This window comes from Campylobacter sp. RKI_CA19_01128 (assembly GCF_025771175.1).
Classification (GTDB): domain Bacteria; phylum Campylobacterota; class Campylobacteria; order Campylobacterales; family Campylobacteraceae; genus Campylobacter_D.
The window spans coordinates 1-49,963 of the sequence record NZ_JAKMPU010000011.1; the positions used below are offsets into that span (position 1 = coordinate 1).

The following is a 49,963-nucleotide window of genomic DNA, read 5'->3' on the forward strand; positions in this document are numbered from 1 at the left end:
AGGAGAGAGCGTGAAAAAAATACATGGTAGTTTGTGTGTTACTTTATTATTTGCGATGATGCCAAATTTATCATTTGCTACTACGCAAGCTTTGTATGAAAAATCATCATCATCTTATATTATAAAAAATCATTCTTTTGAAAATCAAAATTTTTATGATTATTCAAAAGATGTTTTTATTAAACTTAATGGAAAAAATTATCATGGGATTAAAAATAGTCAAAAAGATATTGATGGGGCAAGGTTAATATATAATAACTTTGGTGTATTAACTCCAGATATTAAAGATGAGGATGTTGTTAGTGTATTAAACACTATGGCTTTTATGAACGCGCGATCTAGTATTTTTTATATTCCTTTTGTTGTAACAGGGTTTAATCTGAAAAAAAATGTAAAAAATAGTCAGCTTATCTTGGAAAATGGTGAATTATCATCAATATATTATATAAAACCTAAAAACATAAATAAAGAATTTCCAAAAGGTGTTGAGGATGCTTATAGATTTATAATTAGTCCTGCTTTTGTAAATTATGCTAATGCAATTAATAACTCACTTATAGTTAAAAATTCTTATATTAATATGGGTGTTGAAAATACTGAAACATTTGCACTAAATGGTGCTCCTTATATAGCAGGTTCTGTTGTTTTAAATGGTATGGCAGATTCGAATAAGCTAAACCTCGAAAAGGGTTCTAAAATAGGCTTATATAATACTCAATATATTACAAATTATGATGGTACCCAACTTTATGATCGTAGGATACCCCATCTTTTTGGTGGATTTGCTACAGATGGTGATGCAAAAAGCAACTCAATTATTTTTAATGGGGTTGATTTTATAGTGCATGGAAAAAAGAATGAATACTTTGCATCTAGTACTATTGAAGCTTATGGTGGATTAGCTAATACTAGTACGAGTGAGAATTTTAATGCAATTAATAACAAACTTATAATTAATAATATTAATCTAGATTTGGAAGTGGATAAAACAAAAAATCCAAGCTTTTATGATGCTATTTTATTTGGAGAGTTTTTTGGAGGAAAATCTATTAAAGGAAATGCTCTTAAAAATAAAATTTATGTAAGAAATCTTAATACTATAGGAGAATTAAATAAAAATTCTAAAGTGCAAGCTTCTATGAATTTTTATGGAGGTTTTGCTAGTAATGGTCAAGCAAATGAAAATCATGTAGAATTTGACTTTAAAAATCCATTTAAAATTAGTGATAATTTTTCAGGAAAGAATTATTTTAGATTATATGGTGGTTATGCAACAAAAGGAGCAAATGGTAATGTTATTAGTATAAAAAATAATCTTAATGAAGAATTAGTTCCGCAAAACTATAAAGATGAACTTGTAGTGTATGCAGCTAGAACCTTAAGTGGTAATGCTAATGATAATAGTATTAATATTGAAAATTCTTTAATTTCTCTTCCTTTATATGGCTTTATAACCAAAAAAGTTACTATGCAAGATCATGTTTATACGCCTGAACAAGCAAATGGGAATAAAATCTCACTAAGGGAAGTCAAATCATCAAAAAATTTAAGCTTTTTAATCGAGGCAAAAGAAGTCAATGATAATAAGATAACTTATGATTTAGTACAAAGTCTTTCTGAAAATAGTTCTTTAGATAGAGGTTCAAAAATAGTTATAAGAGCAGATGAAAAAGCAAGTAATAATTATATATATTTAAAAGATTATTCTTCAGCTGCTAAAGAAAGTGCTACTGTAGTTGGAGCAGCTAATGAGAGTTCATATAATAAAGTCATACTAGAAAATGCTACATTTGGAACTTCTTCGGATAAAAGAGAAGGGTATTTGCATTTAATAGGTGGTGTATCTAAAAATACTCATCATAATATAGTAGAAATTTTTAATATTAACATAGATGAGTATAAAAACAAAAATGCTGTATTTATTGCAGCATCTGCTGTTTTTAAAGATAAAGACAAAGAGAGCAAATCTTATAATAATACTCTGTACTTAGGTGGTAATTTTTTTACTTATGAAAATGATAGCATGAACTGTATTAGCGGTACAATACTCCATGAACATGCTGAGAAAAAAGTTTATAATCATATAGCTTCGCATTTAGAAAATTTATCTAAAAATAATCATCTGATATTAGACGTTGCTTATGTTGGTACTGAAATGGTAAATAATTTTGAGGATTTTACTTTTGTAATATCTAAAAATACTCAAGCAGATCAAGCGATGTTGCATATTAGTAATGAACCATTAAACCTTACTTTATCTGGAATTTTTAAAGTATTAGTAAAAGATAACTTAGCACTAAAAAACAAAACCTTTAAATTAATACAAAGTGATAAAGGCTTTGTGGATGAAGATGGTAAAAGCTTAAGTGAATATAGACTCAATAAATATCTAAGTAAAATGTCCTCTAATGTAAAAGACATAGACTACAAACAAATAAAAAACTTAAAAGGTTTTAATAAAGTTAAATTTAGTTTAGAAGCTTCTAAAGATCTAAAAACTATTTATGTGAAATTTAATTAATAAGGAGTTAAAACATGAAACAAGTTGGAAAAAAAATATTTCTTTCTACTATAGCATCATCTTTAATCTTTTCTCCACTAATGGCTTTACCGCAAGGTGGTAAATTTACTCATGGAACTAGTGGGACTATAATTACTAATGGTAATAGTATGAGTATTACCGGAAAAACAGAAAACGGTAATCATGTTATCCAATGGGGTGGCGGTTTTAATATAGATAAGGGTCAAAGTGTAAACTTTACTACTAGTGGTCAAAATTATCTAAACATTGCTTATCAAAAAGATGCATCTAAAATTTTTGGTTCTTTAAATGGTGGGACTAATAATATTTATTTAATTAATCCTATGGGTGTAGTGATAGAAAAAGGAGGTAGTGTTACTGCAAATAAATTTGTAGCTTCTACTACGCCATTAAATGATGGACAGGTTAGTAAATTTTTATCACAAGGTTCAAAATTCTCTCCAGTATTTGATGTAAACAAAAAAGGAAACATAGTTAATCTTGGAACTATTAATGCAAATGATATACTATTAATAGGTAATAAGGTGGAGATTAATGCTGGTAAAATTTCTTCAAATGCTAAAAATAATAAATCCGAAATTCATTTAGTTGGTAATAGTGTATATGTGGATGCAGCTGTTGTTGGTAAGGAAAATGATGTTATGGCGACTATAGCAGATAAAAATGGTCAAGCTATAGCTCAGCAAAGTATTAATAGCTTTACAAATAATGGTAGTTTATTACCAGGTAATAATCTCAAATTTGGAGATTATGGAGATGTTAAAAATGAAGCTAAGTCTTGGACTAAATACGGAAGTATCTCAGATGCTGCTGAGTGGAATTTGTTTGCACAATATTGGAATAATAATAAAAACAATTTTAGAAATTCTTTTGATAATTTTCGTTTAATTGATGATATTGATTTTAAAGGCCAAAACACTTCAATAGTGGGAATAGATGAAAGTAGTGCTTTTACAAAAAGTTTCGATGGCTCAGGATATAGTTTAAAAAACGTGAATATTAATACCAATTCCCAATATGTTGGATTATTTGGCGTAGTAGAAAATAGCACCATAAGAAATTTAAGTATTGATGGTTTAAAAATAACAGGAAATACCAATAGTGCTTATATAGGTGGTATAGTTGGTAAAAATAAAGCAAATAGTAAAACAAATTTTACAAATGTAACAGTCAATGACATTGATATAGATATCAAAGGTTCTAATAATAAAATAGGTGGAATTATAGGTTGGGGTAATGGTTCTAATGGTGCAATTAAGTTTGAAAATGTAGCTTTAAATAAAATTAGTGTTGAGGGTGGAGAAGGTTCATATGTTGGTGGAATAGGTGGTCAAATTGATGGTGGTCATTTTAATAATGTTATTTTAAATGATATTGAAAAAATTATTGCTCATGGTAGTTCATATGGTAAAGCTGGTGGGATAACTGGGTATAGTGGAAGTGCTGCTATGATGAAAGACGTATATTTGTTTTTTAATGCAAATTCAGTTTTATCTGCTGATGGTACAACATACAAAGCTGGTTTACTAGTAGGTCAAGCTGGAAATGTGGGTACATTCGACAATGTTCATGTTTATTATTCTAATAATCAAAGTGGTACTGTTGATGAAAGTGCTGTTTTAGGTGTAGAAAAAATAAAATATACAAATGAAAGCACAGCTAAAGGTAAATTTCATCAAAAAGTAACGGAACAATTTAAAGATGTAAAATACAAGGATGAAAAATATGCTTTTGCTGATTCTTTTAGTAAATCCATAGATGCTTCAAAACTAGAAAAAAACGATTTTGATCCTGCTATGCTTCAGCATATTTTAGATGATATTATGAATGGACATTATGCTTATGATACTAAAACAGGTAAATGGAAAATTGTAGGCGGAAATGAAAACAATGAAATTGATCAAAGTGTTGATTTTTTAAATACATTTTTTGCTAATGGTGCTATAGGAGATGAATTCTTTAAACTTTGGAAAGATGATGGTTCAGATTCTTATAATAAATTTAAAGCAGTTTATGAAGTTTATACAAACAAAGAGACTATAAAAAAAGAAAAAGAAGATGAAGTAAAAAATGCTCAAAATAATTTTAATGATGCTTATAGTGCTTATAAAAATACTTTAGCTGCTTTGATAGAAAGAATTAACGATTATAACAAACTTAATGAGCAAGGTATAACAGATAATTTACAATCAACTTATGATTCTATCTTAGCTAATATTAAAGTACTTGATCAACTATACTCTAACTTAATGGGTTCTTATGATAATTTAAAAGATAATGTTTTTGTTAAAAATGACATTAAAGAAGTTGGAGGATATAATGGATATAGTGGTTCATATGAAATTTTAGGTAGTGTTAATTTACCTATTAAAGGATTATTGCCAACATTTGATGAGCCTGGAAAAGGAGGAGGCGGTGAAGATCCAACTGAACCAGAAGTTAAACCTAATATCCCAAAACCTGATCATAACTTGGTAAAAATTGTTTATTTTGAAGATGAAGAGAAAGAAGAAAAAGAAGAAGCAGAAATAGGCGAAGCTAGTGCAGATGCGGGTGGAATTCGTTGTATAGTAAGCGATGAATCTAAAACTATGAATGTGTGTATTACAAGAAAGAGATAAGAGTATGAATAAAAAGATATTTTTTATAAGTTTAATCACAGCCCAAACTTTATTATGGGCTGAATCTGATGAAACAAAAGTTAGAAAAATGATAGAATTATCTCCTCATTCATCTAATCCTCAAGTTAAAAATTTAAGCAATAGCTTAAAAAACAAAGATCAAGCTATAGAGTATAAACAAGAAAAAGAAATAAAACCACAAAGTCAATCTCAAGAAAATGTTAGCTATATTAAAGATTTTATTTTGCATATAGATAATGAAGGTGAGACTTTTGAAAAATTAAAAATTAATAAGGCAGATATTTTACAAGTTCTAGAAGGTTATAAAAAACAAGAACTTAATCTTCAAAATTTAAAAGATATCACAAATATCATTTCTTATATGTGTCAAGTTAGTGGTTATCCATCAACTGTTGCTTATATACCACCACAAGATTTGAGCAATCAGGTAGTTCAGGTAAATATTGCATTTGGTACTTTAGGGAAATTTATCATAAAAGATGAAGAATCTTTAATTTCATCTTATGCTGTAAATAGTAAGTTAAATGAAAGCTTAAAAGGAAAAATTATAACTACCAAAAAGCTTGAAGATGCTATTTTTAGAATTAATGAGATGTATGGTATAAAAACATCAGCAACTTTACAATCTGGAACTGAATATGGCCAAAGTGATATTATTGTTGAAATAGAAAAAGATGACCCAGCTAGTTTTTTGATATATGCAGATAATTATGGAACCAAATCAACTGGTAAGTATCATGCAGGGGTAAGTGCTAGCTTTAACAATCTCTTTAAACAAGGAGATAATTATAATTTTTATCTACAAAATAGTGATGAACAACAAATTAATTTTGGAGCAACTTATAATACTTTTTTAGGGGACTTAAAAATTTCTCCAACTATCTCTAAAGGTTCTTATATACTTGCAGGGGAAAGATATGAAGGTTTAGGTGCTTATGGAACTTCTTTAAATATAGGAGTTAATTTTTCTTATCCTATATTCTTAACACACGAAGCCTCATCATATTTAATCTTTGGAATTACACATAAACAACTACAAGATTATTATTTTGATGGTAGTTTGGGTTTTAAAAAATACAGTGTTGTGGGTAATGTTGGAACACAAGGAACTTATAGAGGAATTCCAAATAACTCTTTTAGCTATACTTTTAATGTGTTTTATGGAAATGTAGATGATGATGGAGGTAGTATAACTTTAGCAGGACCTGAATTGGGTCATTTTGGAAAAATAAATCTAGATGTTAATAATGAGTATTATCTACACGAAAAACTTACCCATTTGTTTAGTTTTAGCTATCAAAAATCTATAGGAGGATCAATACTAGATAGTAGTGAAACTGCCTCTATAGGTGGTCCTTATGGGGTAAGAGCTTATTTAGAAGGAGAAGGTAGTGCAGATAATGCTGTAAAAGCTAGTTTTGGAATAAGATATGAAACCCCTTTGCCAGGATTTTATATTACACCTTTTTATGATATAGGATATTCTTGGTATGAAAATAGTGATAACTATATAGATGATCATTATTTTATGGATGCAGTAGGACTTGAATTGTTATATCTAAATCCTGGAAAATATTATGTAAAACTAGATGGAGCTAGAGCTGCACATCAGTATAAGTATGATGGAGAACACAGAACTAGAATTTATCTTAGTGGTGGGGTGTATTTTTGAAAAAATAAAAACTTTAAAATATAAACTATAACTTTGCTATAATTATATTTTATATTTTAGAGGTGTAAATGAATAAAATTTTATTACTAGCTGATGGGATTTTTGCTAAAGATTTTTTAAGGAAAATTCATAGCAATAAAACTTTTAAAGAATCTTTGAGTGTTGTTTATTATAATGATGAAAGTGTGGATTTGGATTTAGAAAATGAGCAAATATCTTTTTATAAATTTGATCCTACGAGTTTGGTTAAACTAGAAAATTTATTAAAGGAAGAATTTCATCAAGCTATCATCTATATGCAAGAAGAAGCAGATATGCTAGCTTGCTATAAAAATTTAAGAAAATTACACCCAAGATTAAACATAGTTATCATGGATTTGTGGAATAGTCAAATTGATGATAATTTTTGCGAAGTGATTAATATTTATGATACTTTAAGCACGAGATTAACAGGTTGTTTAGATAACATGCCTTCTATGGCGCAATTTATAGGGCTTGGACAAGGCGAGATAATGGAGGTAAAAATTCCTGCAGGATCAAGCTTTGCTTATAGACATATAAGCTCTATTAGCCAAAAACGCTTTAAAATTGTAATGGTTTATAGAAATAATGAATTTATCCTAGCAAGACCTGGGCTTATTTTAATGCCAAATGATAGTATTTTAATCGTAGGCGATCCTAAAGTTTTACAAAGTGTTTTTACTAATGTTAAAACAAGCTTAGGACGCTTTCCATCGCCTTTTGGAGATAATATACTTTGTATTATAGATATGAAAAAAATGAGTGAGTTTGCTATAGAAAAGCTTATTTTTGCAAGTTTACTTTTGCATGTAAGGATTAATAGTAAAAAGCTTTATTTTAAAGTGATTAATCCTACTTTAACTCCTATGTATTATAAACTTAAAGCCTTGCATAAAAATAGCACTGAGGTGATATTTGACTTTGAAAGTACAAATGTAAAAAATATTAAGCCTTTTGTGGAAAATACTAGCATAGGTTTACTTGTAGTGGAAGATTATCTTTTTGAGAAAGAAAAAAGTTTTCTTTTTACTTTAAAAATTCCTGTTTTAAAAGCAGGTAAAGGGGATTTTGCTGACTTAAAATCATCAGTGGTTTTAAGCTCAAACTTTGAAGATGTGGAAGGTATTGCTTCTATTATGCTTGATTTAAATAAGCAAATCCAACTAGGGCTTGCTTTGTATTATTATGATTTAAAACTAAATAAAGCTGAAATTTTTGAGTACCATCAATATTTTGAAAGCCTTTCAAAACTCCATGATGAAAAATTACTTTTAATAGAAGAAAAAGAACATAACCCTATCAATAAATTTTCTTATAAGCAAAATGTATTGCATTTTGTGCCATTTAATGAAAAAATTTTAGGAAGTAATTTCAATAAAATTTTAAAAACAGATTTAAATACGATATATTATAAGATGAGTAAAAATTATCAATTATTTATACCATCGCTGTGAGAAAACAATGCAAGTTAAGGTAAATTTAGAAAATAATACAAGTTATAATGTCTATATAAATGAGCTAGAAAAGTTAAATTTTGATACTAAAGTAGTGATTTTAACTAATGAATTAGTAGCAAAGCTGCATTTAGATATGCTTTTGGAAAAAATTCAAGCTAAAGAACTTTTTATCATAAAAATTAAAGATGGTGAAGAGTATAAAAATTTACAAACTATAGAATATATCTTAGATCAAATGTGTGCTTATAAGCTAGATAGAAAAAGTCTGCTTATAAGCTTTGGTGGTGGGGTTATCTCTGATATGGGTGGTTTTGTAGCAAGTATATATCAAAGAGGGATAGAATTTATCAATATTCCCACAACCTTACTAGCTTGTGTGGATGCAAGTGTGGGTGGTAAAACTGGAGTGAATAATAAATTTGGCAAAAACTTAATAGGCACTTTTTATCAGCCAAAAGCGGTGTATTGTGAAAGTAAGTTTTTAAAAACATTGCCTTCAAGAGAACTAGCTGCGGGCATGGCTGAATTTATCAAAATGACTGTGGTTTTTGATAAGGAAATTTTATCTTTTTTAGAAAATTTGAATGAGGATAAATTTTTAAATGCTAAATTAGATGATATTGCCTTGGCTCAAATCATCCAAAAAAGCATAGAGCTTAAAGCTAGTGTGGTTTCACAAGATGAAAAAGAAAGCGGTTTAAGAATGCTTTTAAACTATGGACACACTTTTGCTCATGTTATAGAAAATCAAACAGGATATAAAAAATACTTACATGGTGAAGCTGTGGCTATAGGTATGAATATGGCAAATGTTTTAGCATTAAATTTAGGATTATTAAGTGAGAGAGAATGCCAAAGAGTGCAAAATTTACTTGTGAAATTTAAATTACCTATATCTTATAAAATTTCAAATATACAAGAGTTTTACAATGCCTTTTTCTTAGATAAAAAGACACATTTTCAAAAGATTAATTTTATTTTAGCTTGTGGTTTGGGAAAAGCTTGTATAAAAAATGATATAAACAAAGAAGATATTTTACGCACTTTAGAGGTGTTTGCATGAAAAAGATTTTTTTACTTTTATTTTTACCTTTTTTGATGCTTTTAGCGCAAGATGATATAGAACATTTAGAGCAAAAACTCAATGAATTGCATAATAATTTAACATATAATACTTGGGTGATTAAATATAATAATTTTAATATTTACAGAAAAACTCAAAATGAAATTTTAGCTTTAGAAAAAGAAAGCTTAAAGGCTAATGAGCGCAATAAAAGCATTATAGAAAGGCAAATTTTAATCTTAAAAGAAAGATTAGAGCTTTTAAGTGAGTATAAAAGTGCAAATTTTTCCAAGATGGTTTTAGTGCCTGAAGAAGTTGATAAAATAGATAAACTAACTAATCCTTTAGCCATCATTTCAGCATACTCACACATAAAAAAACTAAGACGTGATAAAGAAGAATATGTTAATCTCTTAAATAGTTTTAAGCAAACTTTAGATGAGCTTATAAAAGAAAATGTTTTAGTGGCTGAGATAGCTAAATTAGCCCCTAGTAAAGAACATGATGAATATTTAAAAATATCCAATCAAATGGTAAGAGATTTTTCACAAACCTTGCGTTTTGGAGAAATTTCTTATTCTGTGTATGAGAAAAAAATTCAAGAAGAAATTGAAAAAACAACAGCTTCTATTAAAATTCAAGGTGTAAGAGCTTTTAATATAGTTTTGGCTATTATTATCGTTGTAGCCATAGCGTTTTTACTCAAATTTATAGCTAGAAAATATATAGGCGATAATGATCGCTTTTATACAGCAAATAAAATCATTAATTTTATTAATATCAATGTGATTATTTTGATTTTACTTTTTGGATATATTGAAAATATCAGTTACTTAGTAACTGTGCTTGGTTTTGCTTCTGCTGGTTTGGCTATTGCTATGAAAGATATGTTTATGTCTATGCTTGGTTGGTGTGTGATAGTTTTTGGTGGAAGTTTTAGAGTGGGTGATAGGGTTAGAGTTTTTCAAAACAATACACATTATATCGGTGATATAATTGATATTTCGTTTTTAAGAATAACCTTATATGAAGATATTTCTTTGCTAACTTATACAGATAATAGAAGAAGTGGTAGGATAATTTTTATACCAAATAATTTTATATTTACCAATCTTATATCAAATTATACCCATCATGGTATGAAAACAGTTTGGGATGGACTTGATATTACTTTGACTTTTGATTCAAATCATCAAAAGGCCTTAGAAATAGTGGAAGAAATCGTTATAAAAGCTTCTAAAGGTTATACAAAAATTGCAAAAGAATCTATGAGTAAATTAAGAAATGAATACAGCATTAGAAATCCTAAAGTAGAGCCTAGGTTTTTTACATTTTTAGAAGGTTATGGCATGAGAATTTCTGCTTGGTATATGACAAATTCTTATGCGGCTTTGATTTTAAGAAGTAATATAAGCAAAGAAATCATTAATGAATTTAATAAGCATGATGATATAAAAATAGCTTATCCATCGCAAAATTTATATATGGCAAAACATGAATTTATAGAAAATAAGGAAGATATTTGAAAAAAAAGGTATATTTTAAAACTTTTGGTTGTAGAACTAATATTTATGATACGCAATTATTAAAAACTTATATTAAAGATCATATTGTTACACAAAATGAGCAAGAAGCTGATGTGATAGTGATAAATTCTTGTACTGTTACAAATGGTGCCGATAGCGGGCTTAGAAGCTATATTAATGGTGTAAAGAAAAATGGAGTTAAGGTTATACTTACAGGCTGTGGCGCTGTGAGCAAGGGAAAGGATTTTTTTGATAAAAAAGAAATTTTTGGAGTTTTAGGGGCTTCTAATAAAGATAAAATCAATGAGCTAATTTCGCAAGATAAAGCCTTTTATGAGCTTGGAAATTTACGCTTTATTGATACAAAAATCGTAAGTAATTATGAAAATCACACTAAAGCTTTTGTAAAAATTCAAGAAGGATGTGACTTTGCTTGTAGCTATTGCATAATCCCAAGTGTTAGGGGTAAATCAAGAAGTATGCCAAGTGAGGAAATAATAAAACAAATCAAACTTCTTGCACAAAATGGTTATAGTGAAGTAGTTTTAACGGGTACTAATATAGGAAGTTATGGTTTAAAAGATAAAACTACACTTGGAAAATTATTGCAAGAAATAGGTAAGGTTAGTGGCATAAAAAGAGTAAGACTTGGGAGTTTGGAGCCTGCTCAAATTGATGAGAGTTTTAAAGAAATTTTAGATGAGTCTTGGCTTGAAAAGCATTTGCATATTGCCCTACAACATACCCATGAAAAAATGCTACGCATAATGCGTAGAAGATCGCATACGCAAAATGATTTAGCACTGTTTAATGAGTTAAGTCAAAAAGGTTTTGCTTTAGGAACAGACTTTATTGTAGCACACCCTGGAGAAAGTGAGTTAATATGGCAAGAAGCTTTAGAAAATTTTAAGCAATTTAAACTTACGCATATTCATGCTTTTATTTTCTCACCGCGTGATGGAACGCATTCTGCTTCTATGAGTGAGCGAATCAATGGTGATATAGCCAAAGAAAGATTAAATATTTTAAAAGATATAGTCGCGCAAAATAATTATGAGTTTAGAAAAAATCAAAAAGATACTTTAGAAATTTTAGTTGAGAGTAAAAAAGATGGTTTTTATGAAGGCTATGATCAATTTTTTAATAAAATCAAAATTACAAGCAAAGAAGATATTGCTAAACAATGGATAAATATTGAAAAATATGAATGCAAAGAAGATTGTAATTATGTAAGGTTAGGGGATGAAAAATAAAAAGATTATCTTAGCTTCATTTTTATTGCTTTGTGTTTTTGTAATAGTTGCGTTTATAAAAAATCAACCTGATTATATTAGCAAGGCTGCTTATGAAGAGCTTTTAGAGCAAAATTTAATCCAAAAAGCCATAGTAGAAAATAATGAAATATTATTAAAAAGCAAAGAAGGAAATTTTTTAATTGCTAAAGATGTAGTGGATTTAAATGCTTTGTGGCAAAAAATTCCTTTAGAATATGCTAAAGATTATAATTTAAGTGAGTTTTTTTTGATATTTATTTTGCTTGCTTTTCTTGTATGTTTTTTATTCTTTCTTAATAAAAAAAATAGAGATAGACAAAATTTACTTTCTTTAGAAAAAAATATTTTAGAAAAAAATGAACAAAATAGTACTATACAAGATGTAGTAAGTGAAGTTAAATTTAAAGATGTAGCAGGGGTTGATGAGGCTAAGGTAGAGCTTTTAGAAATCGTTGATTTTTTAAAAAATCCTCAAAAATATAAAGATTTTGGCGTAAAAATGCCAAAAGGGGTTTTACTAGTAGGCCCTCCTGGAGTGGGTAAAACTTTGATAGCAAAAGCAGTAGCAGGCGAGGCTGGGGTGCCATTTTTTTATCAAAGTGGGGCTAGTTTTGTAGAAATTTATGTAGGTATGGGCGCAAAAAGAGTTAGAGAGCTTTTTTTAAAAGCTAAATCAAAAGCTCCAAGTATTATTTTTATAGATGAAATTGACGCAGTTGGTAAAAGTAGGGGGGATTTTTCTAATGTAGAAAGAGATAATACTCTAAATCAACTTTTAACTCAAATGGATGGATTTGAAGATAATAGTGGTGTTATAGTGATGGCCGCTACAAATAAAATCGATCTTATGGATAATGCGTTATTAAGGTCAGGGCGTTTTGATAGAAGAATTTTTATATCTTTGCCTGATTTTAAAGATAGAATGCATATTTTGCAAAATTATATGAAAGAAAAAAAATCTAGCGTAGATTTAGAAAAAATCGCAAAAGCTAGTGTGGGTTTTAGCGGAGCAGCTTTAGAGACTTTAGTTAATGAAGCGGCCATTAATGCTATAAGAAGAAAATCATATTTAATAGAAGAAAATGATTTTTTTGCAGTGCTTAATAAAGTTTTAATGGGTAAAAAAAAGATTTTCTCTCTAAGTGATAAGGAAAGAAAAATTCAAGCCACATACCAAGCAGCTAAAGCTTTGTGTGCTTTTTATTTTGATGTTAAATTTGAAAAAATTACCTTAATTGAAGATAGATTTAAAGAGTATGAAAATACTATCAAATCAAAATCAGAATTATTAAATAAAATAAAAGTTTTTCTAGCAGGCTCAGTTGCTATGGAGCTTATTTTTAATGAAAGCTATACTAATGCACAAAGCGATCTTTTAAAGGTTAAAGAATTGCTTACTTTCATGGAAACTTTTGCTATGGCAAATGAGGGTTTATTACAAGAGCAAAAGCAAGAAGTGAAAGAATTTTTAGAATTAATGAAGGAAAAAGTAGTGATATTGGCTAGCATTCTTTTAGAAAATGAAAAAATAGAAAAACAAGATGTAGAAAAAATCATAATGGAGTAAAAATGGTAAAAATAGGAATTTTAGTACTTTCAGATAGGGCAAGCAGTGGAGTTTATGAAGATAAATCCGGAGTAGAGATAGAAAAAATTTTAGATTCTTATATAAAAAATGAAAAAAGTTTTTATTATGAGCTAATTCCTGATGAGTATGATTTAATCATAGAAAAATTAGCTTATTTGGCTGATGATGTAAAATGTGATTTGATTTTTACTACAGGAGGTACGGGGCCTGCTTTGCGTGATGTGACACCAGAAGCAACACAAGCAGTGTGTGATAAAATGCTTCCAGGTTTTGGGGAGTTAATGCGCGCAAAAAGCTTAGAATATGTACCAACAGCTATACTTTCAAGACAAAGCGCGGGTATAAAAGGAAAATCATTGATTATTAACTTACCGGGTAATCCAAAAGCTATAAGAGAATGCATTGAGCCTATATTTCCTGCTATTCCTTATTGTGTGGATTTAATAGGTGGAGCTTATATTGAAAATAACAAAGAAGTAATTTCTGTATTTAGGCCAAAGAAAAAGTAAGTCTAACTAGACTTACTTTGAGGTTACGTATCCTTGTGATAAAAGTGCGTTCATACCGCCTTTTAAATTAGTAACTTCTATGCCATTTTGATCTAGTAAAGCAGAAGCTTTAGCACTTCTTGAACCACTTCTGCAAACTATAGCGATAGGTTTATTACTTGAAATTTTTTTAATTTCCTCAATGAAATTTTTATTTACACTGCCATCTTCGTTGTAAAAACTAATTTTAATGGCATTTTTTATTGTACCAGTTTGTGCCCATTCGCTAGGTTTTCTAACATCAATTACTTGATAATTTTCCAAAATATCCGCATTAATATCGATATTTTTAACTTCTGCTAAAACAAAACTAACACAAAATGCTAAAGATAAAAATATTTTCCTCATAATTAACCTTCTTTTTTTGTAGCTTCATAGCCTTGCGATAAAAGTGCTACCATGCCACCATCTAGATTAGTACATTCTATACCTAGAGCATCTTCTATCATCATAGCAGTGTGTTTGCTTCTTGAGCCTGTAGCACACACAAAGGCTATGTTTTTATTTTGATAATCTACTTTTTCTTTAAACTCTTGGATGAAATTTTCATTCATAAAGCCATTATCATCGCAAAGTGCGATGAGTATAGCTTCTTTTATAACTCCGCTTTTCCATTCGCTTGGGGTTCTTACATCTATAATACAAAATTCGTGCAAAATATCTTTAGAAATAGCTATATTTTTCATTTTTCTAAAGCCTTAGAAACGATTTTGCTTAAGGCATTGTTAAATTCGCTAGGGTTATCTATACCCATGCCCTCACTAAGTTTAGCCATATTTAAAAGAATATGTGCCATTTCATTAGCTAAGGTATCATTTTCTTTTAAGGCTTTTAAAATTTCATGATTAGGATTGATTTCAAGTATAGGTTTAACTTGCTGTTCTTGCCCCATTTGTTTAAGAATTTGTTGCATAGCAAAATCAGGTTTATTTTGATCATAAACAATACAACTTGGACTATTTGAAAGTCTTTGGCTAAGTTTTACCTCTTCAACTTCATCTTTTAAAACTTCTTTTATTTTGATGAGTAAGCTTGCAAATTCAGCCTTTTGTTCTTCGCTAGTTTCTTCACTAGCTAAATGATTGATAGCGCTAAATTTTAAACCTTCAAATTCATTCATCATAGGCATAACTATGGTATCAATTTCCTCATCAAGTAATAAAACATTGATATTTTTTTGTTTATAGCTTTCAAGTAATGGAGAATTTCTTAAAAGTTTTTCATTTTTTCCGCTAATATAAAAAATTTCATTTTGTCCTTCAGCTAAGTTTTGTTTATACTCTTCAAGATCAATTAATTCTTCTTTATTTGAGTTTTTAAAGTATAAAAGCTTAGCTATAGCGTCTTTATTTTCGCCAAAACCATATAAACCTTCTTTTAAAACTTTTCCAAAATTCTCATGGAATTTAAGATAGTTTTCTTTATCTTTTTCTTTGAATTTTTTAAGTTCAGCTAAGATTTTTTTAACACTTGCTTCTTGAACGCTTTTTAAAATTTTATTTTCTTGTAAAATTTCACGGCTTACATTAAGCGGTAAATCTTCTACATCGATAATCCCGCGCACAAATCTTAAATAAGTTGGTAATAATTCTTTATCATCATCGCTGATAAAAACTCTTTTTACATAAAGTTTTAAACCACTTTTATAATCTACTCTATATAAATCAAATGGAGCTTGTGCAGGTATAAAGAATAAAGAATTATACTCTATAGAACCTTCAGCTTTTGTGTGGATATAAAGCATAGGTTTGTTTGAGTCATGGAAGTTTTGTTCATAAAATCTTTCATAATCTTCAGCTTTTAAGCTTGCTTTATTTTGTCTCCATAAAGCACTTGCTGTGTTAATTTGAGTGTTTTTTAATTCTTTTTTAGGTTCTTTTTCACCTTCTTCTAATGGCAAATATTCTTCTTTTTCCATAAAAATAGGAAATTGTATGTGGTTTGAGTATTTTTCTACTATACTTTCAATGCGGTATGAGTTTAAAAATTCTTCATCTTTTAAATGTAAGGTTATACAAGTACCTTGCTCATCTTTATTTGCATCTTCTATTTCATAACCACTAGCATCAGAAGTCCAAAGATAAGCTTTATCATCTAATGCCTTTTTGCTTAAAACCTCTATTTTAGAAGCCACCATAAAAGCAGAGTAAAAGCCTACACCAAATTGTCCTATAAGTTGTGAGTCTTTTTTAGCATCACCACTTAAGTTTTCTAAAAAGCTTTTTGTACCACTTTTAGCAATGGTTCCAAGATGATTGATCAAATCTTCTTTATTCATACCTATACCATTATCACTTATGGTTAGGGTTTTTGCTTCTTGATTGAAGTTGATTTGAATTTTTGGTTCAAATTTTAAATTTTTATAAGCATCATCACTCACGCTTAGATAACTAAGTTTATCAAGTGCATCGCTTGCGTTAGAAATAAGCTCTCTTAAAAAAATTTCTTTGTTTGAATACAAAGAATGAATCATAAGTTGTAAAAGTTGATTAACTTCAGTTTGAAATTGCATTTATATCTCCTTTATTTAAAAATTAAAAAACCAATCCATACTGCCAAAAGACAAAGGATAACATTTAAAATAATATTTAGAAAAAAGTGAAAATAATCACCACTTTGCAAAAATAGCAAATTTTCATAAGAAAAAGTTGAAAAAGTCGTAAAAGCACTTAAAAAACCTGTGCTAATTAAACTTTTGGTAAAAATATGCACACCTTTAGAATTTGCATAAGAAAAAAACAAGCCCATTAAAAAAGATCCTATGATATTAACAAGTAAAGTACCATAGGGAAAATCATGTGGAATGATTTTATTAAAAAAGCTACTAGTAAGCATTCTAGATATAGCCCCTAAAAAGCCACCAAAACCTACAGCCAAAATTGTGCTAATCAAGCTTTTGACCTTTCATTATCTAATATTGTTTGCATTTTTTCTCTAGTTTGCTCAAGCCAATCATCTTTACTTATATCAACAAGATCAAGAAATACTACTTTTAAAACGCCACTCTTTGCGCTAAAGTTTTGCGTGTCTAAAATTTTAGCTGAATCAACAATTACCACAGGTTGGACTTTTAGATTAAGTTTTTCACTTAAAATTTTAGCTCCAACTTTAAATTTTAAAAGTTTTTGTGTTTTAGATCTTGTACCTTCTGGAAAAATAGCCAAAATTCTATCTTCTTTTAGTCTTTCTTTGGCTTCTTTTAAAAGTTTTACTAGACCTTTTGGGCTTCTATCTATACAAATAATTTTAGGTTTTTTAATCAAAGTTTTAAAAACGGGGAGTTCACCAAGTTCTTTTTTTGCTATCCAAGATATATTTTTTGGACATAGATCTTCCAAAACAACTATGTCTAACAAGCTTTGATGATTGATTAAAAGTAAATTAGCTTGAGGGTGTATAGAACCTTGAGTTTGGATTTTATAATTTATTATATATTTTTGCAATTTTGACCATGCTTTTCTGATTTTCCAAATTTTTTCTTGTGATTGCAATAATAAAAAGGCAATGCATAAAAATATAATAGATAAAATAAATTCAATCCAAAATACTAAAGCTTTAAATCTTTGATAAATCTTCACTTTTTACCCAGCCTATTTTTCCATTATTAAATAAAATTTTTTTATATTCATCTCTTGAATCTAACACTTCTACTTCTTGGTTATATTTTCCAGAATAAAAATGAGTTGAGTTCAGAGTTGGTAAAATTTGCACTTTGCTTTCAGCCTTTAATATAGCTTTATATATGTTATTTTGGGCTAAAAAACTTGCTATTAGAGCCAAAATTGCTAAGCCTAAAGCTACATAGCTTTTCTTAAATACAAACCATAAAGCAAAAATACCACACAAGCTCCACAAAAATACTTGTTTGTAAAAATTAAAGTCATTGGTTTTTGGATTTAAATCACTTTGCGTGCTTATGCTATCTTCTTTAAGTTCTATTTTTAAAGAAAAATCTTTTAATTCTTTAGAATTTAAATTAAAATAAGAAAAATCAAAGCGTGTTTTGCTTTTATCTAAAATAGCATAATAAAACCCACTTTGTTTTTCAAAATCACCTTTAATAGCCTCTACGCCTTGTTTTTGAATATCTTTTATATTAAAACTTGCTAGGTTTGTGTTTTCTCCTGCAAGTTCTATAAATAAAATCATATTATCATTGTCAAAATGGCTTGCTTTTACTTGTTTTACTTCTAAATTACTTGCAACTATGTGTGAGTATTTGTTAGATGGAGCGTCGATTTTTTTAAGTCTAATAGGTTTTATAATTAGTGATGAACTTTGAAAAATATGATCATTTCTGCTTAAAGAAACGATGATTTTATTTAAATTAGCATTTAAACTTTTTGCTTCAAACCATAATTTTGTGTGATATGAATTAGCCTTTTGCTCCCAAATAGGATTAGGATTAATCCAAAGCATATCGTCATTTTTTTCAAAACTCACATTTAAATCAAAACTTACATTAGTTGTGGTGATAACCTCAAGATCTATAGCAAAAGCTTCATCTATGAAAGCTTCATCAGTGTATTCTTTTGCATTTAATACTAAAGAACCTTGAGGAATAAAATTTTCATCATTGATTTTACTTTCATAATTACTCTCATCGCTTGGAGCGATAGTTTGATAAATTTGCTTAGCTTGATCGTCTAATTGATTGTAGTTTTTTTCTAGGGTGTTATAATCTTCAAAAACGCTATTTTCTTGAGCATATAAATTAAACGCTAGTAAAAAAACACAAAAAACTTTGAAGGTTTTTAGCAATTTAAAAATCCTTCAAACATTTTAAGTCCTACTTTTGAGCCAAGTATATCATCACACATTCTTTCAGGGTGTGGCATAAGTCCAAAAACTTTTTTATTCTCATCACAAATTCCAGCTATATCGTTTAAGGAGCCATTTGGATTATTGATATATCTTAATAAAATCATATCTTTATCTTCTAGCATTTTAATACCATCTTCGCTATTAAAATAATTTCCTTCTCCGTGAGCAATAGGCAATTCTATAATGTCATTTTTTTGGAAATTTTTCAAAAAAGCATTATTGTTTGATACTACTTGCAATGCTTGCATTTTAGAAATAAAACTTAAGCTATTATTATGTTTCATAGCTCCCTTTAAAAGACCAAGTTCTAATAAAATTTGAAAACCATTGCAAATACCTAGGACATATCCACCTTTTTGTACATGTTCTTTAAGTGTTTTCATAGCAGGAGCAAGTTTTGCAATGGCTGCACATCTTAAATAATCTCCATAAGAAAATCCACCTGGTAAAACAATTAAATCTGCGCTAAAATCTTGTCTTTCATGCCAAATGATTTCAGTTTTTACACCTAGTTTTTCAAAAGCATAAGCTGTATCAAACTCGCAATTAGTTCCGGGAAAACGAATAATAGCTACTTTCATAATATTATCTCATAATCTTCTATCACAGTATTTGCAAGCAATTCTTTACACATTAAATCAACATGTTTTAAAGCTTCTTCTTTATTATTACAAGCTATATCAAAACTAATTTGTTTTGAGGTTTTAACATTTGATATGTTATTAAAATCTAAAGAATGCAAAGCCTTTTCTATGGCTTTGCCTTGAGGATCTAAAACCCCATTTTTTAGTGTGATATTTACAATTACTTTCATTATTTTTCCTAACTTAAAATTCTTTTTAATACTTCTTCATAGGCCATTTTTACATTACCTAGGTCTTGTCTGAAGCGGTCTTTGTCTAATTTTTCATTAGTTTTGCTATCCCAAAATCTACAACTATCAGGGCTAATTTCATCAGCTAGTATCATATTTCCTTCACTATCAATACCAAATTCTAATTTAAAATCAATTAATCTTAAACCTTTAGATTCAAAGAATTTAACCAAGATAGAATTGATTTGTCTTGCAATGTTTTTTATTAATTCTAAATCTTTTTCACTTTTTACTAAATTTAAAATCAAACAATGCTCATCATTGATAATAGGATCGCCTAAATCATCATTTTTATAACAAAACTCAACCACAGCAAAAGGTAAAATCGTACCTTCTTTAATGCCTAATCTTTTTGTTAAAGATCCTGTAGCTACATTTCTAGTAATAACTTCAATAGGTATAATATTGCATTTTTTAACAATTTGTTCTTTATCGCTGATAGTTTCTACTAGATGTGTTTTAATACCTTCTTTTTCTAAAAGATGAAAAATTTCAGTACTAATTTTACAATTTAACGCACCTTTTCCTGCTTCATTACCTCTTTTTTCTGCATTAAAGGCAGTTAAGTCGTCTTTAAATTCCGTGATGAGTAAATTCTCATCATCAGTTTTAAACATTTTTTTACCTTTTCCCTCGTATAAAAGATCTAGTTTTGTTGCCATTTTACTCTCCTTTTGTGATGTTTAAAATTTTGATTGCATCTATTGCAGTTTTTAATTGTATATCATTATCAATTTGTTCTTTGGTGATGATATTTTTATCTTCTTTATTATCTTTTTTCTTTTCTTGATGTCCGATTTTATCAAGTTCAGCTTGCAAGTGTTTTTTTAGATCGCTTTCTTTGATTTCAAAGCCATGATTTTCTTCTTTACTTACTTTTCCTGGGAATACTTCTATATCAGGACTAACCCCGACAGCTTGTATGGTTCTACCACTTGGTAGATAATATTTTGCTATAGTAAGTCTTAAGCCTTCTTTACCTTTTTCATCCATTGGCAATATAAGCTGTACGCTACCTTTTCCAAAGGTTTTTTCGCCTATGATAATAGCGCGTTTGAAATCTTGTAAAGCCCCACTTACAATCTCACTTGCACTAGCGCTACCACCATTTACAAGCACTACTAAAGGTGCGTTGGTGATTTTTTTACTAGGATTTGCTTTAAATTCTACGTTCTCACTTTCTATTTTTCCTTTTTGTGAGACAATGACTCCTTTATCTACAAAAAGATTTACCAAGCCTACGGCTTGATTTAAAATACCACCCGGGTTGGTTCTAAGATCTAGTATAATTCCTTTTACATTAGGATGTTTTTTGATAGCTTTACTAGCTTCATCTACGACATTTTTATCAAAATTAGTCACTCTTAAATAAAGCAAGTTTTCATTTTCGATTAATTTTGTATAAACGCTATCTACTTTTATAATATCTCTTTTTAAATTGACATCAAATGGTTTCGCATCACCTTTTCTATAGATAGTTAGAGTGACCTTTGTCTTAGGTTCTCCGCGCATTTTAGAAACAGCTTCATTTAAAGTCATACCTAAGGTTGATTCGTTATTAATTCTTAAGATAATATCATCAGTTTTAATGCCTGCTTTATCTGCTGGACTTCCTTCTATAGGAGCTACAACGCTAATTGCTCCATCTTTTTGCGTAATAGTAAAGCCAAGTCCACCAAATTCTCCATTAGTTTGCTCTTTAAGTTCTTTATAACCTTTTTCATCTAAGAAAGAAGAATGAGCATCTAAATTTGTTAGTAAGCCTGCTATGGATTTATCAACCAAATCTGTATAATTAACATCATCAACATAGTATTGTTCTATGATGGACATGGTTCTTGTGAGTTTAGATAAAGCTTCTATTTTCTTTTCTGCTTCACTAGGAGCGGGGTTTTTAGCTTGTAAATTAGTAAAAATAAAAGAAGCGGTTACTAAACTACAAATGCTAGCTGCGATAATAAGATTTCTTTTTGTCTTCAAAGGAAAAACTCCAAAATAAATATGAATTCATAAAATAATTATCTAATTTTAGTTATTTTTGCTTAAAAAATCGTAAATAAAGTAAATATTTTTATTATATTAGTGTGTTTATATAAAAAATTATTTATAAATATAACTAAATAAACTTGACAATAATAGACTAAAGTTATATAATACATCTCATATAAAAGTAAAAAAGGAGCAAAAATGGCAAATATACAAGATTTTTTAACAGATTCTATGCTTTCAAATATAGAAAGTGCGATTTCTTTGGCCATTCATTCTAAGAATAGTGAAATAAAACCTTTGCATTTATTATGGGCTTTAAGTGTTGATAGTTCAAGTTTGCTAAATCAAGTTTTTAATAAATTAAATGTTTCTAAAGAGGCATTTGAGCTAGAAGTAAAAAGTAAAATTTCATCTTTTCCTACTAGCTCAAATGTAAATAAAGATAATATTAAATTTTCAAATGAATTTATTAATTCTTTAGAAAAAGCAAAAGGCTTGGCTTTAGAAAACAAAGATAGCTATTTGGCTGTGGATATGTGGCTTGTCTCAGAAAGTACGAGTGGGGTTATTAAAGAACTTTTATCTAAATTTGTAGATTTAAATGAATTTAAAAAAGAATTAGAATTTATTAGAGCTGGAGCTAAAATAGAAACCAAAACAAGCGATGAAACGCTTGATTCTTTGTCTAAATTTGGTATTGATTTGACTATGAAAGCTAAAAACAATGAACTTGATCCTGTCATAGGCAGGGAAGAAGAAATTCAAAGATTAATGCAAATTTTAATTAGAAAAACTAAAAATAATCCTATTTTATTAGGTGAGCCAGGGGTAGGAAAAACTGCTGTAGTAGAAGCTTTAGCACAAAGAATAGTAAAAAAAGATGTTCCTACTTCATTGCAAAATAAAAAAGTCATAGCCTTGGATATGAGTGCTTTAATAGCAGGAGCAAAATACAGAGGTGAATTTGAAGATAGATTAAAAGCTGTTGTAAATGAAGTAATAAAACACAAAAATATAATTTTATTTATAGATGAAATTCACACCATTGTAGGTGCAGGTGCAAATGAAGGAAGTATGGATGCGGCAAATATTTTAAAACCTGCTTTAGCAAGAGGTGAGCTTCATACTATAGGCGCTACAACCTTAAAAGAATATAGAAAATATTTTGAAAAAGACGCGGCTTTGCAAAGAAGATTTCAACCTGTAAATGTAGCTGAACCTAGTGTAAATGAAGCTTTAGCAATGTTAAGAGGTATAAAAGAGAAATTAGAAATTCATCATAATGTAACTATTAATGATAGTGCATTGGTAGCAGCTGCAAAACTATCTAAGCGTTATATAGCTAATAGATTTTTACCTGATAAGGCGATTGATTTAATTGATGAGGCCGCAGCAGAATTAAAAATGCAAATAGAAAGCGAGCCAAATTCTTTAAGAAAGGTTAGAAAACAAATTGAAAGCTTAGAAGTAGAAAATGAAGCTTTAAAAATGGAAGAAAATGAAATTAATGAAAAAAGATTAGAAGAGATTAAAAAAGAATTAGCAAATTTAAAAGAAGAGCAAATCAAACTTAATGCTAAATTTGAAAATGAAAAAGCAGTATTTAATGGCATAAGTGCAAAGAAAAAAGAAATCGATACTTTAAAAAATGAAGCTATTTTAGCTAAAAATAAAGGAGATTTCCAAAAGGCTGCTGAAATAGAATATGGCAAAATTTTAGAGTGCGAAAAAGAGGTATTAAATTTAGAGGAAAAATGGAAACAAATGACCCAAGAAGGAGTTTTACTTAAAAACCAAGTAGATGAGGATTTAGTAGCTGGTATTTTAAGTAAATGGACAGGTATTAGTGTGCAAAAAATGCTTACTTCTGAAAAGCAAAAATATTTACACATTCAAGAGTATTTACAAGAAAGCGTCGTAGGACAAGATGAGGCTTTGAGTGCTTTAGCTAAAGCTATTAAACGTAATAAAGCAGGGCTAAATCAAGCAACTAAGCCTATAGGAAGCTTTTTATTTTTAGGGCCAACTGGGGTAGGTAAAACAGAAAGTGCTAAAGCTTTGGCTAAATTTTTATTTGATGATGAAAAAGCTATGGTGCGTTTTGATATGAGTGAATTTATGGAAAAACACAGTATATCAAGACTTTTAGGTGCACCTCCAGGATATATAGGGCATGAAGAAGGAGGGGAACTAACCGAAGCTGTTAGAAGAAAGCCTTATAGCGTGATTTTATTTGATGAAGTAGAAAAAGCTCATAAGGATGTATTTAATATACTTTTGGGAATTTTAGATGATGGTAGGGCTACAGATAGTAAAGGCGTAACGGTTGATTTTACTAATACTATTATTATTTTAACTTCTAACATAGGTGCAAATTTTATTATGGAGTTAAAGGGCGAAGAAAGAGAAAAAGCTATCAAAGAAGCCCTTAGAAGCTTTTTTAGACCTGAGTTTTTAAATCGTTTAGATGATATCATTACTTTTAATCCTTTGGGAGAAAGTGAGGCTGAAAAAATAGTTAAATTGCTTTTTAATACCTTGCAAAAAAGTCTTGAAAATAGAGGTATTAAAGCAAGCTTGAGCGATAATGCTGCTAGGTTAATAGCAAAGGTTGGTTTTGATGTAGATTTTGGCGCAAGACCATTAAAAAGAGCCTTATATGACATGGTAGAAGATAAATTAAGTGATATGATATTATCCGATGAATTAAATGAAAATGATGAGATTATTATAGATTCTAAAGATGATGAGATTGTCATTATTAAACAATAAGCAAGTGCAATACTTGCTTATTTTAGAGTAAAATTATCCTATTAACATTAAATTGTAAATACTTCGTATATTTGTTTAAAAAAATATTATTTTTTATCTATTCTTAACAATAAATGTTTTAAAATCTTTAATGATATTTCTATATTTAAGGAACAACAAATGAGTGATTTAGATATTTTTAATCGCCGTTTAGACGCATTAGAAAAACTTCCTCTTTTGAAAAATGAGATTTCTATCTCTAAAGCCTTAGAACAATCAGGTTTTTCAAGAAGAGATTTTATGAAATGGGCTAGTGCAATGACTGCATTTTTGGCACTACCTGCTAGCTTTACTCCAGTAGTTGCAAGAGCTGCTGAGCTTAGTGATAGACTTCCAGTGATTTGGCTTCATATGGCTGAATGTACAGGATGTTCTGAGAGTTTATTAAGAAGTGATGCTCCTACTATTGATAGTTTAATTTTTGATCATATTTCTTTAGAATATCATGAAACTATAATGGGTGCAGCAGGTTGGCAGGCTGAGCATAATCTTGAAGCTGCTATGGAAAAATATAAAGGTAGATATATTTTAATGGTAGAAGGTGGTATACCAACAGGTGCTACAGAAAACTTTTTAACCATAGGACCACACGGTAAAACAGGTAAGCAAATAGCAGTTCAAGCTTGTGATAATGCTTTGGCTATTTTTGCTATAGGTACCTGTTCAGCTTTTGGTGGTATTCAAGCTGCTAGACCTAATCCAAGTAATGCTGTGAGTTTAAGTAAAGTTACAAATAAAACAGTTATTAACGTTCCAGGTTGTCCTCCAAGCGAGAAAAACATTATAGGTAATGTGATTCATTATATATTGTATCAAACATTGCCAGCGCTTGATGCTTATAATAGACCAAAATGGGCTTATGGATTAAGAATTCATGATCTTTGTGAAAGAAGAGGACGCTTTGATGCGGGTGAGTTTGTGCAACAATTTGGTGATGAAGGAGCAAAAAAAGGATATTGTCTTTACAAGGTAGGTTGTAAAGGACCTTATACTTTTAATAATTGCTCAAGAGAAAGATTTAATCAGCATACTTCATGGCCTATTCAAGCTGGACATGGTTGTATAGGTTGTTCTGAACCAGATTTTTGGGATACTATGGGGCCTTTTGAAGAAGTGATGGCAGGAAGATTATTTGATACTGTTTATGGTTTGGGTGCTGATAGTATTTCAGATAAAATTGGTATAGGTGTACTTTGTGTAACAGGTGTTGCTGTTGCTGCGCACGCTGTAATTGCTTCATTAGAAAAGAATAAGGATTAAGAATGTCAAAAAGAATTATTATAGATCCACTTACTAGAATAGAAGGACACTTAAGAGTTGAAGTGGTGGTTGATGAAAATAATGTCATTAAAGAAGCATATTCAGGATCAACTCTATGGAGAGGTTTGGAAACTATTGTAAAAGGTCGTGATCCAAGAGATGCAGGCTTTTTAACTCAAAGAATTTGCGGTGTTTGTACTTTTTCACACTATAGAGCAGGGATTATTGCGGTAGAAAATGCTTTAGGTATTACCCCGCCATTAAATGCTGTTTTAACCAGAACTTTAATGAATGCAGCTTTATACATGCATGATCATGTGGTGCATTTTTATCAACTTCATGGGCTTGATTTTGTTGATGTTGTAAGTGCTTTAAGTGCTGATGTAAAAAAAGCAAGTGATGAAGCGTTTAAATACACCGATATGCCTTATGCAACAGGTGCAGATAAACTTTTAGAAGTACAGCAAAGGCTAAAAACCTTTGTAGATAAAGGAAATCTTGGACCATTTGCAAATGCTTATTATGGACACGCAACTTATCGCTTTACTCCTGAGCAAAACCTTATTGCGCTTTCACATTATTTAGAATGTTTAAGAATTCAAAGAACAATAGCTCAAGCTATGGCGATTTTTGGTGCTAAAAATCCTCATCCACAAAGCTTAACAGTAGGTGGTGTGACTTGTGTTATGGATCTTTTAAATCCATCAAGAATGGCTGAATATATGACTAAATTCCAAGAAGTAGCTGATTTTATTAATCGTGCTTATTATCCAGATATCATAATGGCTGCAAAAGCTTATTCTAAAGAAGCAAGTGTATTAAATGATGTAGGAGTAAATAATTTCTACACTGAAAAAGAATTCCAAGTTTCTAGCGATGAGTGGCTGTTTGAAGGTGGTATTATTAGAAATGGTGATTTGAGTAAGGTTGAAGAAGTAGATGAAGCTAAAATCACTGAAGAAGCTACAAGATCATGGTATGCAGACAATGAAGCTTTACATCCTTATGATGGCAAAACTAATCCAAACTATACAGGCTTAATTGATGGTGAAAGCATTGATGATAAAGGTAATATGGTTCATAGTAAGGTATTTGATACTAAAGGTAAATACAGCTGGATTAAAGCTCCAAGATATGAAAATTTACCTATGCAAGTTGGACCATTAGCAAATATTTTAGTAAATTATGCTAAGGGTAATAAAATCGTAGTAGAAGCAGTTGATTCATTCTTAAAAACCACAAATTTACCACTTAAAGCACTTATGAGTACTTTAGGAAGAACAGGTGCTAGAGCGATTGAAGCTAAAATCATTGCTGATCATGGTTTAAAAGCATTTAATTCTTTAGTCGAAAATTTAAAAACAGATGAAAGCACTTGTGCTACTTATGTAATCGATAAAAATAAAGAATACAAAGGTAGATTTATGGGAAGTGCGCCTCGTGGTGCGTTGAGTCATTGGTGTAGAATTAAAAATGGTGTAATTGAAAATTGGCAAGCAGTAGTACCTTCTACTTGGAATGCAAGTCCAAAAGACGCAAATGGAGTAGGCGGTAGCTATGAGCAATGTCTTATCGGTATGAAACTAGCTGATGTTAAACAACCTTTAGAAGTAATAAGAGCTATTCACTCTTATGATCCTTGTATAGCATGTGCTGTGCATGTAATGGATACTAAAGGCAATAATCTTAGCGAGTATAAAGTTAATGTAAATTTATAAGGAAAGGACTTTAGTATGGATTCTAAACATTCCTTAAAATCAAACAGAAAGGCTGAATACGAATTCAGTATTGGCCTTCGTTTTACACATTGGTTAAGAGCAGTTGCGATCGTGATTTTAGTAGGGACTGGATATTATATTTCTTATGTATTTCAATCTCCATCTATTTCATCTGAACCAACTTTATTTATGCAGGCAAAATACCGCATGGTGCACCAAATTTTTGGATTTATCTTAATAGCTTGTGTGATTTTTAAAACATATTTGTTCTTTTTTGATTCAAAAAGTGATGGTGAGAGAAAAAGCATAAAAGATATTTTTAATGTAAAATTATGGATAGAGCAGATTAAATTTTACATTTTCTTAGGAAAGCACCCGCATTTACAAGGTGTATATAATCCTTTGCAATTTGTAACTTATTTTTTCTTTTATCTTGTTATGTTTGGACTTATTTTAACAGGATTAATCCTTTATATGCATGTATATCATGAAGGCTTGGGTGGATTTTTATATAACATCTTAAGACCTATTGAAGTAATGTTAGGTGGATTAGCTGATGTTAGAACCTACCATAGAATTTTAATGTGGATTGTGTTGATTTTTGTTCCAGTGCATATTTATATGGCTGTGTTTAACTCAGTTAAAGGCAAAGATGGTGCTTTAGATGCTATCTTTAGTGGTTATAAATTTGTAAGAGAAAATCATTGAAACTTCTAATCTTAGGTATTGGTAATATTATGTTTGCAGATGAGGGCTTAGGCGTTCATCTTTGCAAACTTTTAGAAAAAAATTATAAGTTTTATCACGAAAAAGACTCAGTGAGCTTTGTAGATGGTGGAACTTTGGCTTTGCAACTTAGTTATATTATAGCTGAATATGATGAAATGGTTGTGATTGATTGTATTGCAGCAGATGATGCTAAGATCGGAGATATTTTTTTCTTTCCTTATGATGCAATGCCCAAAAAAGTTAATTGGAGTGGTAGTGCACATGAGGTTGAAATGCTTCAAACTTTACAATACATGGAGCTTATGGGAGATTTGCCTAAAACTCAAATTTTAGCCTGTGTGCCAAAGCGCATAGAACCATTGAGTTTTGAACTTTCAAAAGAAGTCTTGAATGCTTTAGAAAAAATGGAGAAAATTTTACTTGATTTTTTAGAGAAAAAAGGCTTTACTTATGAGAGAGTTGCTAATTATAATATACAAGAGCTTGCTCTAAATTCTTATAAAAGCTAAGCAAAAGCTTAGCTTAATTTTTAATCATCAAATTTTTGTCCTAAGAAATTTCCATTTACATCAGTATAAATTTCCATCATATTATTTAGTTTAAATTTATAACCTTGAATTTCTTTTTCAACTTTAATTATACTTGCATTTGGGTGCATTTTTTTAATCGTTGTTAAAACATTTGGACTTAAAAAAGAAGTATCAATCGGTCTGTATTTTGCATCAATTTCTTTCCAATCTCCATTGATAAAAAACTCAAGTTCAGTTCCATTGTCTAAATAAACATCAAAACTATCAATATCTTGTTTAACTAAAGCTATGTTTGAGCCTGTAAAATGTTTTTGTATAAAATTTTTAGAATTTGCCGGTAAAGCATTTACACCTACAACCATATCTCTTGCAAAAACACAACTTGCTAGAGTTAATGCCACTAAAGCTATTTTTAATTTCATTTTTTATCCTTTAAATTGAATTATTTGTGAAATCATATAAATATTGAGTGAATTTTGTGTGAACTTTGTTTTTTTAAAATAAATAGCAAGTATTTAATTGTATAATGATAAAAAAGTTTTAAAAGGATAAATAATGTATAGGTTTGCACCATCGCCTACTGGAGATATGCATATTGGAAATTTAAGAGCAGCTTTGTTTAATTATATTAAAGCAAGACAAGAAAATACAGATTTTATTTTGCGTATTGAAGATACGGATAATGCTAGAAATATTGCTGGAAAAGAAGAGGAAATAAAAGCTATTTTAAAAGAATTTGGTATAACTTGGCAGCATTATTATGTACAAAGTGAGAATTTGAAATTTCATCGTCAAATGGCTTTAAAGCTAGTAAGTGAAAAAAAAGCTTTTGCTTGTTTTTGTACTGAGGATGAGTTAGCTCATAAAAAAGAATTAGCTAAAAGTAAAAATCAAGCATATAGATATGATGGTACTTGTGAAAAATTAGCAGATATTGATGTGTTAAATTGTGAGAAACCTTTTGTAATCCGTCTTAAAAAACCTCAATCTCAAATGAAATTTACTGATTATATTAAAGGTGAGATTAGTTTTAATCCTGAAGATATTGATAGTTTTGTGATTATGAGAGCAGATAAAACCCCAACTTATAATTTTGCTTGTGCGGTTGATGATATGCTAGAAGGTGTTACTTGCATTATAAGGGGAGAAGATCATGTTTCAAATACTCCTAAGCAAGAGCATATTAGAGCAAGTTTGGGTTATGATAAAAGCATGACTTATGCACATTTACCTATCATTTTAAATGAAGAAGGTGTTAAAATGAGCAAAAGAGAGGCTCATTCTAGTGTAAAATGGATGCTTGATAATGGATATTTAGCAAGTGCTATTGCAAATTATTTAATCCTTTTAGGCAATAAAACTCCAAAAGAGATTTTTACTTTAGAAGAAGCTATAGAATGGTTTGATTTGAAAAAAGTTTCAAAATCTCCTGCTAGATTTGACACTAAGCGCTTGATGCAAATCAACCGTGAGCATATAAAAATGCTTGATAATGATAAATTAAATTCTTTGTTAAATTTAGGCAAAGATGCAGCAGAGCTTGCAAAATTTTATACTCAAGAAGCTAGCACACTAAATGAGATAAAAGAAAAAATACAAGCTATTTTTGCAGTCAAAAATTATAATGAATTTGAAAATGAGTGTAAGTTGATTAAAGAGATTTTAAAAGATTTGGATTTACCTCAAGAATATGATGAGTTCAAAAAGATTTTAATGGAAAAAACAAATTTAAAAGGTAAAAATTTCTTTATGCCTTTGCGTTTAGTATTAACAGGGGTTACTCACGGACCTGAAATGAGTGAAATTTATACTTTAATCAAGCCTTTTGTTAAAGAAATTATAAAGGAGTAAAATGGGAGTTGGAACAAGTTTGATTGTGTCTTTGGTGCAAATTTTTTCTTTAGTGATTGAAATTTATGTATGGATTATAATTATTGCTGCTTTAATTTCTTGGGTAAGGCCTGATCCGTATAATCCTATAGTACAAATTTTATATCGTTTAACTAATCCTGCTTATGCTTTTGTAAGAAGATTTATTCCTACTACTATAGGAAGTATTGATTTAGCACCTTTGATTATTATTTTAGGGCTTAAATTTATACAAATATTTTTATCAAATTTAATTTTAGGAAGTTTATAAGTGTTGAAAAAAAGTGTAGTATTGCTTTTAGCTGGAGTAGTTTTTGCAAATAGTGCGATGTATTCTTACAAAGAATTAGAGCAAAAACCAAATTCTTTGGCTAAGGATTATTATTTATATCGTTTATTAGAAAAAAATGAATTTAAAAAAGAAGAAGTTGAAGGTTTAAAAGAACATATTTATCGTTATGCAGGGCGTATTAAAAATGCTATTGAAACGATTATTCCACCTTTGGGATATAATAAAGAATATGAAGCTTGTTATAAATTTAATGCGCAAAATATCTTAGATGCTAATGCTACTTGTCAGCTTATAAGATTAAACAGTTTAACTTTTATACAAGATCTTAATACTTCAACGCGTAATGAGATGAAAAAAATTATCCCGCAAGATAATCCAAATTTAGTAAAGCTTTTAGAAGCTTTTAATGCTAAAGATCCTCTAAGTTATGCGGTTTTAAATTATGATAGTGCAAATTTTTATAAAATTTATGGCTTTTTAAAAGATAAAAAGGATTTTTTCTTAGAAAAAGATTTTGTTGATGAGTTAGCAAAAGAAAAAGAATTTACAAATTTTGTAAAAGAAATTATCATTAAGAAAAAAAGTCCATTGATAAGAAAATCTTTGGTTAATGTAGATGCAAATTTAACTTTTCAAGATAATGCTTTTTATCTGGGAGTGAATGCTATTTTAGAAAATGACGATAAAAAAGCACTGGAATTTTTCCAAGTAGCAAAAGATACTTTTAAAAGCAAGCCTTTAGTAGATAATGCAAATTTTTGGATTTATTTAATCACTCAAGATAAAAAGTATCTTGATGAGCTTGCTCAAAGTGATTCTTTAAATATTTATAGTCTTTATGCAAGAGAGTTAAAAGGCTTGCCTTTGCCTAAAATAGAAGAATTAAGTCCAAAAAAACAAAAAAATGACTTTGATATGAAAGATCCTTTTGCTTGGCAAAAACTTGCAAAAGAAATTGCAAAAGGTGCTCCTAATGAGCTAGAAAAGCTTGCAAAAGATTTTTATACTAAAGAAAATATCGCTATTTATGCTTATATTAAAGAAAGAGCCGAGGGTTTTAAAAAACATTATTTTATTATGCCTTATTTTGAGTATTTAAAAGATTATTCTACACAAAGAAAGGCTATGATTTTAGCTTTAGCTAGACAAGAAAGCCGTTTTATCCCAACAGCTATTTCAACCTCTTATGCTTTAGGTATTATGCAATTTATTCCATTTTTAGCTAATCATATAGGCAATAAAGAATTGCAAATTCCAAATTTTGACCAAGATATGCTTTTTGATCCAAAAACAGCCTATACTTTTGCAAATCATCATTTAGATTATTTAGAATCTAAGCTTAATTCTCCGGTATTTGTGGCTTATGCTTATAATGGAGGTATAGGATTTACTACTAGAATGCTCAAAAGAGAAGATATGTTTAGAGCAGGAAAGTACGAGCCATTTTTATCTATGGAGCTTGTTCCTTATGCAGAAAGTAGGGTGTATGCTAAAAAGGTTTTAGCTAATTATATTGTGTATTTGCATCTTCTGAACGATAATACACCGATTTCGAAATTTTTTGAAACTTTAACTCAAAACACTGATTCTCAAAACACAAATCAAGTTTTAAAATAGGTTTTTGTACCAACTCATCAAGGGTGATTTTGTAATAACTTGCATAATCACTTTTGATGATATATTTAAACAACTCATCATTTTGATCTAAGGCTTTTAAGTTAGTTTTTTCTCCATCTATGAGTATTGAAATTTGTTCTTGTTTGATATTGATATTTGGTAAAAAACTAAGCACAAAAACTTCTTTTTGGCTTTTTTCATCTAATACAGGATTTAGATAACTTAACAAAGCTATTACTCTATTATCTTTATAATTAAAATTGATTTTTTGTGCATACATAAGAGTTTGACTTTTTAAATCGATTTCACTTTGTTTTTGGGTTTTATTTGAGCATGCAGTAAAAATAAGTGTTAAAAAAATAATCATATAAATTTTTTTCATTTTTTATTCCTAATTTTTTTATAATTATAAGCTTTTAACTTTTAAAAAGATATAATTTTGTTTATTTTCTTTGATTTAAGGAAGTTATGAAAAGATTAGCAATGGCTTTTAGTGGGCCTTCCAATTCAGGTAAAACAACTTTAATAACTCAAGTTGCTAAATATTTTATGGAGCAAAATTATAAAGTATGTATTATAAAACATGATCCAAAAGATAAAGCAAGTTTTGATATAGCAAAAAAAGATAGTTTTAAATTTTTTCAAAGTGGTGCTGATGTAATGGTTTTAAGCCCTACAAGGACAACTTTATTTACACATTCTCCAAGTACTTTAGATGAAGCTATTTTCAAACTAGGGGAATTTGATTTTTTATTTATAGAGGGCTTAAAAACCTTAGATATGCCAAGAATTAGTGTTTTTTGCAAAGAAGTAGATGAGAGCTATTTTGCTTATTCTAAGGCTATTGCAAGCTATGAAAAAATCGAAAATAAAAATTTAACTTGGCTTTATTTGGATGATTTAGAAAGTATTTGTGATTTTATATTAAAAAATTCAAAAAAAGTATAGGGGTAAAATATGCAAGAATTAATTAACGATATACAAAAAGCAGTGATTGAAATTTCAAAAGAACTTAGATATTTAAAAGATTTTGATTATACTACTTCTCAAAATGCTACTGGAGATAATCAATTAAAACTTGATGTAAAAAGCGATGAGATCATCACTAGAATTTTAAAGCAAAGTAAAGGTATAAAAAGCTTAATTAGCGAGGAAAAGCAAGAGCAATTATTAATCAATGAAAATGAAAAATACATTGTTGCTTATGATCCTTTAGATGGCTCATCTTTGGTAGATGTGAATTTTGCTATAGGTTCTATTTTTGCTATTTATGAGCAAAAGGCTAGTGCAAAAAATCTAAAAGCAGCAGTTTATGCTATTTATGGTGTGCGTTTAGAGCTTATAGTATGCATAGATACTCCTAAGCTTTATAGGTTAAATGAAAATGATGAATTTATTTTTGTTAAGGATTTAAAATTAAATGAAAAAGGCAAATTAAATGCAAGTGGTGGGACACAAAAAAATTGGTCAAATACTCATAGAGCTTTTATAAAAGCTTTATTTGATGAAGGATATCGCTTAAGATATTCAGGTGCTATGGTGAGTGATTTACACCAAATTTTACTCAAAGGTGGAGGATTATTTTCATATCCTGCAACAAGCGATGCACCAAATGGAAAATTAAGAGCATATTTTGAGGTATTTCCTTTTGCTTTTATTTTTGAAAAAGCAGGAGGGCTTTCTACTAATGGAGAAAATAATTCTTTACTTGATTTAGAATTTGAAAAAATCCATGCAAGCACACCATGCTTTTTGGGCTCAAAATATGAAATTGAAAAACTAAAACAAGCTTATAAAGGGCTTTAATGGCTGAAGTTAAAGATGAATTTGAACTAGCTTTGGAAGTTAAAAAAAACGAACTTCAAGCTTGTCAAAACGATAAAAACTTAAAATCTTGTTTACCTTGCTCTATGATTTTTGAGTGCTCTTTAAGAAAAGAGTATATTGATGCAGTTTATAAGAGTATGTCTAAAGGTAAAGAAGGTGGATTTGATTTTTAATTAAAGGTTGAAAATGCGTTATATTACTACTCCGATATATTATGTAAATGATGTGGCTCATATTGGTCATGCTTACACTACGATTATAGCAGATACTTTGGCTAGATTTTATCGCTTGCAAGGAGAAAAAACATTCTTTTTAACAGGTACAGATGAACATGGTCAAAAGATAGAGCAAGCTGCTAGTGCTAGAAATTTTACCCCTAAAGAATATGCAGATGAAATTAGTGCTAAATTTAAAAAACTTTGGGATGAGTTTGAGATTTCTTATGATTATTTCATCAGAACTACAGATGAAAATCACAAATTAAGTGTACAAAAAGCATTTAAAAAAATGTTTGATAAAGGTGATATTTATAAAGGAACTTATGAAGGCTTTTATTGTGTTTCTTGTGAGAGTTATTTTACCCAAACTCAGCTTGTAAATGAGTGTCATTGTCCAGATTGTGGTAAAAAAACACAGCTTTTAAAAGAAGAAAGTTATTTTTTCAAGCTTTCTAAATATCAAGATCAAATTCTTAAATGGTATAAAGAAAAAGAGCCGATTTTACCTAAAAATAAGGCCAATGAATTAATCCACTTTGTAGAAGGTGGTTTAAAAGATCTTTCTATTACAAGAACGAGTTTTGAATGGGGTATAAAGCTTCCAAAAGAACTAAATGATGAAAAACATGTGGTATATGTTTGGCTTGATGCTTTGATGAATTATGTGAGTGCTTTGGGTTATGGACTTGATGATAAAAATATGGATCTATGGCCTGCTCATATTCATTTTGTAGGTAAAGATATCTTGCGTTTTCATGCGGTGTATTGGCCTGCGTTTTTGATGAGTTTAGAACTCCCTTTGCCTAAATTTGTAGCAGCACATGGCTGGTGGACTAAAGATGGTGAAAAAATGAGCAAATCTAAAGGTAATGTAGTAGCACCTAAAGAAGTAGCAGATACTTTTGGTTTAGAAGCTTTTAGATATTTTTTACTCAGAGAAGTTCCTTTTGGCAATGATGGGGATTTTTCACAAAAAGCATTAATCACTAGAATCAATGCAGAATTAAGCAATGAGCTTGGAAATTTATTAAATAGAATTATCGGCATGAGCGCTAAGTATTCTCAAAATATTATTGATTGTAAAGATGTGAATTTGTATTTTAATCAAGAATTAAGTGAATGTAAAGAGTATTTAGATAATGCAATCAATGCTTTAGAAAATATCCAGCCAAATCGCTATTTAGAAGAGCTTTTTAAGGCTTTATCTTTAGCAAATTTAAGTATTAGTAAGTATGAGCCTTGGAATTTAATTAAAAATGATCAAATGCAAAAAGCTAATGCCTTAGTAGCTTTATGTGCTAATATTTTAACAAAAGTTACTATTTTACTTTCGGCTGCTATGCCAAAAACAGCTTTAAAAATCGCCAAAGCTTTAAATTTTGAAATTTCAAACGAAAACTATCAAAAACTAATTTTAAATAATCAATTATGCGATTTAAAATCAAGTGCATGTGAAGCTTTATTTCCAAAAGTTGAATTAACACAAGAAAACAAAAAAGAAGAAAAAGTAGAAGAGAAGCCAAGTTTAGCTCAAATTAAAATTGATGATTTTAAAAAAATTGAAATTAAAGTAGCACTAGTAAAAGATTGTCAAAATATAGAAGGCAGTGAAAAGCTTTTAAAATTTCAACTTGAACTTGAAAATGGCGAACTAAGACAAGTGCTTTCGGGTATTGCTAAATTTTATAAAGCTAGTGAGTTAATAGGTAAGCAAGTTTGTGTCATTACCAATCTAAAAAAAGCTAAAATTTTTGGCCATGAAAGCCAAGGTATGATTTTAAGTGCAGAAAAAAATGGTAAATTAGTTTTAATTAGCCCACAAAGCTTTATCGAAAATGGAGCTTTAATAGGCTAGATGAATATTTCTAATTTTATTGAGCTTGTTAATGCCCAAGTTTTAAACCATGGAGCAACTTCTAGTGTTTATGATTTTAGTATAGATTTAAACAAAGTCAAACAAGCAAGTGTATTTTTTGCTAAGAATAATGAACAAGCTAGTTTTGCTATAAAACTTGGAGCTTATGTTATAGTAAGCGAGGAGAAATTAAATCTTGAAGATAAAGATGTGTTTTATCTTCAAGTTGATGATCTTGAAGAAGCTATTTTTAGGCTTTTTAGATTTTTATGTGAAGAAAAATCTTATGAATTTATATATTGCAATCATGTAGAATTAAAATTTGCAAAAGCCTTTAATTTTAAAGCCTTAAATTCAAATATTTTATTAGATTTTGATCTTTTAAAAAATTCTAAAGAAAAAACTTTCTTTTGCTCTGATGATGAAAAATTTATTTTAAAATTAAAATCAAATTTTCATACCTTAAAAGCTTGTAAATATGAAATTTTAGGTTCAAAATCTTTATTTCAAACGAGTTTGCTTTGTAAAAATTTGTATTTTAAGGATTTAAAATTTGCATTTTTTTATGCAGATATTTTTGCTAGTTTTATTGAATTTATAGAAAGTCAAAAATTACCCTTTAGTTTTAATGATAAAAAATTAGAACTTTTTAAAGCCTATTTTTTAAACTCAAAAAATGAAATTTGTGCTTTTGGAGGTAGCTCTAGGGTGATTTTACTCGTGGAAAATGATGAGGATTTTGACTTTATAGCACAAAAACTTCAAGACACTAAGGGTTTTAAAACTGCATTAAAAAATTCTTTATTTTGTGATTTTTCTTATACAAATTTAAAAGAATTAAAAAATTTTCTTGACTTTAGATATTGCTTGATAAAAGAAAACATAGAAGACTTTTTGGAATGTTTTTTTGTCTATGAAAAAAATATTAATTTATTTGATTAAAAAAATATATACTTTAAAAAGCTATATTTCTAATTTTATTTTATTAATTTAAAGGAAAAAATATGAAAAAATTTTTATTTTTAAGTTTATTTGCTGCAGCTGCATTGAATGCTGAAATTTTAGTTTATGGCCCAGGCGGTCCAGCTCCTGTTTTAAAAGAACTTGCTAAACAATTTGAAGCAAAAAGCGGAGAAAAAGTTATCGTTAATGCAGGGCCAACACCTAAATGGATCAAACAAGCCAAAATGGATGCTGATATCATTTATTCTGGTAACACATCTATGATGGATGGATTTGTTAAAGCTATGTCAAAACAAATCAAAATACAAGATGTTCAAGTTTTAAATGCTAGAGGTTCAGGTATGATAGTAAGAGCTAATAACCCTAAAAAAATTAAAAAATTTGAAGACCTTTTAAAAGATGGTGTTAATGTTATGGTAGTTGATGGAGCAGGGCAGGTTGGCTTGTATGAAGATATGGCTTTAAAAACAGGAAAAATCGAAAACCTAGAAAAACTTAGAAAAAACATCAAAGTGTATGCTAAGAATTCAAAAGCAGCAGTTGATGAGTGGAAAAATAATCCAAATATCGATGCTTTAATCATTTGGACACATTGGATTAAAGCAGTTGGTGAGAAAGAAAATAAATTTATAAAAGCAGATAAAAACTCAATTATTTATAGAGCTGCTGAAATAGTACCAACACAAAAAGGTTTAAAAAATCCAAAAGTAGCTGAATTTATAGAATTTACACAAAGCAAAGAAGCGCAAAAAGTATGGGAAAAAGAAGGTTGGTTAGCTAAATAAATTAAAAGCATTTTACTTTATTGTAAAATGCTTTTTAAATTATTTTTCGTTAATTTCTGCTTCTATATTTATTTGCACTTCATCACTAAGTGTCAAACTAGAGGTATCTGGAGCAAATTTAAAATCACTTCTTTTAATTTGTCCTTGTAAAGTAAATCCTGCTTTTTCTTTACCGCTATCTGTTTTAATAACCCCACCAATTTCAGTATCTAAAACAATATCTTTACTTACACCAGCAATATTTAAAGAGCCATACATCTTACCTTTTTCATTAGAAATTTTTTCATATTTGCTCATAGTAAAAGTGATGTTTGGGTGAGTTTTTGCTTTGAAAAAATCATCTTGTTGTAAATGGGCATCTCTTGCTTTATTTTCAGTATTTATAGAAGCAACTTTTACATTTGCTTGAAGTTTATTAAATTCAAATTTAGTACTATCAAAATCAACCACTGCATCATAGTCTTTAAAATTTCCATTTACATTGCTAATTTGTAAATGCTTGATTTTAAAAGCTACATTTGTATGAGCTTTATCTAGAATAAATTCTTTACTTAAAGCATTGCTTGCTAAAATTGAAGCAGCTAAAAATGAACCAAGTAGTATTTTTTTCATTAATTCTCCTTTTTTAATTTGTAAAATCTATTATACAAACAAAAATAAAATGAAAGTAAATTTTTAAATGTATTCTATAAAATCTTTCATATGGGCTTCTTTAAAACCTTTTAATCTTAATAAACAACTATCACATTTACCACAAGCTTTATCTTCTCTTTCATAGCAAGACCAAGTGTATTCTAAGGCTACCTTTTCTTTTAAGGCAAATTCAACTATTTGTCCTTTGCTTAGATGAACTAATGGGGTTTTAATTGTAACATTACAAGTTTTTGTTGTGCCTTCATTGATAAACTCACTTGCTTTTTGTATGAAATTTGCACTACAATCAGGATAACCACTGCTATCTTCTTGCACTACTCCTATGAAAATACTTTCGCATTTTTCTTTTTCAGCTATGGCTCCTGCAATAGATAAAAAAATGCCATTTCTAAAAGGAACATAAGTATTTGGAACTTCTTTTTCGTGTAGCTTTTCTTTAGGAATTTCTAAATTTAAATCCGTTAAAGAATTACCACCAATATTTGCTATAAATGAAACATCTAAAATATATTTTGTTTTTATGTTAAGTTTTTCACAAATTTTATTAAAACATTCTCTTTCTTTAAGCATGGTGCGTTGATTGTAATCAAAATGTAAAGCAATGATTTCATATCCTTCTTTTTTGGCTAAATATGCACATAAAGCACTATCCATACCACCACTTATAATACAAAGAGCTTTTTTCATACTTTTCCTTAATTTTGATATAATTTGAAATTATAAAATCAAAAGGATAATAATGATTTTTTGCGAAGAAGAAATGGATATTTCTTTTCTTGAAAAAATTGCTCAAAAAATGAGTGATCAAAATATAGAACTTGTTTTGGTAGATGAAAAAACTATGCATGAAATTAATCTTAACCAAAGAGGAGTAGATAAAACTACAGATGTTTTGTCTTTTCCTTTAGTGCAAAATTGTGAAAATTTGCTTGGTAGTATTGTGATAAATTTAGATGAAGTAAGTAAAAAAGCAATGGAATATAAACACAGCAATGAAGAAGAGATGGCATTGCTTTTTATACATGCTATGCTTCATTTGCAAGGTTATGATCATGAGGTAGATCAAGGACAAATGAGACAAAAAGAACAAGAATGGATTGAGTATTTTAAACTACCAAAAAGTTTAATTATAAGAACACAAGAAGGGGATTGAATGATTAAAAAAATAATATTAAATTTAGGTTTATGTGCGAGTTTATATGCATATAATGAAAATACATTTACATTAAATATTTTAGAAGGAAAGGAATTTGATATTTACTTATATAGTTCCATTAAAAGTAACACTAGTTATGGTTTTGTCCAAACAAAACAAAAACAATACAGTTTTTGGGGTAGTGCTAAGAATGATGAATATTATATAGATATAGCAGATTTTGGAACTTGCGTTTTAAAAGATATGCATAAAAATAAATTTGATGCTTTATGCAAAATAGATGAAGTAAAAAAAGAATTTAGTTTTTTAGCCAGCAAGACAAATACGATGATTAATCAGCTATCACTTAAAGAACAAAAACAACTAGATGCCAATAAAACTATAGAATTTGACTTTAGTGAAGATATTTTAAAATCAACAAGTAAAAATGAAAAATTAAATAAAATTATTGATGACTTTAATGAGAATTTAGATAAAAATTCATTAAAACAAAAAGCAAAAGAAAGCTTTGAAAAATGGAGTAAAGAAAACATTTCTAATAATGAGTTTTTTTCTCAAGCTTATATGTTTTACCAAGATGAGCATATTATCTCTTTAGGAAAAAATATTTATGAATATAAAGGTGGTGCTCATGGTATGACTAATTTTTTAAGAAAAACTTATAGTATTGATGATATGAAACTTATAAATATAAAAAATGAGTTAAAAATAGAAAGTGAAGATTTTCAGAATATGATTAAGCAAAAGATTTTAAGTTTATACAGTGAAAATGAATTATTTGATATTAAAGAACTTAAAATGAGTGAAATTTTTGAAGTAAGAAAAGATGGATTAAATTTTATATGGGAACCTTATGAGATAGCTCCATATTCAACAGGAGCAGTTGAAGTTTTTATAAATTTTGATGAATTAAAACCTTTTTGGAAGAAAAATTCAAAACTTGCTTATTTGAGTAAAATCAAATAAGCATTTAATCATCAAATTTTTGTCTTAAAATTGTTCCATTATCGTCTATGTAAAGCTTCATTTGATTGTTTAGTTTGATTTTATAATAAGAAATTTTTCTTTCTATTTCTATGATTGCTGTATTAGGGTAGATATTTTTGATGGTATTTTGTATTGTTAAAGGTAAAATCGCATAATTTAACGAGCTGAAATTTTCAGCCTCTTTAAATTCTCCATTAAGCGAAAACTCAATCTCACTTCCATCACTTAAATAAATCTCATAAGAATAACCATCTTGTTCTACTAGGCCTATTTCTGCATTAAAATAATCTTTGATAAATTGTTTGATATTTACCGGTAAAGAATCAGGTGCTATAACTATACCTGCATTAAGGGTATTTAGAGTGATCAAAAAAGCAAAAGCTAGTTTTTTCATTTTTAACCTTATTTTATTTTTTGACGATATTGTATCTTATTAGTGTGAATTTTATGTGTAAGCTAGAATTTAAATAGCTTTTTGTTATAATTATTAAAAATACAAAGTAGGGTAATGATAGCTTCTTTTCTAATTGCTTTAAATATTGTGATATTTGTCTTTGTGAATTATCTTTATTTTGGATCCTTAAATTTAGATGCTATTTTGGGTTTAAATTTATTTTTCTTTCAAGGATTTTACTGGCAAATTCTAAGCTCAATGTTTATGCATGGAAATTGGCCTCATTTGATTTTAAATATGATAGTGCTTTTTCAATTTGGCTCTATGCTGGAAAAATACTTAAAAAGCTTTAAATTTGCTTTGCTTTACTTAATTGGTGGAATTCTTTGCTCTTTGCTTAGTGTTTTTTATGTGTATTTAAGCTTTGATGGTAGTTTTGTAAACGTAGTGGGCGCAAGTGGTGCCATATGTGTTTTAATGGGATATTATGCATATTTGGATAAAACCGCCACTAAAGGACTTATCATAGCTATATTATTAATGAGTTTTGTACCTATTTTTATGGGTGTAAATATAGCTTGGTATGCACATATTTTTGGCTTTATATGCGGATATGTTTTGGGTAAATTTAAGGTTATAAAATGAAATATATCTATTTTATCCGTCATGCTAAGGCTCAAAAAGAAAACTACGAACAAGATTTACAACGAGAGCTTAGTTCTAGTGGAAAAGATGATCTAAAAACTATGATTTATAGGATTAAAGATTTAGAATTTAAAGCCCAAAGTATCGTTTCAAGTCCTGCTAGGCGTTGTATAAAAACAGCGCAAAAACTCTGCAAAAGCTTTTCTTTAAAAGAAAAAGATATCAAGATAGAAAAAAACTTTTATGATGGTAATTTAGAAGATGTATTAAATTTTATAAAAGAATTAAAAGAGAGTAGGGTAGTGCTAATTATGCATAATCCTTTATTGCAAGAACTTTGTGAATATTTAGCTCATATAGATTTAGAAAACTTTCCAACTTCTGCTATTTTATGTATGCAATTTGATATAAAAGAATTTAAAGATATAAAAGAACACAGCGGGGAAGTTGTGTTTTTTGATTATCCTAAAAGTCAAGAAAATAACTAATCTACATTTTTAAACTTCAATTTTATTTAAGTAAAAATACAAACTAAAATTTAGTTGAAATAAAAAATATACATCTTTAGTCTTTCATAGCTACATAAAATAACTTATAATATTTTTCAAAAAATTATACTTATTTTTTTATGGATAAGTTATTTTCACTCAAAAATTAAAATGCTTTAAAATACTATATTATAGGTATTTTAAAATATATTTTACTTATGAAAGTGTAGATAAATATAAAAGTTTGAAAATTATAGTTTTCAATACAAAATATATATAATTTCAAGATTTTACTATTTATCATATAATTTTACATATATATTAAGTTTAAGTTAAAATATTTTTATAGACTAAAAAAGCTAAAATGATGAGTAAAAAGGAAAATAAATATAAAAGTTTAGCTTGTATGGAATTTTTGGTTTTATTTGGATTTTTGGATTAATCTTGAAAGTTGTCTTGCTAAAAGTTTGGCACTATTTTCATCTTTGCTAAGTTTTTTCATATTTTCTCTAAATTCATAAAGTCTTTTTTCTTGTGCAAAGTCATTTGAAGTATTATTTTGTTTTGAGGTATTGCTTTGGTTTGCTTGCTTTTGCGTGGTTTTTTTCTTAAAAAACATATTATCACCCTATTTTGTTTTTATAATTATAGCTTGATATTTTTTAAGTAAGATTTTTTTATAATTTTTATATTAATTTTTAAAGGAAAAAAGTTTGAAAACCATAGGTTTAATAGGTGGAATGAGTTATGAAAGCACACTTAGCTATTATGAAATAATCAATAAATTAACAAATGAAAAATTGGGAAAATTACACAGCGCTAAGATAGTTTTAACTAGCGTTGATTTTGAAGAAATAGAAGAATGTCAACGCAAGAATGATTGGCAAAAAGCAAGTGAAATTTTAACCCAACATGCCCTACTTTTGCAAAAATGCGGAGTTGATTTTATATTAATTTGTACTAATACTATGCATAAATGTTATGAACATATACAAAAAAATATTCAAATTCCTATCTTACATATAGCTAAAGCTATGCTTTTAGAGCTTCAAGAGCAAAATATAAATAAAGTATTATTGTTAGGGACAAAATACACTATGCAAGAAGATTTTTATAAACAACTTTTAATTAACTCAAAGATCGAAGTTTTTATTCCCAAAAATGATGATATTTTAAAGCTTAATGATATTATTTTTAATGAGCTTTGCAAAGGTATTATAAATAAAGACTCAAAAAAATATCTAGATGATTTGATTGCTCAATTTCCGGAGGTTCAAGGAGTAATTTTGGGTTGTACTGAACTTGGTTTAATTGTAAAAGAAAGCTCTAAAAAGCTATTTGATAGCGCATATATTCATGCAAAAATGGCTACTTTGAAAGCCTTGGAGAATGAGTGATGAAATATCCTCTAGATTGTGAAGAAAATTTTGAAAAGTCCTTTTTATTTTGGCTTTGTAGATATGTGAAATTTAAGCTTAATTCTTTATCAAATAAGGAATTAAAAGACCCTCAAGCTTTGGCTGTAGTAAATTTAGCCTTAAGCAAGGGTGTTAAAAATATACAAGAACTTGATGCTTATGTAAAAAAAGCAAGAAATGCAGGACTTAGCGGTGTAAATACGTATTTTAATCCTTTGAAAAAACTTTATGAGTATTTGTTATTTTATAAGCTTTATTCGCTAAAACAAATCGATGAAGAGCTTTTAGTGGAAATTTTAGCAAGTATTAGCGCTTCTTTATCTGATGCGAGTAAGAAAAATTATCGCATAGCTGTGATTAATTTTTTTGCATTTTTAGATAAACAAAATGAAGAAGATCAAAAAGCGCATATTTTTGATATTAATCTTAAAAATTGGGCAGGTATAAGTGGTTCTAAAGGAGTTAAACTGCCTGAATATATGAACGAAGATGAAGTGAGTAAATTTTTAGATGCTATTGATAATACAGATTTTAAAAGCAACACTATACGCAATCGTTTGATTATTAAAATCATCATTTTTACAGGAATTAGGGTTAGCGAGGCTATTAATATAAAATTAAAAGACATTAGCGAAGAAAATGATCTTTATATCATACGTATTAGAGCTAAAGGCAATAAATACCGCGTTGTGATGATTAAAAAAGAGCTTATAGAACATCTTTTAAAAGATGTAAAGGTAAATTATCTTTCTTGTGATGGACTTTTATTTGTCAATCGCAATGGTAAAGCCTTAACCCAAGCTTATGTTTCGCGTATAGTAGAACAAATTTTATTTAAAGCAGGAATTCGCAAGCAAAAAAACGGAGCACATATGCTAAGACACACTTTTGCTACCCTACTTTATAAAAAACAAAAAGATTTAGTTTTAGTCCAAGAAGCACTAGGCCATGCAAGTTTAAATACTTCAAGAATTTACACACACTTTGACAATGAAAAGTTAAAATTGGCTGCAGAAGTAGCAAAAAAACTTCACGATAGAACTTAAATTTTTATAAAAAAATCCGATATATCCTTAAAGAAAGGATATATCATGCAAATAAATGATTATGCTAGTAAAATTAATCCTTATATTTTAAACACTCAAAAAGAAGAAAAAGAAAGTAAAGAGAATAAGAATTTTATAGAATTTAAGTTTACACAAGGTGTGAAAGAGCTTGAAAAAAGTGTTAAAGATAATCAAAATAACAGTGAATCTGAAGATCAATTAAGCAAGCTTTATAGCGAGTTAGCTAAGATACAAGCTAAAATTGCAGAATTAAATGCAAAATTACAATCAAGTCAAGATCCGCAAAAAGCTCAAATGATTAATTCTCAAATTCAAAGTTTAAATGCACAAATGCAAAGTATATATGGCCAAATCATGCAAATACTTTCTCAAGCTATGCAAAGTATACAATGATTTTAATGTTTTTTAGCATTTAAAAACACACTAAGAATGATCAAAGCAAAAGCAAAAAGATCAATCACACTATAAATAGTTCCTAGAAATAAAAAACTCATAAAAGCAGCAGCCACAGGTTCTATACAAGCTATCATACTAGCTTTAAAAGCCCCTATTAATTCAACTCCTTTTAAATATAAACAAAAAGCCCCTATTGTGCCTATAAATACAATCGCGCTCATAGCCAAAAAGGAATTTAAAGAAAAATCATGTTTTGGGATATTTCCTTGTAATAATACAAAAAGCAAAAAAGAAGCAAATAAACTAGCTAAACCCATGATTAAAAATAAGCCATATTTTGCTATGATAAGCCTAGCACTCAAAGAATAAAATGCTACTCCAAGAGCTCCAAAAAAAGCCCAAATAACACCTCTTATATCAAGTTTTAAGTTGTTAATATCTCCATTTGTTATAAGTAAAAATAAGGCAAAAAGTATTAAAAATAAAGCGATTAGTTCTATTTTTTTAGGTAAAATTTTATTTTTAAAACACATAAAAAGCATTATGATTAATGGTGCGTTGTATTGTATCATCGTGGCGGTTCCTGCATCGGTATAATAAATAGCCTTAAAATAACCATATTGAGTTATCAATAAACCAAAGATAGAAAAAATCAAAAGAGAGCTAAGTTCTTGTTTTTGCTTTAGTAGTTTTAATTTGAAATTTTTTGCACCCAAAATTATTAAAATAATGCCGGTAAAAAGCAAACGATAAAAACTCACCCATTCAGCAGAATAATGATTTTTAAACAAATACTCAGCCAAAACCCCACTTATAGCCCAAAATATCCCACCAAGTATGACTAGAAAAACTCCCAAAAAACACCTTTAATCTTATTAATTTATATAATATTTGTAGTAAAATATTATTATATCATTATGTATATATTTTAAGGAAAATTAATGACTTATTTAGAGATTGATGGTGTTGAAAAATTAAATGGAGAAGTGATAATAAGCGGTGCAAAAAACGCTGCGCTTCCTTTGATAGCTTCAAGTATTTTAGCTAAAAATGAAGTTCAAATTTCAAATTTACCAAATGTAGCAGATATTTGTACCCTACTTTCTTTGCTTGAAAACTTAGGAGCAAATTATACTTTTAAAGACAATTTTGCGAAAATAAATACAAAACATCTAAATAAAACCATAGCAAAATACGACATCGTGCGTAAAATGCGTGCTTCCATACTTACTTTAGGGCCTTTACTAGCTAGATTTGGAAATTGTGAAGTTTCTTTACCAGGAGGTTGTGCTATAGGCCAACGTCCTATTGATTTGCACCTTTTAGCTTTAGAAAAAATGGGAGCTAATATTGAGATTAAACAAGGCTATGTAGTAGCTAGTGGAGAGCTTAAGGGTGCTGATGTGATGTTTGATAAAATCACTGTTACAGGTAGTGAAAATATCATCATGGCAGCGGCTCTAGCTCATGGTAAAACTAGACTTTTAAATGTTGCTAAAGAGCCTGAAGTGGTGCAACTTTGTGAGGTTTTAGCTAGAGCCGGGCTTGATATACAAGGCATAGGATCTTCTGAGCTTGAAATTTATGGCACAAGTGGAGAGCTTTTAGAATTTAAACCTTTTGAAATCATTCCTGATCGTATTGAAGCAGGAACTTATCTGTGTGCAGGAGCTATCACTAACTCAAAAATCACTCTAAAAAAAGTCAACGCAAGCCATCTTAGCGCAGTTTTGGCAAAGCTAGAGCAAATGGGTTTTAGCTTTGATATTAATGAAGATAGTATTAGTATAAATCCTGCCAAAGAAATCAAACCAGTTGAAATTTTAACTAGCGAATACCCAGGCTTTCCAACGGATATGCAAGCACAATTTATGGCTTTAGCTCTAAAAGCAAATGGCACAAGTATTATTGATGAGAGATTATTTGAAAATCGTTTTATGCATGTAAGTGAGCTTTTAAGAATGGGAGCTGATATAAGATTAAACGGGCATATTGCTACTATAAATGGCACTAAAGAGCTTTTGGGAGCTGATGTTATGGCTACTGATTTGCGTGCATCTTCTGCTTTGATTTTAGCGGCTTTAGCAGCTAAAGGCACAAGTAAAATTCATAGAATTTATCATCTTGATAGAGGGTATGAAAATTTAGAAGAAAAATTTAAAAAACTAGGCGCAAGTATAAGAAGGCTTGAAGAATGAGAGATATTTTTACAACTTTAGATTTTTTAAAAGAACAAATCAAAACAAAAAATGAATTTCAAAGAGTAAATTTGATGCAAGCTTTGGGGCGTATTTTGTATGAAGATGTTTTTGTGAAAAAAAACCTACCCGCTTTTGATAATTCTGCCTTAGATGGCTATGCGCTAAATTATACACATAAGAATGAATTGCTAGAAATAAAAGGAAGCATTTTAGCAGGCGATAAAAATGATTATATTATAGAAAAAAATGAATGCTATAAGATTATGACAGGAGCTAAAATTCCTCAAAATGCAAATACTATTTTAATGTTTGAAGAAGCTTTGCTTGAAGATGAAAAGCTCAATGCTAAAAACGCTAAAGAAAACAATGCCATCCGTTTTAAAGGTGAGGAAGCAAAGCTTGGAGAGCTTTTGTTTAAAAAGGGACAAAAAATCACCTCAGGTATGATAGCTATGCTTGCTGCTCAAGGAATTTATGAGCTAAAAGTCATTAAAAAATTGCGTGTTGGAATTTTTTCAAGTGGAGATGAGCTTGTAGAACCTTGGGAAAATGCTGATGAATACAGCATATATAATGCAAATGCTTTTGGAATTTATGCTATTTTGCAAGATTATGCTGATGTTGAGTATTTAGGACTTATAAAAGATGATTTAAATGCATATAAAAAGCTTTTAAAAAATAAAGAATTTGATATGCTTATAAGCAGTGGTGGGGCTAGCGTGGGTGAGGCTGATTTTATCAAACAAGCTTTGCTTGAGTGTGATTTTAGCCCTATTTTTGAAAAAGTCAATGCTAAACTTTGCAAGCATGTAAAACTTTTTAGCAAAAGCGATATGCTTTTTCTAGCCCTACCAGGAAATCCTTTGGCCTCTTTAGTTTCAACACATATTTTTGCAAAAAATATACTCAATTTACTTTATGGTAAAGAACTTTTGGAATTTGATAAAGCAAGGTTGACTAAAGATTTAAATTTCAAAGGCCAAAGAAATGATTTTGCTTTTGGAAAATTAGTCGATGGATATTTTAAACCAAGCGAAGCTAAATTTGGCTCAGGTATGCTAAAACCTTTATGTGAAAACACGCATATTTTAATCACGCAAATTGATGACATAAAATTAGCAAAAGATCAAGAAGTTAAAGTTTTAAAAATTTAATAGGGTATTACACTACCCTATTTTGAATGATTAATTTCTTGCTTTATCTAAGGTTTTAAAAAGATTATTTAAGATATTTTCTTCATTTTTTTGGTATTTGCTTTGGCGTAATTTCTCCCAAGCATATACGCTATAATCTTTAGAAATCGAACCTATATTTAAATCTGTATTACTAAAAGCATTGTTGCTATCTTTTTTATACTCTTTTTCCTCTTTGTCTTTAAGTGCATTAAGTGTAGCTTGAAATTCATCTGAAGATGTGTTTTTTTCTTTGATTTTTGTCATATTATTTAGGGCTAGCGGACTATTTTTATCATTTACTTGCATGAGAACTCCTTTTTTAAAATTTAATAACTACAAGCAAAAAACATTCCTTAATTTTAAAAACTTGACAATAAAATAAAGTTTTGATAAAATCACACTCTACTTTCAAAATGCGGGAATAGCTCAGGGGTAGAGCACAACCTTGCCAAGGTTGGGGTCGCGAGTTCGAATCTCGTTTCCCGCTCCATTTTTTACACCCTAGTTTGATTTAAAATATTATTTAATTTATCCATTACAGAATTTACATAAGAATTTATACTTTCATTGCTAGGAGACCAGCCACTAGCTTTAGCTTGATTAAACTGATTATCAAACCAAGCTCCGCCATAACCTATGCTTGAATTTTGCCAAGCAATATTATTTTCTTTGGCATAAATTTTAGAATCAAGCCAGCCATCTTGAGCGTGTGCTTTTAAAATTTGTGCAAAATCGACTTTACCTGTCATAATATCATTTAAAGAGGCTAAAGAACCATCAAAACTTTCTTTTGCCATAGTTTCAATATGTGCTTTGGCTAATGGGTTTAATGTTGTATTACCACCTTCTAAAACCTCTCCACCACTAGACTTTAAAAAACTCATAAAT

Annotated in this window: 50 protein-coding genes, 1 tRNA gene and 1 pseudogene; 33 read left to right on the forward strand and 19 right to left on the reverse strand. The window is 29.0% G+C overall.

Going from position 1 to position 49,963, the window contains the following annotated elements; all coding sequences use genetic code 11:
- The 9 genes from L8U98_RS06940 to mog all read left to right on the forward strand — a co-directional run.
- Positions 1-2,521: hypothetical protein (locus L8U98_RS06940; protein WP_263737854.1), on the forward strand; the 2,521-nt coding region annotated here is incomplete at its 5' end.
- Positions 2,522-2,535: 14 nt separating this feature from the next.
- On the forward strand, positions 2,536-5,163 hold the full coding sequence (locus L8U98_RS06945; RefSeq protein ID WP_263725363.1) for a filamentous hemagglutinin N-terminal domain-containing protein: 2,628 nt from the start codon (positions 2,536-2,538) through the stop codon (positions 5,161-5,163).
- 4 nt (positions 5,164-5,167) lie between these two features.
- Positions 5,168-6,856 carry a ShlB/FhaC/HecB family hemolysin secretion/activation protein gene (locus L8U98_RS06950; RefSeq protein ID WP_263708344.1) on the forward strand — a complete coding sequence of 563 codons (1,689 nt, stop codon included), beginning with the start codon at positions 5,168-5,170 and terminating at the stop codon, positions 6,854-6,856.
- A 68-nt stretch (positions 6,857-6,924) separates the two neighbouring features.
- Positions 6,925-8,331: a COG3400 family protein gene (locus tag L8U98_RS06955; protein ID WP_263708345.1), complete on the forward strand. Its 1,407-nt coding sequence runs from the start codon at positions 6,925-6,927 to the stop codon at positions 8,329-8,331.
- A 7-nt stretch (positions 8,332-8,338) separates the two neighbouring features.
- The gene (gene aroB, locus L8U98_RS06960) at positions 8,339-9,397 is read left to right on the forward strand and encodes a 3-dehydroquinate synthase (RefSeq protein ID WP_263725362.1); all 1,059 of its coding nucleotides are present in this window, start codon (positions 8,339-8,341) and stop codon (positions 9,395-9,397) included.
- Positions 9,394-10,923, forward strand: coding sequence for a mechanosensitive ion channel family protein (locus L8U98_RS06965; RefSeq protein WP_318529465.1), 1,530 nt, complete (start codon positions 9,394-9,396; stop codon positions 10,921-10,923). Before aroB ends, L8U98_RS06965 begins: the two co-directional genes overlap by 4 nt.
- Positions 10,920-12,176 carry a tRNA (N(6)-L-threonylcarbamoyladenosine(37)-C(2))-methylthiotransferase MtaB gene (gene mtaB, locus L8U98_RS06970; RefSeq protein WP_263725361.1) on the forward strand — a complete coding sequence of 419 codons (1,257 nt, stop codon included), beginning with the start codon at positions 10,920-10,922 and terminating at the stop codon, positions 12,174-12,176. The genes L8U98_RS06965 and mtaB overlap by 4 nt, the downstream gene beginning before the upstream one ends.
- Positions 12,166-13,764, forward strand: coding sequence for an AAA family ATPase (locus tag L8U98_RS06975; RefSeq protein WP_263725360.1), 1,599 nt, complete (start codon positions 12,166-12,168; stop codon positions 13,762-13,764). The genes mtaB and L8U98_RS06975 overlap by 11 nt, the downstream gene beginning before the upstream one ends.
- Positions 13,765-13,766: 2 nt before the next feature.
- Positions 13,767-14,294, forward strand: coding sequence for a molybdopterin adenylyltransferase (gene mog / locus L8U98_RS06980; RefSeq protein WP_263725359.1), 528 nt, complete (start codon positions 13,767-13,769; stop codon positions 14,292-14,294).
- A gap of 12 nt (positions 14,295-14,306) precedes the next feature.
- Here the strand turns inward: mog and L8U98_RS06985 are convergent, their stop codons facing one another.
- From L8U98_RS06985 to L8U98_RS07030, 10 genes are read right to left on the reverse strand one after another with little or no spacing between them, the layout of a single operon-like run.
- Positions 14,307-14,681: a rhodanese-like domain-containing protein gene (locus tag L8U98_RS06985; RefSeq protein WP_263725358.1), complete on the reverse strand. Its 375-nt coding sequence runs from the start codon at positions 14,679-14,681 to the stop codon at positions 14,307-14,309.
- A 2-nt stretch (positions 14,682-14,683) separates the two neighbouring features.
- Positions 14,684-15,019, reverse strand: coding sequence for a rhodanese-like domain-containing protein (locus tag L8U98_RS06990; protein ID WP_263725357.1), 336 nt, complete (start codon positions 15,017-15,019; stop codon positions 14,684-14,686).
- Positions 15,016-16,845, reverse strand: a complete 1,830-nt coding sequence (htpG, locus tag L8U98_RS06995) for a molecular chaperone HtpG (RefSeq protein WP_087684835.1) — start codon at positions 16,843-16,845, stop codon at positions 15,016-15,018. The genes L8U98_RS06990 and htpG overlap by 4 nt, the downstream gene beginning before the upstream one ends.
- Positions 16,846-16,856: 11 nt before the next feature.
- Positions 16,857-17,225, reverse strand: a complete 369-nt coding sequence (crcB, locus tag L8U98_RS07000; protein ID WP_039625961.1) for a fluoride efflux transporter CrcB — start codon at positions 17,223-17,225, stop codon at positions 16,857-16,859.
- Positions 17,222-17,911 (reverse strand): lysophospholipid acyltransferase family protein, encoded by a 690-nt coding sequence (locus tag L8U98_RS07005; RefSeq protein WP_263725356.1) that lies wholly within the window; start codon positions 17,909-17,911, stop codon positions 17,222-17,224. Before L8U98_RS07005 ends, crcB begins: the two co-directional genes overlap by 4 nt.
- Positions 17,889-19,094, reverse strand: a complete 1,206-nt coding sequence (locus L8U98_RS07010) for an SH3 domain-containing protein (protein ID WP_263725355.1) — start codon at positions 19,092-19,094, stop codon at positions 17,889-17,891. The genes L8U98_RS07005 and L8U98_RS07010 overlap by 23 nt, the downstream gene beginning before the upstream one ends.
- On the reverse strand, positions 19,088-19,738 hold the full coding sequence (gene purQ, locus L8U98_RS07015; RefSeq protein ID WP_257396888.1) for a phosphoribosylformylglycinamidine synthase subunit PurQ: 651 nt from the start codon (positions 19,736-19,738) through the stop codon (positions 19,088-19,090). The genes L8U98_RS07010 and purQ overlap by 7 nt, the downstream gene beginning before the upstream one ends.
- Entirely contained in the window at positions 19,735-19,971 is a 237-nt protein-coding gene (gene purS, locus L8U98_RS07020; protein ID WP_263702577.1) for a phosphoribosylformylglycinamidine synthase subunit PurS, read from the reverse strand. The genes purQ and purS overlap by 4 nt, the downstream gene beginning before the upstream one ends.
- Before the next feature lie 8 nt (positions 19,972-19,979).
- On the reverse strand, positions 19,980-20,693 hold the full coding sequence (gene purC, locus L8U98_RS07025) for a phosphoribosylaminoimidazolesuccinocarboxamide synthase (RefSeq protein ID WP_149062286.1): 714 nt from the start codon (positions 20,691-20,693) through the stop codon (positions 19,980-19,982).
- A gap of 1 nt (position 20,694) precedes the next feature.
- Complete coding sequence (locus L8U98_RS07030) at positions 20,695-22,011, reverse strand: S41 family peptidase (protein WP_318529466.1); 1,317 nt, start codon at positions 22,009-22,011, stop codon at positions 20,695-20,697.
- Positions 22,012-22,218: 207 nt separating this feature from the next.
- Between L8U98_RS07030 and L8U98_RS07035 the strand changes: the two genes are divergently transcribed.
- The 5 genes from L8U98_RS07035 (at position 22,219) to L8U98_RS07055 (ending at position 29,047) form a co-directional block, all read left to right on the forward strand.
- Complete coding sequence (locus L8U98_RS07035) at positions 22,219-24,792, forward strand: ATP-dependent Clp protease ATP-binding subunit (protein ID WP_263725354.1); 2,574 nt, start codon at positions 22,219-22,221, stop codon at positions 24,790-24,792.
- Positions 24,793-24,951: 159 nt separating this feature from the next.
- On the forward strand, positions 24,952-26,091 hold the full coding sequence (locus L8U98_RS07040; protein WP_258107370.1) for a hydrogenase small subunit: 1,140 nt from the start codon (positions 24,952-24,954) through the stop codon (positions 26,089-26,091).
- Positions 26,092-26,093: 2 nt separating this feature from the next.
- Positions 26,094-27,809, forward strand: a complete 1,716-nt coding sequence (locus tag L8U98_RS07045) for a nickel-dependent hydrogenase large subunit (protein WP_257404504.1) — start codon at positions 26,094-26,096, stop codon at positions 27,807-27,809.
- 15 nt (positions 27,810-27,824) lie between these two features.
- The gene (gene cybH / locus L8U98_RS07050) at positions 27,825-28,517 is read left to right on the forward strand and encodes a Ni/Fe-hydrogenase, b-type cytochrome subunit (protein ID WP_263663354.1); all 693 of its coding nucleotides are present in this window, start codon (positions 27,825-27,827) and stop codon (positions 28,515-28,517) included.
- The gene (locus L8U98_RS07055; RefSeq protein ID WP_039625977.1) at positions 28,514-29,047 is read left to right on the forward strand and encodes a [NiFe] hydrogenase maturation protease HydD; all 534 of its coding nucleotides are present in this window, start codon (positions 28,514-28,516) and stop codon (positions 29,045-29,047) included. The genes cybH and L8U98_RS07055 overlap by 4 nt, the downstream gene beginning before the upstream one ends.
- Before the next feature lie 20 nt (positions 29,048-29,067).
- Here the strand turns inward: L8U98_RS07055 and L8U98_RS07060 are convergent, their stop codons facing one another.
- The gene (locus tag L8U98_RS07060; protein ID WP_263708355.1) at positions 29,068-29,490 is read right to left on the reverse strand and encodes a PepSY-like domain-containing protein; all 423 of its coding nucleotides are present in this window, start codon (positions 29,488-29,490) and stop codon (positions 29,068-29,070) included.
- Positions 29,491-29,623: 133 nt separating this feature from the next.
- On the opposite strand from L8U98_RS07060, the gene gltX reads away from it, so the two are divergent.
- Genes gltX through L8U98_RS07075 form a run of 3 tightly spaced genes read left to right on the forward strand, consistent with a single transcriptional unit; the run spans position 29,624 to position 32,846 of the window.
- On the forward strand, positions 29,624-30,919 hold the full coding sequence (gltX, locus tag L8U98_RS07065; RefSeq protein ID WP_263725353.1) for a glutamate--tRNA ligase: 1,296 nt from the start codon (positions 29,624-29,626) through the stop codon (positions 30,917-30,919).
- 1 nt (position 30,920) lies between these two features.
- Positions 30,921-31,208 carry a YggT family protein gene (locus L8U98_RS07070; RefSeq protein WP_012661430.1) on the forward strand — a complete coding sequence of 96 codons (288 nt, stop codon included), beginning with the start codon at positions 30,921-30,923 and terminating at the stop codon, positions 31,206-31,208.
- On the forward strand, positions 31,209-32,846 hold the full coding sequence (locus L8U98_RS07075) for a lytic transglycosylase domain-containing protein (protein WP_263725352.1): 1,638 nt from the start codon (positions 31,209-31,211) through the stop codon (positions 32,844-32,846).
- Here the strand turns inward: L8U98_RS07075 and L8U98_RS07080 are convergent.
- Positions 32,734-33,228: a hypothetical protein gene (locus tag L8U98_RS07080; RefSeq protein WP_263663349.1), complete on the reverse strand. Its 495-nt coding sequence runs from the start codon at positions 33,226-33,228 to the stop codon at positions 32,734-32,736. The genes L8U98_RS07075 and L8U98_RS07080 overlap by 113 nt on opposite strands.
- Positions 33,229-33,314: 86 nt before the next feature.
- Between L8U98_RS07080 and mobB the strand changes: the two genes are divergently transcribed.
- The 6 genes from mobB to L8U98_RS07110 all read left to right on the forward strand — a co-directional run bounded on the left by mobB (position 33,315) and on the right by L8U98_RS07110 (position 38,494).
- On the forward strand, positions 33,315-33,794 hold the full coding sequence (gene mobB, locus L8U98_RS07085) for a molybdopterin-guanine dinucleotide biosynthesis protein B (protein ID WP_263708360.1): 480 nt from the start codon (positions 33,315-33,317) through the stop codon (positions 33,792-33,794).
- A gap of 9 nt (positions 33,795-33,803) precedes the next feature.
- Entirely contained in the window at positions 33,804-34,652 is an 849-nt protein-coding gene (locus L8U98_RS07090) for a class 1 fructose-bisphosphatase (protein ID WP_263725351.1), read from the forward strand.
- Positions 34,652-34,846 (forward strand): hypothetical protein, encoded by a 195-nt coding sequence (locus tag L8U98_RS07095; RefSeq protein ID WP_149062294.1) that lies wholly within the window; start codon positions 34,652-34,654, stop codon positions 34,844-34,846. The genes L8U98_RS07090 and L8U98_RS07095 overlap by 1 nt, the downstream gene beginning before the upstream one ends.
- A 13-nt stretch (positions 34,847-34,859) precedes the next feature.
- The gene (gene metG / locus L8U98_RS07100; RefSeq protein WP_263725350.1) at positions 34,860-36,746 is read left to right on the forward strand and encodes a methionine--tRNA ligase; all 1,887 of its coding nucleotides are present in this window, start codon (positions 34,860-34,862) and stop codon (positions 36,744-36,746) included.
- Positions 36,747-37,688, forward strand: a complete 942-nt coding sequence (locus L8U98_RS07105; RefSeq protein ID WP_263725349.1) for a hypothetical protein — start codon at positions 36,747-36,749, stop codon at positions 37,686-37,688. It begins immediately after the preceding gene.
- Between the two features lie 62 nt (positions 37,689-37,750).
- Positions 37,751-38,494 (forward strand): substrate-binding domain-containing protein, encoded by a 744-nt coding sequence (locus L8U98_RS07110; RefSeq protein WP_263663345.1) that lies wholly within the window; start codon positions 37,751-37,753, stop codon positions 38,492-38,494.
- A 39-nt stretch (positions 38,495-38,533) separates the two neighbouring features.
- Here the strand turns inward: L8U98_RS07110 and L8U98_RS07115 are convergent, their stop codons facing one another.
- Positions 38,534-39,106, reverse strand: coding sequence for a YceI family protein (locus L8U98_RS07115; RefSeq protein ID WP_263663344.1), 573 nt, complete (start codon positions 39,104-39,106; stop codon positions 38,534-38,536).
- Positions 39,107-39,169: 63 nt separating this feature from the next.
- Positions 39,170-39,835 (reverse strand): 7-cyano-7-deazaguanine synthase QueC, encoded by a 666-nt coding sequence (gene queC, locus L8U98_RS07120; protein WP_263725348.1) that lies wholly within the window; start codon positions 39,833-39,835, stop codon positions 39,170-39,172.
- A gap of 52 nt (positions 39,836-39,887) precedes the next feature.
- On the opposite strand from queC, the gene ybeY reads away from it, so the two are divergent.
- The gene (gene ybeY, locus L8U98_RS07125; protein ID WP_257404513.1) at positions 39,888-40,301 is read left to right on the forward strand and encodes an rRNA maturation RNase YbeY; all 414 of its coding nucleotides are present in this window, start codon (positions 39,888-39,890) and stop codon (positions 40,299-40,301) included.
- Positions 40,302-41,270 (forward strand): DUF3298 and DUF4163 domain-containing protein, encoded by a 969-nt coding sequence (locus tag L8U98_RS07130; RefSeq protein ID WP_263725347.1) that lies wholly within the window; start codon positions 40,302-40,304, stop codon positions 41,268-41,270. It begins immediately after the preceding gene.
- A 4-nt stretch (positions 41,271-41,274) separates the two neighbouring features.
- Here the strand turns inward: L8U98_RS07130 and L8U98_RS07135 are convergent, their stop codons facing one another.
- The gene (locus L8U98_RS07135; protein WP_263663340.1) at positions 41,275-41,685 is read right to left on the reverse strand and encodes a PepSY-like domain-containing protein; all 411 of its coding nucleotides are present in this window, start codon (positions 41,683-41,685) and stop codon (positions 41,275-41,277) included.
- A gap of 114 nt (positions 41,686-41,799) precedes the next feature.
- On the opposite strand from L8U98_RS07135, the gene L8U98_RS07140 reads away from it, so the two are divergent.
- Both L8U98_RS07140 and L8U98_RS07145 read left to right on the forward strand, forming a co-directional pair.
- Positions 41,800-42,330, forward strand: a complete 531-nt coding sequence (locus L8U98_RS07140) for a rhomboid family intramembrane serine protease (RefSeq protein ID WP_263663339.1) — start codon at positions 41,800-41,802, stop codon at positions 42,328-42,330.
- The gene (locus L8U98_RS07145) at positions 42,327-42,818 is read left to right on the forward strand and encodes a SixA phosphatase family protein (protein WP_263663338.1); all 492 of its coding nucleotides are present in this window, start codon (positions 42,327-42,329) and stop codon (positions 42,816-42,818) included. Before L8U98_RS07140 ends, L8U98_RS07145 begins: the two co-directional genes overlap by 4 nt.
- Positions 42,819-43,239: 421 nt before the next feature.
- On the opposite strand, the gene L8U98_RS07150 is transcribed toward L8U98_RS07145, so the two are convergent.
- Positions 43,240-43,437 (reverse strand): molybdenum cofactor biosynthesis protein, encoded by a 198-nt coding sequence (locus L8U98_RS07150; protein ID WP_263725346.1) that lies wholly within the window; start codon positions 43,435-43,437, stop codon positions 43,240-43,242.
- A gap of 94 nt (positions 43,438-43,531) precedes the next feature.
- Here L8U98_RS07150 and L8U98_RS07155 point away from each other — a divergent pair, with 94 nt between their 5' ends.
- The 3 genes from L8U98_RS07155 to L8U98_RS07165 are packed head-to-tail and all read left to right on the forward strand — an operon-like array spanning position 43,532 to position 45,696.
- The gene (locus L8U98_RS07155) at positions 43,532-44,215 is read left to right on the forward strand and encodes an aspartate/glutamate racemase family protein (protein WP_263725345.1); all 684 of its coding nucleotides are present in this window, start codon (positions 43,532-43,534) and stop codon (positions 44,213-44,215) included.
- Entirely contained in the window at positions 44,215-45,282 is a 1,068-nt protein-coding gene (locus tag L8U98_RS07160; protein ID WP_263708368.1) for a tyrosine-type recombinase/integrase, read from the forward strand. The genes L8U98_RS07155 and L8U98_RS07160 overlap by 1 nt, the downstream gene beginning before the upstream one ends.
- A 45-nt stretch (positions 45,283-45,327) precedes the next feature.
- Positions 45,328-45,696: a hypothetical protein gene (locus L8U98_RS07165; protein ID WP_263663333.1), complete on the forward strand. Its 369-nt coding sequence runs from the start codon at positions 45,328-45,330 to the stop codon at positions 45,694-45,696.
- 2 nt (positions 45,697-45,698) lie between these two features.
- Here the strand turns inward: L8U98_RS07165 and L8U98_RS07170 are convergent, their stop codons facing one another.
- Positions 45,699-46,556, reverse strand: a complete 858-nt coding sequence (locus tag L8U98_RS07170) for a DMT family transporter (RefSeq protein ID WP_263708369.1) — start codon at positions 46,554-46,556, stop codon at positions 45,699-45,701.
- 84 nt (positions 46,557-46,640) lie between these two features.
- On the opposite strand from L8U98_RS07170, the gene murA reads away from it, so the two are divergent.
- Together murA and L8U98_RS07180 are read left to right on the forward strand one after the other, a co-directional pair.
- Complete coding sequence (gene murA / locus L8U98_RS07175) at positions 46,641-47,897, forward strand: UDP-N-acetylglucosamine 1-carboxyvinyltransferase (protein ID WP_039618249.1); 1,257 nt, start codon at positions 46,641-46,643, stop codon at positions 47,895-47,897.
- On the forward strand, positions 47,894-49,054 hold the full coding sequence (locus tag L8U98_RS07180) for a molybdopterin molybdotransferase MoeA (RefSeq protein WP_257928189.1): 1,161 nt from the start codon (positions 47,894-47,896) through the stop codon (positions 49,052-49,054). Before murA ends, L8U98_RS07180 begins: the two co-directional genes overlap by 4 nt.
- Before the next feature lie 30 nt (positions 49,055-49,084).
- Here L8U98_RS07180 and L8U98_RS07185 read toward each other — a convergent pair whose 3' ends face one another.
- The gene (locus tag L8U98_RS07185) at positions 49,085-49,381 is read right to left on the reverse strand and encodes a hypothetical protein (RefSeq protein ID WP_087700600.1); all 297 of its coding nucleotides are present in this window, start codon (positions 49,379-49,381) and stop codon (positions 49,085-49,087) included.
- 109 nt (positions 49,382-49,490) lie between these two features.
- Here L8U98_RS07185 and L8U98_RS07190 point away from each other — a divergent pair.
- Positions 49,491-49,565, forward strand: a tRNA-Gly gene (locus L8U98_RS07190).
- Positions 49,566-49,569: 4 nt separating this feature from the next.
- On the opposite strand, the pseudogene L8U98_RS07195 reads toward L8U98_RS07190, so the two are convergent.
- Positions 49,570-49,963: pseudogene (locus L8U98_RS07195) on the reverse strand (hypothetical protein); the annotation flags it as partial.

What these genes read in the sequence shown, in the direction of transcription:
- L8U98_RS06950 (WP_263708344.1), top strand. Translation starts at nt 5,168, where the DNA reads ATGAATAAAAAGATATTTTTTATAAGTTTAATCACAGCCCAAACTTTA.
- queC (WP_263725348.1), bottom strand. Translation starts at nt 39,835, where the DNA reads ATGAAAAAAGCTCTTTGTATTATAAGTGGTGGTATGGATAGTGCTTTA.
- L8U98_RS07180 (WP_257928189.1), top strand. Translation starts at nt 47,894, where the DNA reads ATGAGAGATATTTTTACAACTTTAGATTTTTTAAAAGAACAAATCAAA.
- L8U98_RS06955 (WP_263708345.1), top strand. Translation starts at nt 6,925, where the DNA reads ATGAATAAAATTTTATTACTAGCTGATGGGATTTTTGCTAAAGATTTT.
- metG (WP_263725350.1), top strand. Translation starts at nt 34,860, where the DNA reads ATGCGTTATATTACTACTCCGATATATTATGTAAATGATGTGGCTCAT.
- L8U98_RS06985 (WP_263725358.1), bottom strand. Translation starts at nt 14,681, where the DNA reads ATGAGGAAAATATTTTTATCTTTAGCATTTTGTGTTAGTTTTGTTTTA.
- L8U98_RS07110 (WP_263663345.1), top strand. Translation starts at nt 37,751, where the DNA reads ATGAAAAAATTTTTATTTTTAAGTTTATTTGCTGCAGCTGCATTGAAT.
- gltX (WP_263725353.1), top strand. Translation starts at nt 29,624, where the DNA reads ATGTATAGGTTTGCACCATCGCCTACTGGAGATATGCATATTGGAAAT.
- L8U98_RS07070 (WP_012661430.1), top strand. Translation starts at nt 30,921, where the DNA reads ATGGGAGTTGGAACAAGTTTGATTGTGTCTTTGGTGCAAATTTTTTCT.
- L8U98_RS07115 (WP_263663344.1), bottom strand. Translation starts at nt 39,106, where the DNA reads ATGAAAAAAATACTACTTGGTTCATTTTTAGCTGCTTCAATTTTAGCA.
- L8U98_RS07080 (WP_263663349.1), bottom strand. Translation starts at nt 33,228, where the DNA reads ATGAAAAAAATTTATATGATTATTTTTTTAACACTTATTTTTACTGCA.
- mog (WP_263725359.1), top strand. Translation starts at nt 13,767, where the DNA reads ATGGTAAAAATAGGAATTTTAGTACTTTCAGATAGGGCAAGCAGTGGA.
- L8U98_RS07035 (WP_263725354.1), top strand. Translation starts at nt 22,219, where the DNA reads ATGGCAAATATACAAGATTTTTTAACAGATTCTATGCTTTCAAATATA.
- L8U98_RS06965 (WP_318529465.1), top strand. Translation starts at nt 9,394, where the DNA reads ATGAAAAAGATTTTTTTACTTTTATTTTTACCTTTTTTGATGCTTTTA.
- ybeY (WP_257404513.1), top strand. Translation starts at nt 39,888, where the DNA reads ATGATTTTTTGCGAAGAAGAAATGGATATTTCTTTTCTTGAAAAAATT.
- mobB (WP_263708360.1), top strand. Translation starts at nt 33,315, where the DNA reads ATGAAAAGATTAGCAATGGCTTTTAGTGGGCCTTCCAATTCAGGTAAA.
- aroB (WP_263725362.1), top strand. Translation starts at nt 8,339, where the DNA reads ATGCAAGTTAAGGTAAATTTAGAAAATAATACAAGTTATAATGTCTAT.
- L8U98_RS06945 (WP_263725363.1), top strand. Translation starts at nt 2,536, where the DNA reads ATGAAACAAGTTGGAAAAAAAATATTTCTTTCTACTATAGCATCATCT.
- cybH (WP_263663354.1), top strand. Translation starts at nt 27,825, where the DNA reads ATGGATTCTAAACATTCCTTAAAATCAAACAGAAAGGCTGAATACGAA.
- L8U98_RS07140 (WP_263663339.1), top strand. Translation starts at nt 41,800, where the DNA reads ATGATAGCTTCTTTTCTAATTGCTTTAAATATTGTGATATTTGTCTTT.
- L8U98_RS07090 (WP_263725351.1), top strand. Translation starts at nt 33,804, where the DNA reads ATGCAAGAATTAATTAACGATATACAAAAAGCAGTGATTGAAATTTCA.
- L8U98_RS06990 (WP_263725357.1), bottom strand. Translation starts at nt 15,019, where the DNA reads ATGAAAAATATAGCTATTTCTAAAGATATTTTGCACGAATTTTGTATT.
- L8U98_RS07165 (WP_263663333.1), top strand. Translation starts at nt 45,328, where the DNA reads ATGCAAATAAATGATTATGCTAGTAAAATTAATCCTTATATTTTAAAC.
- L8U98_RS07105 (WP_263725349.1), top strand. Translation starts at nt 36,747, where the DNA reads ATGAATATTTCTAATTTTATTGAGCTTGTTAATGCCCAAGTTTTAAAC.
- purQ (WP_257396888.1), bottom strand. Translation starts at nt 19,738, where the DNA reads ATGAAAGTAGCTATTATTCGTTTTCCCGGAACTAATTGCGAGTTTGAT.
- L8U98_RS07150 (WP_263725346.1), bottom strand. Translation starts at nt 43,437, where the DNA reads ATGTTTTTTAAGAAAAAAACCACGCAAAAGCAAGCAAACCAAAGCAAT.
- L8U98_RS07045 (WP_257404504.1), top strand. Translation starts at nt 26,094, where the DNA reads ATGTCAAAAAGAATTATTATAGATCCACTTACTAGAATAGAAGGACAC.
- L8U98_RS07095 (WP_149062294.1), top strand. Translation starts at nt 34,652, where the DNA reads ATGGCTGAAGTTAAAGATGAATTTGAACTAGCTTTGGAAGTTAAAAAA.
- L8U98_RS07135 (WP_263663340.1), bottom strand. Translation starts at nt 41,685, where the DNA reads ATGAAAAAACTAGCTTTTGCTTTTTTGATCACTCTAAATACCCTTAAT.
- L8U98_RS07040 (WP_258107370.1), top strand. Translation starts at nt 24,952, where the DNA reads ATGAGTGATTTAGATATTTTTAATCGCCGTTTAGACGCATTAGAAAAA.
- L8U98_RS07130 (WP_263725347.1), top strand. Translation starts at nt 40,302, where the DNA reads ATGATTAAAAAAATAATATTAAATTTAGGTTTATGTGCGAGTTTATAT.
- L8U98_RS07060 (WP_263708355.1), bottom strand. Translation starts at nt 29,490, where the DNA reads ATGAAATTAAAAATAGCTTTAGTGGCATTAACTCTAGCAAGTTGTGTT.
- murA (WP_039618249.1), top strand. Translation starts at nt 46,641, where the DNA reads ATGACTTATTTAGAGATTGATGGTGTTGAAAAATTAAATGGAGAAGTG.
- L8U98_RS06975 (WP_263725360.1), top strand. Translation starts at nt 12,166, where the DNA reads ATGAAAAATAAAAAGATTATCTTAGCTTCATTTTTATTGCTTTGTGTT.
- L8U98_RS07145 (WP_263663338.1), top strand. Translation starts at nt 42,327, where the DNA reads ATGAAATATATCTATTTTATCCGTCATGCTAAGGCTCAAAAAGAAAAC.
- purC (WP_149062286.1), bottom strand. Translation starts at nt 20,693, where the DNA reads ATGGCAACAAAACTAGATCTTTTATACGAGGGAAAAGGTAAAAAAATG.
- L8U98_RS07160 (WP_263708368.1), top strand. Translation starts at nt 44,215, where the DNA reads ATGAAATATCCTCTAGATTGTGAAGAAAATTTTGAAAAGTCCTTTTTA.
- purS (WP_263702577.1), bottom strand. Translation starts at nt 19,971, where the DNA reads ATGAAAGTAATTGTAAATATCACACTAAAAAATGGGGTTTTAGATCCT.
- htpG (WP_087684835.1), bottom strand. Translation starts at nt 16,845, where the DNA reads ATGCAATTTCAAACTGAAGTTAATCAACTTTTACAACTTATGATTCAT.
- L8U98_RS07185 (WP_087700600.1), bottom strand. Translation starts at nt 49,381, where the DNA reads ATGCAAGTAAATGATAAAAATAGTCCGCTAGCCCTAAATAATATGACA.